Origin of the sequence: Pseudomonas sp. PS01298 (genome assembly GCF_029959745.1) — a bacterium.
Classification (GTDB): Bacteria; Pseudomonadota; Gammaproteobacteria; order Pseudomonadales; family Pseudomonadaceae; genus Aquipseudomonas; species Aquipseudomonas aylmerensis.
In genome coordinates, this window is record NZ_JASCPP010000046.1 from 1 (window position 1) to 48,401 (window position 48,401).

A 48,401-nucleotide genomic window follows, 5' to 3' on the forward strand; every position below is an offset into this window, starting at 1 on the left:
GCGGTGTATCAGTCACTCAGGTATCGACTGACACGGCGCTTTCGCGAGCAAGCCCGCTCCCACAATTAGATCGGCGGTGTCTTGAAAATTGTACTCAGTTCCAACCCGCCCGATCCATCAAACGAATCGCCTCGGCCTGGCGCTTGCCCGCAACTTCAACCGGCAAGGTGTCGGCGACGAACTTGCCCCAGGTCGCCACTTCGGCCGACGGCGGTACCGCTGGGTTGGCCGGGAATTCCTGGTTTACATCGGCAAAGATCTTCTGCGCCTCAGGCGTGGTCATCCACTCCACCAAGGCCTTGGCGGCTTCCGGGTGTGGCGCGTTTTTGGTCAGGCCGATACCCGACAGGTTCACATGCACGCCACGGTCGCCCTGGTTTGGCCAGAACAGCTTCACCGCGAGCGCCGGGTTCTGCTTGTGCAGGCGGCCGTAATAGTAGGTGTTGACGATACCCACGTCGCATTGGCCGGCGTTGATCGCCTCCAGTACCGCGATGTCGTCCGAGAACACATCGGTGGACAGGTTGTTGACCCAGCCCTTGACGATTTCTTCGGTCTTGGCCGCACCATGGGTTTCGATCAGGGTCGCGGTCAGCGACTGGTTGTAGACCTTCTTCGCCGTGCGCAGGCACAGGCGGCCTTCCCATTGCTTGTCGGCCAAGGCCTCATAAGTGGTCAGGTCACCCGGTTTGACCCGGTCGGTTGAATAGGCAATGGTCCGCGCGCGCAGGCTCAAACCGGTCCAGGCGTGGTTTGAGGAGCGATATTGCAGGGGGATGTTCTTGTCGATTACCGCGGAGGTGAACGGCTGCAGGATGCCCATTTGCTCGGCCTGCCAGAGGTTGCCGGCGTCGACGGTCAGCAACAGGTCGGCGGTGGCGTTTTCGCCCTCGGCCTTGATGCGCTGCATCAGCGGGGCTTCCTTGTCGGTAATGAACTTCACCTTTACACCGGTCTTCTGGGTGTAGGCGTCGAACACCGGCTTGATCAGTTCGTCGATGCGCGAAGAGTAGACCACGACTTCATCGGCGGCCTGCACGGTGGTGCTGCCGACAAGGGTGAGTGCCAGGGCAGTCAGGAGGCGCTTGGGTGCCAACATGGGTGCGGTCTCTCATTTGCAAAAAGAAGGCAAATGATAAGGACTCACATTTAGTGGCGCTTGGCGGAGGCGTTACCAGATGTTGCACGAGGCTCGCCTCATCGCCGGCAAGCCGGCGCCTACACAGGCCGCGTTGAGCTTATGGCTTGGCCAGTTCCGGGAGATCGCCGGTCAGGCCCAACGCCTGGCGCACAAACACCGCCTTGGCTTCCGGCATCTGGTCGACCAGCTTCAAGCCCGCATTGCGCAACCAGCGCAACGGCAGTTGGTCGGCCTGGAACAGGCGCTCAAAGCCCTCCATCGCCGCCATCAGTGCCAGGTTGTGGGGCATGCGCCGGCGTTCGTAGCGGCTCAGCACTTTCACATCGGCCAGGCGCTCGCCGCGTTCGGTCGCCGACAACAGCACCTCGGCCAGCACCGCCGCGTCGAGAAAGCCCAGGTTCACGCCCTGCCCCGCCAACGGGTGGATCACGTGGGCCGCATCGCCGATCAGCGCCAGGCCTTCGGCCACATAGCGCTTGGCGTGACGCTGACGCAATGGCACGCAGACACGCGGGTCGGCGCTGATCACCGTGCCGAGTCGCCCCTCAAAGGCGCGCTCGAGTTCACGGCAAAAGCTTTCGTCATCCAGCGCCATCAAGCGTTCGGATTCTGCCGGTGTGGTCGACCAGACGATCGAGCACCAGTCTTCCTGTCCATCGCGCGCCAGCGGCAAGAACGCCAGCGGGCCGGTGTCGGTAAAGCGTTGCCACGCCGTGCGCTGGTGCGGTTGGCTGCTGCGCACGCTGGTCACGATAGCGTTATGCAGGTAATCCCATTCGCGGGTCGCGGTGCCGGTCAGGCGGCGTACCGCGGAGTTGGCGCCATCGGCGGCCACCACCAGCGGCGCGCGCAACTTGCGACCGTCGGCCAGGGTCAGCAGCCAGTCGTCGCCGGAGCGGCGCATCTGTTCCAGGCGCGCATTGGCCAACAGACCCAAGTCGCAGTCGTGCAAGCGATCGAGCAAGGCATCCTGCACCACGCGGTTCTCGACGATGTGCCCGAGCACCTCGGCATGCACGCTGGCCGCCGAAAAGTGGATCTGCCCGGTGCCGCTGCCATCCCACACCTGCATCTCGCCGTAAGGGCTGGCACGTCGCGAGACGATGCCGTCCCACACACCCAGGCGTTCAAGGATGCGCTGGCTGGCGGTCGACAAGGCGCTCACCCGTGGCTCGAAGGCCGCTTCGGGGTCAAACGGCTTGACGCTCAGCGGGCTGCCATCCAGCAGCAGCACCTGCAGGCCACTGCCTTGCAACGCCAGCGCCAGGGCGCTTCCGACCATTCCGGCCCCGACAATCAGCACATCTGCGCGCATGTCCATGCTTTAAGCCTGTCTCGCTGGCGGCTTGCGCCGCACGTAAAGGGTTTTGTCGACCCGCGCCACGAGGGTGCCGGAGCCGTCATGAATCTGCACTTTGAGATGCGGCAGGTACTTCTCGCCACCCTCGGTCTGTCGACGAATCTCATCGAGCAAGGCGTCGTCGATGGAAAACTCGGCATACACCGGGCCCTTGCCCGGCGAGACAAAGTCGATGCTCGCGGCCTTGTCCCAGACGATATAGTCGCGGCCCAGGTTTTCCATCAACAGCAGCATGTAGAACGGGTCGACCATCGAATACAGGCTGCCGCCAAACTGCGTGCCCACGTAATTGCGGTTGTACCAGCCCAGGCCCATGCGCACCTTGGCATGCCGAAAGTCGGCACTGAGCGCCTGTAAGCGCACGCCCGCGCCGAGGTACGGCGGGTACAGGGTCAAGAACCAGCGCAGCAGCCGCGCCTTGCCCACGCGCCGGGTCAGCCAGCTACGCATTGGGACGCGTGCCCAAGCCCATGGCCTGACGGGCGAACCAGCGCTTGGCCGGGGGCAACAGGTCCAGCCCCAGCAGCCCCATATTACGGCCCAGCGCGACCAACGGTTGCGCACTGCCAAACAGCCGCGTGACCTGGTCGGAGAAGCCCACGGTCAGTTGCTGGTCGAGGCGCTGGCGCTCGCGATAGCCTTGCAAGGTCGCCAGGTCACCCGGCACCGCCGGCCCGGCCAACAACGCCTCGGCCAAGGCATTCGCATCACGCAGGGACAGGTTGAACCCCTGCCCGGCAATCGGATGCAGGCTGTGGGCGGCGTTGCCGAGGATCGCCAGGTGCGAGCGCACTTGTTCTTCGGCTTCCACCAGGGTCAGCGGATACAGATGACGCGCGCCCACTTGCTTCAGGGTACCCAGGCGGTAGCCGAACACACCCTGCAGTTCGCTCAGGAAACTGCGCTCATCAAGGTTGGCAAGGCGCTGTGCGTCCATGCCGATGCGGGTCCAGACCAGCGCGCAGCGGTTGTCCGGCAGCGGCAGCAAGGCCATCGGGCCTTCATCGGTAAAGCGCTCGAACGCTTCGCCGTTATGGGCTTCGCTCGGGGTGATGTTGGCGATCAGCGCGCTCTGGTTGTAGGGGCGGGTTTTCACGCCGATGCCCAGTTGCTCGCGCAAGCCGGAGCGGCCGCCATCGGCCAGCACCGCCAAGTCGCACTCAAGCACGGTTTCATCATTGAGGGTCAGGCGATAGCCATCCGGCAGCGGTTCCATGCGCGTGACTTCCGCCGGGCAGCGCCAGCTCACCACGTCTTTGTCCAGGCCCTGCCACAGGCATTGGCCCAGCCAGGCGTTTTCCACCACGTAGCCGAGGGCCGGGACCCCCTCCTCCATGGCGGACAGGCGTGCGGTGGAGAACCGCCCACGGTCCGACACATGAATCTGCTTGATCGGCTCGGCGCGGCGGGAAATGTCCTGCCAGATGCCCAGACGCTGATAGATCTGCCGGGCCCCGAACGACAGCGCCGAAGAGCGCGCATCGTAGCTTGGCTGATAGCTGTCGCCCGGCGCGAAGGGCTCGATCAGCACGATCTTCCAGCCCCGCGCCTTGGCTCCGGCCTGCAACGCCAGCGCCAGGCTGGCACCCACCAGGCCGCCACCGATAATCGCCAGGTTGACCCGGCTCATCGGGCAGCCGCCATCAGTGCTTCAATCTCGGCGACAGCCTTGGGCACGCCGCCGGTCAGAATTTCACAGCCTTGCTTGGTCACCACCACGTCGTCCTCGATACGTACGCCAATGCCACGCCATTTCTTCGCCACGGCCTGGTTATCCGGCGAAATATAGATGCCCGGTTCCACGGTCAACGCCATGCCGATTTCCAGCACGCGCCATTCGCCGCCCACCTTGTACTCGCCCACGTCATGCACATCCATACCCAGCCAGTGGCCGGCGCGGTGCATATAGAACGGTTTGTAGGCTTCGCTGGCGATCAGTTCGTCGACGTCACCCTGCAGCAGTCCCAGCTTTACCAGCCCCGCGGTGATGACTTGCACCGTTGCCTCATGGGCCTGGTTCCAGTGTTTATTTGGCGCGATCTCGGCAAAGGCGGCTTCCTGGGAGGCCAGCACAATCTCGTAGATCGCCCTCTGTTCCGGGGAAAACTTGCCATTGACCGGCCAGGTGCGCGTGATGTCGCTGGCGTAGCAATCGATCTCGCAACCGGCGTCGATCAGCACCAGGTCGCCGTCCTTGAGCACCGCATCATTCTGCTGGTAATGCAGGATGCAGCTGTTGCGCCCGGCGGCGACGATGGAGCCATAGGCCGGCATCTTCGCGCCGCCCTTGCGAAATTCGTAATCCAGCTCGGCTTCCAGGCTGAACTCGTACAGGCCGGCGCGGCTGGCTTGCATCGCCTTGACGTGGGCGGCGCAGGAGATTCGCGCGGCCTCGCGCATCACCTTCACTTCTGCCGCCGATTTATACAGGCGCATGTCGTGCAGCAGATGATCCAGGGCAACAAACTCGTTCGGCGGCTGGGCGCCCAGGTGCGCTTTAGAGCGGATCACGTTGATCCACTCCATCAGGTGCCGGTCGAATTCGGCATTGCTGCCCATGGCCGAATACACCCGGTCGCGACCTTCGATCAGGCCGGGCAGGATGTCGTCGATATCGGTGATGGGGAAAGCATCGTCGGCGCCGAAGTCACGCACCGCGCCTTCGGTGCCGGCGCGCAGGCCTTCCCACAGTTCGCGTTCGGCATTGCGTTCGCGGCAGAACAGCACGTACTCGCCATGCTGGCGACCGGGCATCAGCACGATCACCGCTTCGGGCTCGGGAAAACCGCTGAGGTACTGGAAGTCGCTGTCCTGGCGATAGACATGCTCGACATCGCGATTGCGAATGGCCACGGCGGCGGCCGGCAGGATCGCGATGCTATTGGGTTCCATCTGCGCCATGAGCGCCTTGCGGCGCCGGGTGTATTCCGCTTTGGGGATATGGATCATGGGCAGAGGGGTGTCCTTTCTTAGTGCAGCGACGGCTTGGGGGCGGCCGGTTCAGCGGACTTCTTGGTCTCGGTGAACAGCAGCAGCGGCGCGACGCGCAGGTATTCCATGACTTCCATGTAGTCGCTTTCGCCGTCTTCGGACTCTTCCAGGGCGTCTTGCACCTGGGAGATGGCCGCCAGGTCCTGCAGCACTTCCTGGGCATCGGTGCTCAGGTCCAGGCCGCCGGCATTCACGCCGAAGCCGTGCAGGAAACCCTGGCACCATTGGCCCAGTGCGGCAGCACGGTCGGCGAGTGGCGCGTCATCGGTCGGCAGCAGCAGGACCACGGTGACGTCATCACCGGTCAGTTCGCCCTTGACCATCTCTTGCAGGCCGATCAGCGCGTTACGCACGTTTTCGGTCGGTTCGGTTTCCAGCAGCTCGGCCACGTCGGCCAGCCAGTTGTCGGCATCGAAGCCCACGCCGGTGCAGCTGCGACCGAGCAACACGCCGTGCAGTTCGGCAGGCGAGCAAGGGTGGCCGCTGGAGCTCAGCAGTTTGGAAAAAGCGTCGTACGGGGAGTTCTGAATGGGCATGGTGAGCTAGGCGCCAGACGGCGCAATGTCTAGAATGGAGCGCTGTATCCTAGCACCGGCAGACGTACCAAGACTATCAAGGGCGTCAGATCGTTTATCCTGCAGTTGCCATTCATCAGACAAATCCAGTGGAACCCAATGGAAGACACCGACCTGCAAGCGCTGATGGCCAGACTCGAATTGCTAATTACTCGGGTCGAGCAACTTAAGAGTCAAAACGGACTCCTATTAGCTCAGGAAAAGACCTGGCGCGAGGAACGCGCTCACCTCATTGAAAAAAACGAAATCGCCCGGCGTAAGGTCGAATCGATGATTTCGCGCCTGAAGGCCCTGGAGCAAGACTCATGAGTTCAAGCAATAGCGTCACAGTGCAGATCCTCGACAAAGAGTATTCGATCATCTGCCCGCAGGAAGAGCGCAACAACCTGGTGAGCGCCGCCCGCTACCTGGACGGCAAGATGCGTGAGATCCGCAGCAGCGGCAAAGTCATCGGCGCCGATCGCATCGCCGTGATGGCCGCGCTGAACATTACCCACGATTTGCTGCATAAGCAGGAACGCCCTGACGTGCAGGCCAGCGGCTCGACGCGCGAGCAGGTGCGTGACCTGCTGGAACGTGTTGATCTGGTGCTTTCCAGCGATTCAGACGCACCCAAGGGCTGATTGCCGAGACGGTTTAGGGTATACTCGCCCCACTCCCTGGCGTGTTTGCCAGTCGGCGATGTCCCTGAGCCGATTCGCACTACCCTGGAAGTTGCACGTTGGGCTGGTGTGCATGTCCGCTAGACGGAAAGCCTTAAAGCCTACTGCTTCTTCCACCTTGAACTTTCGGGTTCAAGGGCTAAGTCGACAGCGGCTCTGTCGGGGAGCCTGAATTCCAAAATCAATGCCAGTCCCAGGACTGGCATTGTTTTATGAGCCGAAAAACCATGACCGAACCTGCGCCGCTTTCCCGTCCGCAACTTCGACGCATGTTGCGCAACGCCCGCCGCGCGCTCACGCCGAGCGAGCAGCGCCGGGCCGCCCAAGGCCTGTATCGGCAACTGGCACAGCACCCGCTGTTTCGCCGGGCCAAACATATTTCCTTGTACCTGCCGACGGACGGTGAAATCGATCCGCGCCCGCTGCTGCGTGCCGCACAGCGCCGGGGCAAGGCCACGTACCTGCCGGTGCTCAGCGCCTGGCCACGGACCAAGATGGTGTTCCAGCGCGTGCGGCCCGGGGAGAAACTCTTGCCCAACCGTTTTCGCATCCTTGAGCCCCGGGTCAACATCAGCCGGCAACGCAAGGTCTGGGCGCTGGATCTGGTGCTGCTGCCGTTGGTGGGATTCGACGACGCGGGCGGACGCCTGGGCATGGGCGGTGGTTTCTACGACCGCAGCCTGGCCTATCTGGCTCGTCGCCAAAGCTGGCGCAAGCCGACGCTGCTGGGCCTGGCCCATGAATGTCAGAAAGTCGAACGACTGGTGCAGGCGAGTTGGGACGTGCCGTTGGCGGGCACTGTCAGTGACAAGGGATGGTATATCGCACAGGCGCCACTGGAGTCAGCGGCGCCTTGAAAGAAGGGTTAACGCTTGAACGGCTGTGGCTGCTGTTGAGCCAGTTCAACGGGAGCGTCGGTCTTGTTCGACCACAGGCTTTGCGCATACCCGGTGGTCACGACACCCAGACCAAACAAAATCACCAAAATCCATAGTAAATCCGGTTTACGTTGCATCGATTGCCCCCCTTCAGGCACCTCGTACACGATGACAACAACGTTCCAAAGTAGTCCGTTGCAGCTGCGTCAAGCTTAAAATCCCGGCATTCTGCGTTAACGTGAACCAACACGCAAACCTTGGCGCCAACCGACTGTCGGTTTGTCATGGAATTGCCTGACAACTTTCCCAATGCCTGTTTCAGGAGCCCAAAAATGGCCTACTGGCTGATGAAATCCGAGCCCGACGAACTCTCCATCAAAGGCCTGGAAAAGCTTGGCGAAGCCCGCTGGGACGGGGTGCGCAACTACCAGGCGAGAAATTTCCTGCGCGCCATGGCGGTGGGTGACCAATTCTTCTTCTACCACTCCAGTTGCCCCGAGCCAGGCATCGCCGGCATCGGCAAAATCGTCGCGGCGGCGTACCCGGATCCCACCGCACTGGAACCCGACAGCCACTATTTCGACGCCAAGGCCAGCGCCGAGAAAAATCCGTGGAGTGCGATCAACGTCGCCCATGTCGAAACGTTTGCCAACGTGCTGGGCCTTGGCTACTTGAAGCAACAGGCCGCACTTGCCGAACTGCCACTGGTGCAAAAAGGCAGCCGCCTCTCGGTGATGCCGGTCACTGCCGAGCAATGGTCGGCGATACTCGCACTGCGCTGATAGAGCAGAACCCTGCAGTCACGCTCCCGGCGCATGCATCTGCACGGTAACCGGGTTAGGCTTGCGCTTCATTTGACCGGTATCAAGGCCCGCTGAGGCAACACCGGTCAAACTAGGACGCTAACGCCGCAGGATGCACCCATGTCGACGAACCACCGCACCTCCCAGCTATTTGCCACGTTGCTGATCCTGTTACTGGTCGCCGCCGGCGGCTTCGGTTACTGGAAGTCCACCCAGGACCGCCTGCCCGAAGGCCTGAGCATGGGTAACGGCCGCCTGGAATCCACTGAAGTGCAGATCGCCGCGAAGATCCCCGGGCGCCTCGCCGAAGTGCGGGTGGATGAAGGCGACAAAGTGCTCAAGGGCCAACTGCTGGCCCGCATGGACACCCGCACCCTGGAGGCCCAGCGCGCCCAGGCCGAAGCCGAGGTGCTGCGCGCCAGGGAAAACTTCGCCGCCGCCGAGGCCAATGTGCAACTGCGCCAGAGCGAGCAATTGCTCGCCAACCAGGAACTCAAGCGGACCCAGGAGTTGTACAAGCGCGGCTTCGCCAGCAGCCAATTGATCGACCAACAGCAGGCGCGCCAGAACACCGGCAATGCCGCCGTGATTGCCGCGCAAGCCCAGGTCAATTCGGTGAAAGCCGCGATTGGCGCCGCCCAGGCCCAGGTCGCCCAGCTCACCAGCGAAATCGATGACAGCAGCCTGCGCGCGCCCATCGACGGGATTATCCAGCTGCGCCTGGCCGAGCCCGGTGAAGTGCTTGGCGCCGGGGGGCGCGTGCTGTTGCTGATCGATCCGCAGGATCAGTACATGAACCTCTACCTGCCCGCTTCCGTCACCGGTCGCCTGACCGTCGGCAGTGAGGCGCGCGTGCTGCTCGACGCCCTGCCCGATCAGCCGCTGCCGGCCAAGATCAGCTTTGTCGCGGCCAAATCCCAGTTCACCCCCAAGGAAGTCGAAACCCGCGACGAACGCCAGAAACTGGTGTTTCGCGTCAAACTGCGCCTGACCGAACCCAGCGCCGTGCCGCAAGCCAAGCCCGGCATGCCCGGCGCCGGCTATGTGCGTACGGCTGACATCGACTGGCCGGCCAACCTGCAATGACCGGCCTGGCGCTGCACGCCACCGGGATCAACCACCGCTACGGCAAACAACAGGCACTGCTGGACATCGCCTTCAGCCTGCCCGCGGGCACTCGCTGCGGGCTGATCGGCCCGGATGGCGCGGGCAAGTCGAGCCTGCTGGGGCTGATAGCCGGGGTCAAGAAATTGCAGGACGGCCAGTTGGAAGTGCTCGGCGGCTCCATCGCCGATCGTCGTCATCGCAACAGCCTCTACCCGCGCATCGCGTTCATGCCCCAGGGCCTGGGCGGCAACCTGTATCCCGAACTGTCGATCAGCGAGAACATTCGCTTCTTCGCGACACTGTTCGGCCTGTCGAAAGCCGATTGCGACCAGCGCATGCACAACCTGCTGCTGGCCACCGACCTCGCCCGTTTCGCCGAGCGCCCTGCCGGCAAGCTCTCCGGCGGGATGAAACAGAAGCTCGGCCTGTGCTGCGCGCTGATCCACGACCCGGACCTGTTGATCCTCGACGAACCCACTACCGGCGTCGACCCGCTGTCGCGCCGGCGCTTCTGGGAACTGGTGGAAACCGTGCGCAGCGAGCGCCCGCAACTGACATTGCTGGTGGCCACGGCCTACATGGAAGAGGCCGAGCAGTTCGAACATTGCCTGATGCTCGACCGTGGCAAGCTGATCGCCGATGGCCTGAGCCGGGACCTGGCGGCGACGACACCCAGCGGCAAACTGGATGAAGCGTTTACGCACTTCCAGGGCGACAGCGCCCACAACAACCAGCCACTGGTGATCCCGCCCAGGGAAAACGCCAACACTGATATCGCCATCGAAGCCCACGACCTGACCCTGCGCTTTGGGGATTTCACTGCGGTGAACAAGGTCAGCTTCGCGATTGGGCGAGGAGAGATTTTCGGCTTCCTCGGCTCCAACGGATGTGGCAAGACCACCACCATGAAAGTCCTCACTGGGCTGATGCCAGCCACTGAAGGCAGTGCCATGCTGCTGGGCAATCCGGTGAATGCCAAGGACCTGGCCACCCGCAAGCGTGTGGGCTTCATGTCGCAGAGTTTCTCGCTGTACGGCGAACTCAGCGTGCGCCAGAACCTGGTGTTGCACGCGCAATTGTTCGACCTGCCCAAGGCCGACAGCGGCCCGCGCATCGATGAGCTGATCCAGCGCTTCGACCTCGGTGACGTCGCCGAGCAGCCGTCCGGCGAGCTGCCTCTGGGCCTGCGCCAGCGTTTGTCCTTGGCAGTGGCGGTGCTGCACCGCCCGGAAGTTCTGATCCTCGATGAACCGACCTCGGGCGTCGACCCGGCAGCGCGGGATGATTTCTGGCGGCTGTTGGTCGAGCTGTCGCGCGAACAAGGCGTGACGATTTTCCTGTCCACCCACTTTATGAACGAAGCCCAACGCTGCGATCGCATCTCCTTGATGCATGCGGGCAAGGTGCTGGCCTGTGATACGCCGGACGCGCTGCAGCGGCAGTTCCACGGCGACACCTTGGAGGCCGCATTCGTCACCTGCCTGGAGCAAGCCCAGGGCGAAGCCGAACCCACTGCGCCCGCGCAAACCGTCAGCGAAACCAGCACGCCGCCGGTCAGCAAGCGCGGTTTCAGCCTCTCGCGCCTGTTGGCGGTGGCGAGTCGTGAAGGCAAGGAGCTGCTGCGCGACAAGGTGCGCATGGCGTTCGCCCTGCTTGGGGCGATGTTCATGATGGTGATCTTCGGCTACGGCATTTCCCTGGACGTGGAAAACCTCGCCTTCGCCGTCTACGACCAGGACCAGACGCCGCAAAGCCGCGCCTACCTGGAAGCCTTTCGCAGCTCGCGCTATTTCGCCGAACAACCCGCCATCCGCGACGCCACCGAGTTGCACCGGCGCCTGCAACGTTCAGAAATCAAACTGGCCCTGGAAATCCCGCCGGGTTTCGGGCGTGACCTCTACGCCGGTCGCCAACCCACGGTGGCTGCGTGGCTCGACGGTGGCATGCCGTTTCGGGCGGAAACCAGCCGTAACTACGTGGAAGCGGTGCACCAGGGCAATCTCCAGCAACTGGCCGAGCTGAGCAGCCTGCCCCGCAGCAGCCAGGCTACCGTCAAACTCGAAACGCGCTTTCGCTATAACCAGGACGTGGTCAGCGTGAATGCCATCGGTCCGGGAGTGATGGCACTGATCCTGGCGTTTATCCCGGCAATGCTCACCGCCCTGGGCATCGTGCGGGAGAAGGAACTGGGCTCGATCACCAACTTCTACGCCACACCGCTGACCCGCCTGGAATTCCTGCTCGGCAAACAGGCGCCGTACCTTGCGGTGAGCCTGGTCAACCTGGCGCTGTTGGTGGCGATGAACCGCTGGCTGTTCGGCGTGCCATTCAAGGGCAGCGGCCTGACCCTGGCATTCGGCGGCCTGCTGTACGTGCTGGCCACCACCAGCATGGGCCTGCTGATTTCTGCATTCACCCGCACCCAGATCGCCGCGATCCTCGGCACCATGATTATCACCAGCCTGCCGACCATCCAGTTCTCCGGCCTGATCGTGCCGCGCTCGTCCCTGGAAGGTGCGGCCGCCCTGATGGGCACGCTGTTTCCGGCCGGACACTTCCTGGATATTGCCGTGGGCACCTTCACCAAAGCCCTCGACCTGCGCCAGTTATGGCCACAGTGCCTGGCGCTGTTCGGATTTTTCGTCGGGTTCACCGGGCTGAGCCTGGTCATGCTCAAGAAGCAGGAGGCCTGATGCACACGCTTTCTCACATCCTGCGCCTGGGCCTCAAGGAACTCACCAGCCTGCGTCACGACAGCGTTCTGCTGCTGTTTCTGTTCTACGCCTTTACCGTGGCCATCTACATGCCCGCCGCAGGCTCGGTGATTGGCGTGCACAACGCCAGCGTGGCATTTGTCGATGAAGACCACAGTGCACTTTCACGACAGATGGCCGAAGCCCTGCAACCACCGGAGTTCCAGACGCCTGCGCCGCTGGCCTACGACCAGTTGGACAAGGTCATGGACAACGGTGAATACACCTTCGTGATCAACGTGCCGGCAAACTTCCAGGCCGACCTGTTGGCCGGTCGCCAGCCAGGCGTGCAGGTGAATGTCGACGCCACGGCGATGAGCCAGGCATTCATGGGCGCGGGCTACATCGGGCGGATTTTCCAGCGCGAATTGCTCAACTACAGCGGTCAAACCGATGCTGCGGGCAAGACGCCCGCCCTGCTGACCACCCGGGCGCTGTTCAACACCAACCTGGAGGGCGGCTGGTTCCTGGCGGTGATCCAGATCGTCAACAACATCACCATCCTCGCCATCGTCCTGACCGGCACCGCGCTGCTGCGCGAGCGCGAGCACGGCACCCTTGATCACCTGCTGGTGCTGCCGCTGACGGCGCTGGAAATCATGCTGGCGAAAATCTGGAGCAACATGCTGGTGGTGGTGCTGTGTACCTGGCTGTCGCTGGAGGTGGTGGTCAAAGGCTTGCTCGGCGTGCCGCTGGCCGGATCCCTGAGCCTGTTTCTGTTGGTGACGGCGCTGTACCTGTTTGCCAGCACCGCGCTGGGTATCTTCCTCGCCACCCTGGCCCGCTCGACACCACAGTTCGGCTTGCTGGCGATCCCGGTGATCATCCCGATGCTGTTGCTCTCCGGCGGTAGCACGCCGCTGGACAGCATGCCCGAATGGTTGCAGTGGGTGATGCAGGGCTCGCCTTCGACACACTTTGTAAGCCTGAGCGCGGCGATTCTGTTTCGGGATGCGGGGGTGAGCGTGGTGTGGCCTGACTTGTTGGCGCTGGCCGGGATTGGCTTGCTGTTTTTTGCGGTGGCGTTGGCCAGGTTCCGTAAAAGCCTGGCCTCCTAACGTCTAAGAACCGGTTCTCGTGGCGAGCGGGCTTGTTGTGGCGAGCGGGCTTGCCCCGCGTTGGGCTGCGCAGCAGCCCGGATCGAGTTTCACATTTCTTCAGACACACCGAGGCGTACGGTTTTGGGGCGGCTTCGCCACCCAACTCGGGGCAAGCCCGCTCGCCACGACAAGCCTGTTCTGCCGCGTTACTGGATGATCAGGTTGTTGAACAACAGGTCTTCCACCACCGGTTTGCCCGTCTCGTCGTTCATCACTTGCTGGGTCTGCTTGAGGGCTTCCTGGCGCAGCTTTTCCTTGCCTTCAATGGTGCTCATGGTCTCGTTGGTCTGCTGGGTGAACAGCGCTACCAGCTGGTTACGGATCAACGCATCGTTGGCTTTGACCGCTGCGGCAGCCTCGGGGCCAGTGACGCGCAGGGCGATGTCGGCCTTGAATACCTTGAGTTTGGCCGTGCCGTCCAGGCCGTAGTTGCCCACGAACGGCGGGCTCAGGCTGATATAGCTGACCTTCGGCGCCTCGCCTTCTTTGGCTTCTTCGGCCTGCGCTGCCATCGGCAAGGTCAGGGCCAGCATCAACAGGATCCACGCTTTCACAGTTCATTCCTCAAATTCGGTTGCCCGGTAGCATAACGCTAGCAAGGCTGAGTACAAGCTTATGGCGGCTTATCAGGCCGGGGCATGCTCGTTGACCCACGGGCGTACCCTCCTACACTTATCGGCCACGATGCCAAAAGGAATAGTCCGATGAAAGCTGTGCTGTGCAAAGCCTTCGGCCCCGCCGAAACCCTGGTGCTGGAAGAGACCGCAAGCCCTACGATCAAGAAGAACGAAATCCTGCTGGACGTGCATGCCGCCGGGGTGAATTTCCCGGACACCCTGATCATCGAGGGCAAGTACCAGTTCAAGCCGCCCTTCCCGTTCTCGCCGGGTGGCGAAGCGGCGGGCGTGGTCAGTGAGGTGGGAGAAAAGGTCAGCCACCTGAAAGTCGGTGACCGGGTCATGGCGCTGACCGGCTGGGGCAGCTTTGCCGAACAGGTCGCGGTGCCCGGCTACAACGTGCTGCCGATCCCGCCGAGCATGGACTTCAACACCGCCGCCGCCTTCAGTATGACCTACGGCACTTCGATGCACGCGTTGAAACAGCGCGCCAACCTGCAACCCGGCGAAACCCTGCTGGTACTCGGTGCCTCCGGTGGCGTCGGCCTGGCCGCCGTGGAAATCGGCAAGGCCATGGGCGCGCGGGTGATCGCCGCCGCCAGCAGCGCCGACAAGCTGGCCGTGGCCAAGGCTGCGGGCGCCGATGAGTTGATCAACTACAGCGAAGCCAGCCTCAAGGACGAGATCAAGCGCCTGACCGACGGCAACGGCGCCGATGTGATCTACGACCCGGTGGGTGGCGACCTGTTTGACCAGGCCATCCGCGCCATCGCCTGGAACGGCCGCCTGTTGGTGGTGGGCTTTGCCAGCGGACGCATCCCGGAACTGCCGGTCAACCTGGCGCTGCTCAAGGGCGCGGCAGTGGTCGGGGTGTTCTGGGGCTCGTTTGCGCAACGCCAGCCGCAGGACAATGCGGCGAACTTCCAGCAACTGTTCAGTTGGTATGCCGAGGGCAAGCTCAAGCCGCTGGTCTCGCAGGTGTACCCGCTGGAGCAAGCCGCCCAGGCGATCAATGACCTGGGGCAGCGCAAGGCGGTGGGCAAAGTCGTGGTCCAAACCCGCTGACCGATTGAAATGTGGCCGATGTGGAAGCTGGCTTGCCTGCGATAGCGGTGGGTCAGCCAACACAAGTGCAGCTGCGAGACCACTCTCGCAGGCAAGCCAGCTCCCACCGTTGATCTCCTTGGGCCTCAAGACCTGATACCGACCATCACTTATCTATTAGCGACATGTTCGTAAGAGAACATGCGATTGCTCCCATTTCCTGTATTTGCGGATAAGAGGCAATGCTATTTTCGGTAACGAAACTGTAACATTCGCATCCGCAGTCAAAACAAGAAATTTGGAGCTCTTGAATGTTTGCTTTCTTTCGTCCTGCCGCACACCAGGCACCCTTGCCTGAAGAAAAAATAGACAGCACTTACCGACGCCTGCGCTGGCAGATCTTCGCCGGTATTTTCTTCGGTTATGCCGGCTACTACCTGCTGCGCAAAAACTTCTCGCTGGCCATGCCCTACCTGATCGACGAGGGTTACACCCGAGGTGAACTGGGCCTGGCGATGTCGGCCATCGCGATTGCGTACGGCCTGTCCAAGTTCCTCATGGGCCTGGTGTCCGACCGCTCCAACCCGCGCTACTTCCTGCCCTTCGGCCTGCTGGTGTCGGCAGGGGTGATGTTCATTTTCGGTTTCGCGCCTTGGGCCACGTCCAGCGTGACGATGATGTTCATTTTGCTGTTCATCAACGGTTGGGCCCAGGGCATGGGCTGGCCGCCAAGCGGGCGGACCATGGTGCACTGGTGGTCGCAGAAAGAACGCGGCGGCGTGGTCTCCGTGTGGAACGTGGCGCACAACGTCGGCGGCGGCCTGATCGGCCCGCTGTTCCTGCTCGGCATGGCGTGGTTCAACGACTGGCACGCAGCGTTCTACGTCCCGGCCACCGTGGCGTTGCTGGTGGCGGCCTTTGCTTTCATCACCATGCGTGACACCCCGCAATCGGTAGGCCTGCCGCCGATCGAGCAATACAAGAATGATTACCCGGAAGGCTACGACGCCAGCCACGAAGACGAATTCAGCGCCAAGGAAATCTTCGTCAAATACGTGCTGCGCAACAAAATGCTGTGGTACATCGCGTTCGCCAACGTGTTCGTCTACCTGCTGCGCTACGGCGTGCTGGACTGGGCGCCGACTTACCTCAAGGAAGCCAAGCACTTCACGGTCGACAAGTCGTCCTGGGCGTACTTCTTCTATGAGTGGGCGGGCATTCCGGGCACGCTGCTGTGCGGCTGGATGTCGGACAAGATCTTCCGGGGCAACCGTGGCCTGACCGGCATCGTGTTCATGGCGTTGGTGACCGTGGCGACCCTGGTGTACTGGCTCAACCCGCCAGGCAACCCGGTGATCGACATGATCGCGCTGTTCTCCATCGGCTTCCTGATCTATGGCCCGGTGATGCTGATCGGCCTGCAGGCGCTGGAACTGGCACCGAAGAAAGCCGCCGGTACGGCTGCGGGCTTCACCGGTCTGTTCGGTTACCTGGGCGGTTCGGTGGCGGCGAGTGCGGCCATGGGCTACACCGTGGACCATTTCGGCTGGGACGGTGGTTTTGTGCTGCTGATCGCCGCGTGCCTGCTGGCTATCGCGTTCCTGATCCCCACGCTGTGGCACACCAACAGCGTCAGCGCGGCGCGCTAACCGCCTGAGCAATCCTTGGCACACCGCTTGAGCCGCGCCTCCAGGTTTTTATCTGGCATGGCGTGGCTACGCAGGGCGTTGACGGTCTGCTCGACATAATCGCGAGTCGTGCCGTAACGCCCGCAAGCGCTTTCCAGCACATGATTGAGCACTTCGTCGGGCAAGTTGCCGGCGTAGCTGGGCAAGTGCCGCTCCAACACAAACCCCAACGCCTGCACCTGGCTGCCATCTTCCAGACGGCAACTGAGCCAATGTGGCCGGTACGAGGGATAGGGCATTTCGCGGCGCCACAGGGCGTAGAGCGACGCTTCCAGCTGATCTTCCGGCAGCCGATAGGCAAATCCGCTGCAGGAACCCCCGCGATCCAGCCCGAACACCAGCCCCGGCAACTCCGGCGTACCCCGATGTTCGTGAGACCACAGGTACAGGCCCCGGTGATAACCGTGGACCCGTGCCCGCACCCGCTCGGTGGACGAGCATTCAGGGCGCCAGATCAGCGAACCATACGCAAATAGCCAGACCGGCCCACCCTTGTGCCGACCCATGGTGGCCTGCATCGAGCTCAACAACTGTTCGTGAGTGAGTTGCGGCCCCAGATCGAGCCGCGGAGGGTAAGCCAATTGCAAAAGATCGGATTCAATGGCGGTCATGGCGAAAAGCGGTACGCCTCCTGTGTGTTACCAGTTGTAAGCAACTTTACCGTAATAAAACGCGCCGCTGTAACCGTACGGCGAAAAAGTGCTATAGGCGAGATTGCCACCACTGCTGGCGAAGGCGTTGACCTTTTCCGGGTATTTATCGGTGACGTTGTCGCCGCCCAGGGTGAACGTCCAGTTCTTCAGCTTGTAGTCCGCTGACAAATCCAGCACCCAGGCGGCCTTGAAGGTCTGGTCGTTGACCTTGTCCGCCTGGTAGCTGGTGAATTCACCATAGCGCACCAGGTTGCTGTGCAACGCCCAATTTCCGAAGGTGAAGTCGTTACCCAGGCTCAGCTTGTGCTGCGGCGTGGTATCGCCGAGCAAACCGATGCGCTCGCGACGGTCCACACGCAGCAGGTTCACGCCCAGGCTGTCGAGGATCGCCGGGTTGGCCTTCACGTCCGTCACCTTGGTGTGGTTGTAGTTGTAACCTACGGTGCTGTTCCAGCGGATGCCGTTATCGAACTGGTAGCGATAGTTGGCTACCAGGTCGACGCCGTCGGTGCTGGTGTTGGTGGCATTGGTGAAATAGCGGGCACTGGTGTAGTTGATGTTGCCGACGCCATTGGCTTGCAGGTAGGCAATGGCCGCGGGGTTGAGGTTGAGGTTCGACGACAGGCTGATGCGATCGCGGATGTCGATGCGGTAGACATCGAGCGTCACGGTCAGGTCATCGGCGGGCTCCAGCACCAGGCCGAGGCTGTAGTTGCGCGACTTCTCGGCCTTGAGGTCTTCAGCGCCGAGCAGGCGGGCGACCTGGCTGTTGGCCGGAAAGGTACCCGCTTCCTGGATAGTGCTGCCGATCAACTGCGACGAGGTGTAGGCAAAGTTCTGCTGGGCCAGGGACGGCGCGCGAAAGCCATTGGAGACACTGCCCCGCAAGGCCACCTGCGGCGTGAAGTCATAACGCGCCGACAACGAGCCGCTGACATTGGAGCCGAAGTCGCTGTAGTCCTCATGGCGCACGGCCGCAGAAGCGCTGAGTTTCTCGGTGAAATTGGTTTCCAGGTCCAGGTACTGGGCCCAGTTATGCCGCGAGCTGGTGCCGGCATCGGCATCGCGGAATCCAACCAGGCCGGAGCTGCCGGTCTGGTAGTAGGACGCCGGCTCACCCGCCTCGATCTCGTAGCCCTGGTGCAGGTATTCACCGCCGAACGCTACCGAAACCGGATACGGCAGCCAGCCCACATCGAACTCGCGGGACAGGTCCAGGCTGACTTGTTTCTGATCGTTGCTCAGCGTGCCGTTATCGAACTTGCGCGGCGTGGCCAGGCCCAGGGAGGTGTTGATAGTTTCGGTGCTCAGCTCGTATTGGTTCTTGCCATAGTTGGCCGACAAATCGTAATGCCAGTCATAGGCCAGCAGGCCGCGCAGGCCTACTACCAGCGAGGTGTCTTCCAGGTTGCCCTTGATCAGCGGCAGGTAGCCGTTGGGGTTGAGCGCCGGAATGTTGTTGGAGGCATTGCTCGCCCGATAGAACGCCGCCGTCTCGCCCCGCCGCTTGCTATAGCCACCGAAGGTGTAGAACTCCAGCCCATCGTTGAAGGCATATTCGGAGTTGAACGCCAGCTTGCCTTCATTGGTGGCCGGTTCACCCTGGCGAAACACCTGCTGGCCGTAGGTGGTAGAGCCTACGCTGGCGGGTCGGAAGTCTTTACCGGCGCGGTTGGTGTAATCGTTGTCCGCACCCTCGGCCGAGAGGTTGATGAAACCGTTGTCCCCTACTGCCAGGCCGGTGTTGCCGCTGATATTGCGTTGGATACCATCGCCTTTCTTGTACTCGCCAAACTTGCTGGAGATCGAGCCGCCATGGTCGGCGTGCTTGAGGATCACGTTGATCACCCCGGCAATGGCATCGGAGCCATAGCGCGCGGAAGCACCGTCGCGCAGCACCTCAATGTGGTCCACCGCCGAAAGCGGGATCGCATTGAGGTCTGCCGGTGCCGAACCACGGCCTACCGCCCCGCCCAGGTTGACGAACGCGCTGGTGTGGCGGCGCTTGCCGTTGACCAGCACGAGCACCTGGTCCGGCGACAACCCGCGCAACTGCGCCGGGCGAACCAGCTCGGCGCCGTCCACCAGGCTTGGGCGCGGGAAGTTGATCGACGGAATCAGCCGCGCCAACACTGCCCCCAGCTCATCGGAGCCGGTACTGCGCAAGCTATCGCCGGAAATCACATCGATAGGCGACAGCGACGCACTGGCCGTGCGCTCCTGGGCGCGGGTACCGGTAACGATGACGGTGTCGAGTTTGGGTGCATCGGCGGCGGGCGTTTGCGCCGCCAGGACTGGATTGAATCCCACAGCGGTCAGCAAATTGGCCGACAAAATCGCTGTGTACAACGCGTGTTTCTTGTAGCTCCCCATACCGCTCCCCTAAATCAAAATTCAGAACGTCAGTGTCCTGAGTTCGTACGATCGATCCGGCTGGCGGGCGGTAGCGGTCAGTTGTTGGTCATTGGAAGAAAAAATCGGTAGTCCGTTGAGATATAGCTTAAAGATATTTATGTAACAAATTAAATACCTTTAAGGAATAAGCGAATGCATAAGCACGCCGCCCCACTCGTCAGGATTGAGGGTGGCAATCCCGTTACTTTCAGCCCGGGTTCAGCCTTGGGAATGCTCCTGCCGTCAAAATAGCGCGCACATCACGACCCACCTAGCCGCCGATCAAACCGACTATCGAGGTCGCACCCATGAAGACATTTCGACTGCCTGGCCTGTTGTTTCTCGCCCAGGCCACCACTGCGCTGGCGGGAGAGACACCGCCGGCCAACGACGACAAAGGTTTCTGGTACGCGCAGACCAGTGTCTACACCCGACACTTTGCGCCCGATCCGGACCACAACAACCACCAGGACCTGATCGGCCTGGAACGCAATGAGGCGTCAGGCTTTGTGTATGGCGGGGCGACATTTCGCAATTCGTTCCGCCAGCGTTCCTACTACGCCTACGCGGGCAAGCGCTATGACATGTCGGACTATCCGGTGTACTTGAAGCTGACAGGCGGGGCGATCCAGGGTTATCGCGGCGAGTACCGCGACAAGATCCCCTTGAACCGTTTCGGCGTGGCACCGGTGATCATTCCGTCGGTAGGCACCCATTACGGGCCGGTGGCGGCAGAGTTTGTGCTGTTGGGGTTCAATGCGGCGATGGTGACGACTGGCGTGCGCTTCTGAAGCTCACACGGCGCGAACCAATGTGGGAGCGGGCTTGCGATTGCGGCATGCCAGTCAGCATATATTGCGCTGACCCACCGCTATCGCAGGCAAGCCAGCTCCCACATTCGGGATGTATTTCAAGGTTGGAATCGAGTTGTATCGACCGCTCAAATGCTGCAGCACCCCGAATCCCAAGCCCGAACAGCGATCAAAACTGTGGGAGCGGGCTTGCCCGCGAAAGCGGTGTGTCAGTCGCTGAAGAGGGTGACTGATCTGGCGCCTTCGCGAGCAAGCCCGCTCCCACATCTGGGTTGTATTTCAAGGTTGGGACCCAGTTGTATCGACCGCTCAAATGCCGGCGCCTCGAATCCAAAGCCCGAACAGCGATCAAAACTGTGGGAGCGGGCTTGCCCGCGAAAGCGGTGTGTCAGTCGCTGAAGAGGGTGACTGATCTGGCGCCTTCGCGAGCAAGCCCGCTCCCACATTTGGGCTGTATTTGATGTTTGCTCGGCTCAGGGCCGAGGCGCGTAGGCGAACACATCGGCGCGCATCTGGTGTGCATCCATGCCGGCGTCGACCAGCGCGTCCAAGGTGCCGTAGATCATCGCCGGTGAGCCGCTGGCGTAGACATGCACCGTCTTGAGGTCGGCAATGTCTTCGCACACGGCTTCATGCAGCAGGCCGCAGCGCCCTTCCCAGCCGCACAGGTCGCTGACAACCTTGTGCAGGAACAGGTTGGGCAGTTGCTGCCACTGGTCCCAATGCTCGATCTGGTAGAAATCTTCCGGTCGACGCACACCCCAATACAGGTGCACCGGGTGCTTGAAGCCGGATGCGCGGCAGTGCTCGATCAGGCTGTGCATCTGCGCCATGCCGGTGCCGGCGGCGATCAACACCAGCGGCCCGTCCGGCAGCTCCGCCAGGTGGGTGTCACCGAACGGCAGTTCGACACGCGCCATCTGGTTACGCTGCAGCTGCTCCAACAGGCTGCGCGCGCTGTCTTCGCGGACCAGCACATGCAGCTCCAGCTCGCGCCCGGCGTGAGGCGCCGACGCCAGGGAAAACGCCGACTTCTCACCGTTCTCCCGTTCGATCATCAGGTATTGCCCGGCGTGGTAACGCACGGCCTTGCCGGCCGGAGCCCGCAAGCGCACGCGCCACACATCGCCACCGACATCCACACACTCACTCAATTGGCACGACAACTTGCGCAACGGCAACTCTCCCGGCGCCAGCACGCCATCCCACAATACAATGCAATCTTCCAGCGGCTCGGCGATGCAGGTGTAGAACTCACCGTGGTCACGCACCTCACCGCCTTGTTGCACCCGGCCCTCAACCAGCAACGCGGCACACACATGGCACACCCCATTGCGGCACGCCTGGGGACACTCGTAGCCCAGGCGACGCGCGCCTTCGAGGATTCGCTCGCCGGGGACCAGCTCCAGCACCGCGCCGGAAGGTTGCAGGGTTACACGCATCAATCTATTCCCAATTCTTTCCAGATCGCATCGACACGCGCCGTCACGGCTTCATCCTTGACGATGACCCGACCCCACTCGCGGGTGGTTTCGCCCGGCCATTTATGCGTGGCATCCAGGCCCATCTTCGAACCCAGGCCCGACACCGGCGAGGCGAAGTCGAGGTAGTCGATCGGCGTGTTGTCGATCATCACCGTGTCGCGCTTGGGGTCCATGCGCGTGGTGATGGCCCAGATCACGTCGTTCCAGTCGCGGGCGTTGATGTCGTCGTCGGTGACGATAACGAACTTGGTGTACATGAACTGTCGCAAAAACGACCACACACCCAGCATGACGCGCTTGGCATGGCCCGGGTACGACTTCTTCATGGTCACGATGGCCATGCGGTACGAGCAGCCTTCGGGCGGCAGGTAGAAATCGGTGATCTCCGGGAATTGCTTCTGCAGGATCGGCACGAACACTTCGTTCAGCGCCACGCCGAGAATTGCCGGCTCATCCGGCGGACGGCCGGTGTAGGTGCTGTGGTAGATCGGCTTGATCCGATGGGTGATGCGCTCGACGGTGAACACCGGAAAGCTGTCGACTTCGTTGTAGTAGCCGGTATGGTCGCCGTAAGGTCCCTCATCCGCCATCTCGCCAGGGTGAATCACACCTTCGAGGATGATTTCGGCGGTGGCCGGCACTTGCAGGTCGTTGCCGCGGCACTTCACCAGTTCGGTACGGTTACCGCGCAACAGGCCGGCGAAGGCGTACTCGGAAAGGCTGTCCGGCACCGGGGTGACGGCACCGAGAATGGTCGCCGGGTCGGCGCCGAGGGCCACGGACACCGGGAACGGCTTGCCGGGGTGCTTCTCGCACCACTCGCGGAAATCCAGGGCGCCGCCACGGTGGCTCAGCCAACGCATGATCACCTTGTTGCGGCCGATCACTTGCTGGCGGTAGATGCCGAGGTTCTGGCGGTCCTTGTTCGGGCCCTTGGTGACGGTCAGGCCCCAGGTAATCAGCGGGCCGACGTCGCCGGGCCAGCAGGTTTGCACGGGGAGCATGGCAAGGTCGACGTCATCGCCTTCGATGACCACTTCCTGGCACACCGCGTCCTTGACCACCTTGGGCGCCATGGCAATGATCTTGCGGAAGATCGGCAGCTTCGACCAGGCATCTTTGAGGCCCTTGGGTGGCTCAGGCTCCTTGAGGAACGCCAGCAGCTTGCCGATCTCGCGCAGTTCGCTGACCGACTCGGCGCCCATGCCAAACGCCACGCGCTCGGGGGTGCCGAACAGGTTGCCGAGCACCGGGATATCGAAACCGGTCGGCTTCTCGAACAGCAGCGCCGGGCCCTTGTTGCGCAGGGTACGGTCGCAAATCTCAGTCATTTCCAGCACCGGCGAAATCGGCATCTGGATACGTTTCAACTCTCCGCGCTGCTCAAGTTGCTGCACGAAATCCCGAAGATCCTTGAATTTCATTAACCATGCCACCCGTAAAATAGGCGTACATCCTACCTGCTCTGGCGGCGGCTGGCAGCTTATCGCGGTGCATTTGCGTGCCGAAGGTGCTTAAAAAACGCACGAAAAAAAATGGCGCCCCTGAGGGCGCCATTTTTTCGGACCTGAAACGTCGTATTACTTACGCTTCATCGACAGGAAGAACTCGTCGTTGGTCTTGGTGGTTTTCAGCTTGTCGATCAGGAACTCGATGGCGGCGACTTCGTCCATCGGGTGCAGCAGCTTGCGCAGGATCCACATGCGCTGCAGTTCGTCGTCGGCAGTCAGCAACTCTTCGCGGCGGGTGCCGGAGCGGTTGATGTTGATGGCCGGGAAGACGCGTTTTTCCGCGATGCGACGGTCCAGGGGCAGTTCCATGTTGCCGGTACCCTTGAACTCTTCGTAGATCACTTCGTCCATCTTCGAGCCGGTTTCAACCAGCGCGGTGGCGATGATGGTCAGCGAACCGCCTTCCTCGATGTTGCGCGCGGCGCCGAAGAAACGCTTCGGTTTCTCCAGGGCGTGGGCGTCGACACCACCGGTCAATACCTTGCCGGAGCTCGGGATCACGGTGTTGTAGGCACGGGCAAGACGGGTGATGGAGTCGAGCAGGATCACCACGTCTTTCTTGTGCTCGACCAGGCGCTTGGCCTTCTCGATCACCATTTCGGCAACCTGCACGTGGCGGGTTGGCGGCTCATCGAACGTGGAGGCAACCACTTCGCCGCGCACGGTGCGCTGCATTTCGGTCACTTCTTCCGGACGCTCATCGATCAGCAGCACGATCAGGTGAACTTCAGGATTGTTACGCGCGATGTTCGCGGCAATGTTCTGCAGCATGATGGTCTTGCCGGCTTTCGGCGGTGCAACGATCAGGCCACGCTGGCCCTTGCCGATCGGGGCGCACAGGTCGATCACACGACCGGTCAAGTCTTCGGTGGAACCGTTACCGGCTTCCATCTTCATGCGCACGGTCGGGAACAGCGGGGTCAGGTTCTCGAAGAGAATCTTGTTTTTCGCGTTCTCGGGGCGATCGAAGTTGATCGTGTCGACCTTGAGCAGGGCGAAATAACGCTCGCCTTCCTTCGGAGGGCGGATCTTGCCAACGATGGTGTCACCGGTGCGCAAGTTGAAGCGACGGATCTGGCTCGGCGAGACGTAGATATCGTCTGGGCCGGCGAGATAGGAGGCGTCTGCAGAGCGGAGGAAGCCGAAGCCGTCCTGGAGAATCTCCAGCACGCCATCACCGGAGATTTCCTCGCCGCTTTTCGCGTGCTTCTTGAGCAGGGAGAAAATCACGTCCTGCTTGCGCGAACGGGCCATATTTTCTATGCCCATTTCTTCGGCCAATTGGAGCAGGTCGGTAATCGGCTTTTGCTTGAGTTCAGTCAGATTCATATAGGAATGACGTAATCATTTATGGAGGGGGGAAATTAAGCTTTTGGCTTAATGAGGCCGCGCCGCAGAGAAGGCGACAGGATCGCGTACTAATCGAAAAGGAATGCGTCGGCGACGGCTTGCAGGGGGCAGTGGAGAAACCAGTGCGGGGCCGAATGTACCACCTGAGTTTCGGAGCGTCTAGCCCTGTTTCACGAAAAAGCCCCGCAATTTGCGGGGCTTTTTTGACGACGTTTAGATGTTCGCGTCGAGGAAAGCTTGCAGCTGGGACTTCGACAGCGCGCCGACCTTGGTGGCCTCGACGTTGCCGTTCTTGAACAGCATCAACGTAGGGATACCACGCACGCCATGCTTGGCCGGGGTTTCCTGGTTGTCGTCGATGTTCAGCTTGGCAATGGTCAACTTGCCTTCGTAGGTGGTTGCAATGTCGTCCAGGACCGGAGCGATCATTTTGCAAGGGCCACACCATTCAGCCCAGTAGTCAACCAGCACCGGGCCAGCAGCCTTGAGTACTTCGGCCTCAAAGGTCGCGTCGGTGACGTGCTTGATAAGATCGTTGCTCATGGATGTCTCCGGATTGTAAGCAAAAAAAACGTTGCCCATCATAGCCGCCCTTCCCCCGTTCAGGAAGCCGCCTCTGATTGAGTCTTCCTATGATGGCGCATGAGTTTGGGTATGGCCCGACTCAGGGCGTGACGGGCGTCACGAAGGCGATGCCAGTGCGCAATGCCGCATTGCGCACGTGTTCCTGCATGGTTTTTTGTGCCGCCGCACTGGCGCGACGGGCCAGGGCGCGCAGGATCCTGCGGTGCTCCTGCCAGGTCTCCATGGCCCGCTCCGGCCGGATGAACGGTAGTTTCTGGCTCTCCAGGAACACCTCGGCGCTGGCACTCAGGATGCTCACCATCGCCTGATTGCCGCTGGCCAGGAGGATGCGCTGGTGGAATTCGAAGTCCAGCCGGGCCGCCGCTTCAAAGTCACCGGCCTTGAGCACCTTGCGCATCGCCTCGACGTTATCTTCCAGGCTGTCCAGCTCATCGAGGGTCAAGGTCATCGCCGCCAACCCTGCCGCAAACCCCTCGAGGGCGTAGCGCAACTGGAAGATATCCAACGGCGTGGCCTGCGCCGCGAAGGGCCAGGCAAACCCCGGCGCCTCTTCTGCCGCCTGCACGAACACGCCCTTGCCTGGCTGCACGCTGACCACCCCCAGGGCACTGAGGGACGACAACGCTTCGCGCAATGACGCTCGACTCACCCCCAACTGCACCGCCAGGTCGCGCTGGGACGGCAGGGCGTCGCCCGGCCCGAAGCCTTGCTCCTTGATCAGTTTACGGATGGCCTGCAGGGCCGCTTCCGGTACGGCTTGGGCGATGGAATTCATAAAAAACTCAAGGTTCTCGTCATCAGAGCGGCTAGTTGTAAAGCTATTCGAAGGCCACGGCAAGCCACGCCCCAAAGGGGCTCGCAGGGTTTTACCGGCGCTCGAAAAAGGTGCGAAAAGCCTTCTGACTGTTCAGACCAGTAAGACCACACAACCTCAACAAATCCCGGCCCTTCAGACGATTCGGAGAGGGCTGGCATGGGCTGTGCACTGAGCAAAATCAGAAAATTCCTTCGCCCTTCTCGGAGAGTTGCCATGACCAAGCGCTACAGCGCCCTGCTCACTGCCCTGTTTGCCAGCCTGATGCTCAGCCAGGCACCTGCCCAGGCCAACGGTCTGGACGATATTGTCGCCCGTGGCACCCTCAAGGTCGCCGTGCCCCAGGACTTCCCGCCCTTCGGCTCGGTCGGCCCGGACATGAAGCCTCGCGGCCTGGACATCGACACCGCCAAGCTGCTGGCCGACCAGCTCAAGGTCAAGCTGGAACTGACCCCGGTCAACAGCACCAACCGCATTCCGTTCCTCACCACTGGCAAGGTCGACCTGGTGATTTCCAGCCTAGGTAAAAACCCCGAGCGCGAAAAGGTCATCGACTTCTCCCGGGCCTATGCACCGTTCTACCTCGCCGTGTTCGGCCCGCCTGACGCGGCGATCAGCACCACCGACGACCTCAAGGGCAAGACCATCAGCGTGACCCGTGGCGCCATTGAAGACATCGAGCTGACCGCCGTGGCGCCCAAAGAAGCCACGATCAAGCGCTTCGAAGACAACAACTCGACCATCGCCGCCTACCTGGCCGGCCAGGTCGACCTCATCGCCAGCGGCAACGTAGTGATGGTGGCGATCAGCGAGCGCAACCCGAAACGCGTGCCGGCGCTGAAAGTGAAACTCAAGGATTCGCCGGTGTACGTCGGCGTGAACAAGAACGAGCCGGCGTTGCTGGAGAAGGTCAACCAGATCCTGGTCGCGGCAAAAGCTGACGGCAGCCTGGAAAAGAATGCAATGCAATGGCTCAAAGAGCCACTGCCTGCCGATCTGTGAAGCGGAGCTGATTGATGGCCTATCAATTCGACTTTGTGCCGGTGCTGGCCAATACCGACCTGCTGTTGCGCGGCGCGCTGTTCACCCTTGAGCTGACCGCCATCGGCGCCATTCTGGGGGTAGCCCTGGGCACCGTCGGCGCGGTGGTGCGGGCGTGGAAGATCCAGCCGTTTGCGTGGTTCTTCGGGGTGTACGTCGAGTTGATCCGCAACACGCCGTTCCTGGTGCAGTTGTTTTTCATCTTCTTCGGCCTGCCGTCCCTGGGGCTGAAGATCACCGAATGGCAAGCCGCCGTGCTGGCGATGGTGATCAACCTGGGGGCCTACTCCACCGAGATCATCCGCGCCGGCATCCAGGCCATCCCCCGTGGGCAACTGGAAGCCGCTGCGGCGCTGGCAATGACGCGCTTCGAGGCGTTCCGCCATGTGGTGCTGCTGCCGGCGCTGGGCAAGGTGTGGCCGGCCCTGAGCAGCCAGATCATCATCGTGATGCTCGGTTCGGCGGTGTGTTCGCAGATCGCCACCGAGGAGTTGAGCTTTGCCGCCAACTTTATCCAGTCGCGCAATTTCCGTGCGTTCGAAACCTATGCCCTGACCACCCTGGTGTACCTGTGCATGGCGCTGATGATTCGCCAGTTGCTGAACTGGATCGGCCGCCGGTTTGTGATGAGGAACAGCCGATGAGTGATTTCTCCTTCTGGGACATCGTGCGCAACCTGGCCATCGGCTTGCAGTGGACGTTGCTGCTGTCGCTGGTGGCGTTTATCGGCGGCGGCGTGATCGGCTTGTTGGTGATGACGATGCGCATCAGCCGCAAAGCCTTCCCGCGCAATGTCGCCCGCACCTACATTGAACTGTTCCAGGGCACGCCGCTGTTGATGCAGCTGTTCCTGGTGTTTTTTGGCATTGCCCTGCTCGGGGTAGATATTTCGCCTTGGCTGGCAGCCGCGATTGCCCTGACGCTGTTTACCAGCGCCTACCTCGCCGAAATCTGGCGCGGCTGCGTCGACTCCATCGCCCACGGGCAATGGGAAGCCTCGGCCAGCCTGGCGTTGAACCCGCTTGAACAGCTGCGCTACGTGATCCTGCCGCAAGCCCTGCGGATTGCCGTGGCGCCGACCGTGGGTTTCTCGGTGCAAGTCATCAAGGGCACCGCGGTGACCTCGATCATTGGCTTCACCGAGCTGACCAAGACCGGCGGCATGCTCGCCAACGCCACCTTCGAACCATTCATGGTCTACGGCCTGGTCGCCCTCGGTTACTTCCTGCTCTGCTACCCCTTGTCCCTCAGTGCCCGCTACCTGGAAAGGAGACTGCATGCCTCTGCTTAGAATTTCCGCCCTGCATAAGTATTACGGCGATCACCATGTACTCAAGGGCATCGACCTGACCGTCGAAGAAGGCCAGGTGGTGGCGATCATCGGCCGCAGCGGCTCGGGCAAGTCCACCTTGCTGCGCACACTCAATGGCCTGGAATCCATCAACGACGGCGTGATCGAAGTCGATGGCGAGTACCTCGATGCCGCCCGTGCCGATCTGCGCAGCCTGCGACAGAAAGTCGGGATGGTGTTCCAGCAGTTCAACCTGTTTCCGCACCTGACGGTCGGCGAAAACGTAATGCTCGCGCCGCAGGTGGTGCAGAAAGTGCCGAAAGCCAAGGCGGCCCAACTGGCCCGGCAGATGCTGGAGCGCGTCGGGCTGGGCGAGAAATTCGATGCCTTCCCCGATCGCCTGTCCGGCGGCCAGCAACAGCGAGTGGCCATCGCCCGCGCCCTGGCCATGTCACCCAAGGTACTGCTGTGCGATGAAATCACCTCGGCCCTCGATCCCGAGCTGGTCAATGAAGTGCTCAGCGTGGTGCGCCAACTGGCCAAGGACGGCATGACCCTGATCATGGTGACCCACGAGATGCGCTTCGCCCGGGAAGTGGGCGACAAACTGGTGTTCATGCACCAGGGCAAGGTGCATGAAGTGGGCGACCCCAAAGTGCTGTTCGCCAACCCGCAAACCCCTGAGTTCGCCAACTTCATCGGCTCAGTGGAGCAGCCGGACTGACCAGTTCGAAACGGCCCTGCCCCTCCAGCACTGTCTGGCTGCGTACCTGCAGGGTGCTGGTGGGCAGGTCGGTATCGATTTCGACCTGAGCCGTCAGTCGCTTTCCGGCCGCCTGAGCCACCAGGACCTGGCCTGGCAACAACTGCCCGTCGGCGGTCTCACCAGGCCGATGTGCCAGCGTCCACTCGACGACGCGCCCATCCACCTGGGCCTGCATGAGAGCCAGGCGAAAGCGCCCCTGCCGGCCAAACAGATACCCTTGCCCGTCTGCTGCGCCGATAAATCTCACGCCGATAGCCGAGGGCTCCACACACAGCACATTGAGCTGCACCCTGCGCTTACCGAGGGCGAGCAAGGGGCTTTCGGCACGCGCCTCGTTGCGGATGACGCCATAGTCGATACGCGGCTGGCTGACGGACAGCCGGCAGTTTTCAGCCTGTACACCCTCAGCGATCAACACCGTACAGAACAGGGCAAAACACTTGGTGTTGAATTTAAAGAACATGGCACACCGCCGAGGTTGTCTCATAGAATTTGTCATTGTCGGCCTCGGCCTCGGGAACAACGTTGAGCCGGCAAGAGGATGAGTCCGGCAGTGCAACCCTGAGGTCTAGCGAGTCATTGACGTCATTGAGGAAGATCATGCCGTCACCCACCACACTGGTCAGGAAGCGCTTGTTTTTGTCGAACACCGCAGCGCCCTGTGGCAGCGCTTGGCCTTGCTCATCAGTGGCGGTGAGCAGTACACGGCGCACGCTCACCACATCGAATGCCACGGTATTGACCGACCCTCGCCCGGCGGCCAGCACTTGGGTGCCGTTTTTCAGATCAACGCGTTTTGGCAGGGACTGGGTCTGCACTTCAATACGGCTGTCGGTATAGGCGGGCAAGCCTGGGATCACGGCCTGTCCGCTGAAGTCCGTCCATACCGGGCCGTACGGGGTGTCGAGTTTCGCAGCGCCGATATTGCCCACCGATGCAATGCCAAATGTGTCCTGCACCGCATACGGCGAGAAGGTCACCCCGCCGGCGTGCGCCACCACGCCACCCTGTAACTGCCCGTTGTATAGAGTGCCCAGCGGGTCCTGGCTGACGCCCAGGCCGACCCGCGTGTAACGTGGCATCAACTCCACCTGGCCGCGCATCGATTGCTCGCGGGCACTGAGGTCACGCTCGACGCCCACCTCGTAATTGACGTAATCATTGACCCGCTCACTGAGCGCAGTGCCGGCACGGGATTGATCACCACGCCGACTGATATAGCTGTTCACGCGACGGTCACTGCCCAGCGGCACGCTGACCTGCAGCCGCACGGACAGGTCATTGTCCAGGGCCGCATCGCGACGATTGTCATCGCGTGTGCCGTCACGGCGTGACTGACGGCCGCCCACCTGTGAGTCGGCCACCAACGCGACATCGGCGTGCCGGAACGATTTATTCCACGACGCAAACACATGGTCGGCCGATTGCCCATCAAACTGGGCACTGCGGGTATAACCCAGGGAAAATGCTCCCAGGGTGGTGTCGACCCAGCTCACACCTGCCGTGTACTGATTTTTGAAGCGCGCATCCAGGTCATCCGCCCTCGCCGAACGGCCCGCTTCATGGACTTCGCGATAGCCACGGGTCTGCGTGGTCGCGCTGAGGTTGACGTCCACATTGGCGTAGACCGGGCTGCTCACCGATACGCTGCTGCGAGCCCCGGATACCGCGTCACGGCTATCACGAGACACGTTATGGCGAGCCCCCACGGAAACCCGCTGGAACAGCACACTGCCCAGGGTGCCACCTGCCGACCAATATTCATCGGTGCTCAACAAGCCAAGGCCGGCGGACGAATCGCGTCCCAGGCCCCACGTGCCGCTGCCCATGGCGACCACCGGCGTGGGGCCTTGTTCATGTGCATTCTTGCGCACCTTGCCCAACGAGAAATAATACCCAGGTGCCGCCGGCGTACTCCCTGCGAACGACGCCGCCGGTACCACGAAACTGCGCTTGGCGCCCCGTACATCGATGACACTGACCTCCAGGTCGCTGGTGCTGTTGAGCAACGGCAAACCGGTCAGCCGAAAGGGGCCTTCGGGCACCAGCGTGCTGTGAATCAACACGCCGGACTGGCGCACCTCAATGCGCGACTGGCTTTGGGCCAAGCCCTCGACCACGGCGTTGTTACTGCCTGCCGGCGCTCGCGATTGGCCATCGGGAGAAAACTGCACGCCGGATAACTGCAGGCCACCAAACAGCGGGTTGTTGCTGGAGAGTTGCCCCACCTGGAAGGTCGATTGCAACGCACTCAGGTCCCGCTGGGCGTAGGCGTACAGGTGCTCGTTGCGGGCCACACCGTTGTCGGATACATAGAATTGGCGGCTGCGAACAATCCAGTCACCGAGGTTGAAGCCGGCCTCGGTATAGGCCGAAACGAAGCGATTGGGCCCACTGTCCGAATAGCTGTTGAACCCCTGTACGTCATAGTTGAATAACGCCGCCGCACCACCCCGGGCAAATTGCCCCGCCTCCCATTGCGGCTCACGCAGTGATCCGGTGGGCACCACCAACGCGATCTCCTCGTTGCCTGGGCGCAGGCGCACCATCGTCGTCGGGAACGCGCCAAGGAAGTCATGGCAAGACCGGTCCGCGGTCGCGCCTTTGTGAAGCACGCGGCCAGGCTCGATCAACCCGGCTTTTTCCAGCAGCCCCTTGGTAAGACACAATTGCCCCTGGGCGTCGAACCGAGCATCCACCAACCCCAGCGGATTGCCATTGACCTGCAGCCCCACCACCTGCACGCCCTCGCGAAAGCGCGCGGCACTGCGAAAGTAGTCGGAGACCTTCGGGTCGATACCGTGGGTGGTGAGTGCCGCGAGGTCGAACCCCTCTCCCAACTCCAGCGCCGGGGCGAAGCCGGGCAGCCCCCATAGCGTCGCCATCCCCATCAATAGCGTGGGTCGGCGCGGCCACACAAAAGCCACACGCCTGTTATTCGACTGGTTGTTCATCGGTCGATCAACCCTCGTCGGCATTGATCAGGGCCCGATAGCTATCCGCCGAAAACCCGTAGAGCGTCGCCGGCCTGATCTCGACGCCCGTCACGCCCTCCAGCGCGCCGTCGACCTGCACCGCAAGCGCTTCCCCCGGCAACACATAGGTGCGCGGCAAGGTGGCGAGCCCCCCTTGGGGCAGCAACTGCACCTGTGGCTCCAGGCGTACCACGTAGGCGCTGTCGTTGTGGACCGTGAGACTTTTGCCCGCACGCTTCCACTTCAGCAGTTCCCAGGGCGTGTCGTGCACAGGAAGATCCTTTGGGTGCAGGATCAGCGGTAAATTCTGCCGCAAGGTGATACCAATCGTCGCACCGCCTGGGCCGCGTGCCTGGGGGATGCCCTCGAAAGACACCCGCTTCAATCGCTGGGTCTTCAGGGGCTCCTTCAATGTGGCGATAAAACGTACCAACTGGGTTTCACCCGCCTCCACGCGTGTGATGGGCGGCGTCACGATCAACAGAGGCTCGACGTCTTCGGGCACATTTTCCACGACTGAGTGAAGTAGCGCCGGCCCAGGGTCGGTATTCTTGATATTTATCGTCGCTTCGCCCTGTGCTTCATAAAGCACAACGACGGTGGTTTCCGGCAACATGCCATCCGCGAGGGCAACACTGTTAAAACACAACAACAAACCTGCACAAAACAACCGCGCATTATTTATGACTGAAAGACTAAGCACCCAGTATTCCCCACGACATAAGTTGGCGATTGATAATCAGGCCCGGATAAAACAGCCGACAAGAAATACACACATTTCTGATCGGCTATCATTCAGTCGCTTAGATGTAACTCAACTCAAGTGTTGCGCGCCCATCAAGGGTAATGTCACGACTCAAGTCCAGGTCTTGCGCCCTGTTGATCACTGCGCGCACCGCAATGGTCCCGGTCAGCTGAGGAATCGAGGCCGGGGAAATCGCAGTGCCGCTGCGCCACGAGTATTGAGAGGGCGATTGGGCGACCTTACCGTCGCTGCTCTGCCAGCCACCGGAACCGACACGCATGATCGGAAACAGCGTCGCAGTGCTTGTCCTCAGGTCCCTGAGGGTGACCGCAAAGCCGCCGGTGCGCCGACCAGACACCATGCCCAAGCCATAGTTATGCGTTTCGGTATAACCCGAACCCAATGCATTGAGGATCCCCGAGACCTTGCTGGCGGACTGCAGGTCGACAAATCTCAGTCCGAACGTCATGGGTGTGCTGCCGCAACTGACGCTCAGGGGCGTGGTTCGTTCGGCCAGGGGGTTGAAGGCGGTCTGCTGCAACGTGCCCGAGGGAATATCGCCGTAGTTGATAATCCCGCCACCGGTCATGCTGAGGTTGCAGGCGGTGGGCTTGATAGTGCCCCTGACAATCAGCTCGGCACTGGTGGACGCATGAACATTGAGGGCGCCAGCCAGGCACGCGATACCAAGAGTCAATCCAACAATTTTTTTCATAATCGACCTGTCATCTAAAGTTAGGAGGCGCCTTTATTTGCGCTTGAATAAACAAGCCATAAATAAATAACACCACGGCAAGATTGCCGAGTGACAGTCTGTCGCTTTGGTGCCCGAACAAAGAATAAGACGACACCGTGATTACTGTGGGAGTGATATAAACAAACTGTCGTCTGAGCGCGCCGCAACAGTAGTCCCGAACCACTTAACGAATAGAACCCTGACGTTTAATTTGTAGGCGAAATCATGATCAGCCGTCCAGAAGCACGAAGTTATATATTCCTACAGCTTCCAACGACTGTGCTAACAGTGGTGCGGAAAGTTTGACTACATTTCCTACAGTAATCGCCTACAGACGACCTGAGAGAAATTCCCGCAGCACTACGCGTTGGCGTTGGCGGTCGATCGTGGCACGATGGCAAGGTTATCGACCGAGACCCCCAAACCATGCCGCAATCCCAAGCCAAGAATCTGTCCCTGATCGCCGCCATCGACCTGGGCTCCAACAGCTTTCACATGGTCGTGGCCAAGGCCCAGAACGGCGAAATCCGCATCCTTGAGCGGCTCGGCGAGAAAGTGCAACTGGCCGCCGGGATCGACGACGAGCGCCAGCTCAATGAAGAATCCATGCAGCGCGGGCTCGATTGCCTCAAGCGTTTTGCCCAACTGATCAACGGCATGCCACTGGGCGCCGTACGAATCGTCGGCACCAACGCCCTGCGCGAAGCACGCAACCGCGGCGAATTCATCCGCCGCGCCGAGGAAATCCTCGGGCATCCGGTGGAGGTCATCTCCGGCCGTGAAGAGGCGCGCCTGATCTACCTGGGTGTCTCGCACACGCTGGCCGACACACCGGGCAAGCGCCTGGTCGCGGACATCGGCGGCGGCAGTACCGAGTTCATCATCGGCCAACGCTTCGAACCACTGCTGCGCGAAAGCCTGCAGATGGGCTGCGTCAGCTTTACCCAACGCTATTTCAAGGACGGCAAGATCACCCCGGCACGCTACGCCCAGGCCTACACGGCGGCGCGCCTGGAGATCATGAGCATCGAACACGCCCTGCATCGCCTGACCTGGGATGAAGCCATCGGCTCGTCCGGCACCATCCGTGCCATCGGCCTGGCCTTGAAAGCCGGCGGCCATGGCACCGGCGAAGTCAACGCCGAAGGCCTGGCGTGGCTCAAGCGCAAGCTGTTCAAACTGGGCGATGCCGAGAAAATCGACTTCGACGGCATCAAGCCCGACCGTCGCGCCATTTTCCCGGCCGGCCTGGCGATCCTCGAAGCGATCTTCGACGCCCTCGAGCTGCAACGCATGGACCACTGCGACGGCGCCTTGCGCGAAGGCGTGCTCTACGACCTGCTGGGCCGTCACCACCATGAGGACGTGCGTGAGCGTACCCTCAGCTCGCTGATGGAGCGTTATCACGTCGACCTGGAGCAGGCCGCCCGTGTCGAGCGCAAAGCCTTGCACGCATTCGACCAGGTGGCCGAAGACTGGGACCTCGAAGACGGCGTATGGCGTGAGCTGCTGGGTTGGGCGGCCAAGGTGCATGAAGTGGGCCTGGATATCGCCCACTACCATTACCATAAGCACGGTGCATACCTCATCGAGCACTCGGACCTCGCCGGATTCTCCCGCGAGGACCAGCAAATGCTCGCGCTGCTGGTACGTGGCCATCGCCGCAACATCCCCAAGGACAAGTTCGCCGAATTCGGCGACGAAGGCATCAAGCTGATCCGCCTGTGCGTGCTGCTGCGCTTTGCGATCCTGTTCCACCACATCCGCGGCACCCAGGAAATGCCCCAGGTGACCCTGCGCGCCAACGGCGAAAGCCTCGACGTGGTGTTCCCGAAAGGCTGGCTGGACGAGAACCAACTGACCCTGGCGGACTTCGCCCAGGAAGCGGAGTGGCTGACGCGGGTGGGGTTCAGCCTGAACCTGCGCTGACCTCGAAGCAGGCAGCTAGCGTGGCATGAGGGCTTGTTGGGGTGGGCAGGCTTGTTGTCTGTGCCGAGCGGGCCTTGTTGGAGTAGGCAGGCGTGTTGTCTTGGCAAGTAGGCCTTATGTGGGTGGCAAGCGTACTTCTTGTGGCGAGCGGGCTTGCCCCGCGTTGGGGCGCGAAGCGGCCCCGACCCATCAAGCCACCGAGGAGCGTCAGTCAGAGCGCGTTTGCAGGTTTTGGGACGGCTGCGCCACCCAACGCGGAGCAAGCCCGCTCACCACAAACAGCCCACTCCCCACAAACAGCCCGCTCGCCACAAACAGCCCGCTCCACACAAAAGACCGGGTCACCACAAAAAAGCCCGCTCGCCACAATAATTGGGCTACACCCAGCACAAAAAAACGGCCCTTTAAGGGCCGTTTTTCATGCTGCCAGGTAAAGCCTCAATTCACCGAGAGGATCGGGCTACCCAACTTCTCCAGCAACGTCGCCTGCGCGCTGCGCGGGTTCTGGTTGCCGGTTGGCGTGTTGCGCACGTAGCGGCCGTCCGATTGCAGGCTCCAGCTGTGGGTGTTGTCGGTGAGGTAGCTTTCCAGCTCCTTCTTGACCCGCATGATCAGCTTCTTGCCTTCTACCGGGAAACACGTCTCCACACGCTTGTCGAGGTTGCGCTCCATCCAGTCGGCGCTGGAGAGGAACATCTGCTCCTCGCCGCCGTTGAGGAAGTAGAAAACGCGAGTGTGCTCCAGGAAGCGGCCGATGATCGAGCGCACATGGATGTTGTGCGAGACGCCGGCGATGCCCGGGCGCAGGCAGCACATGCCACGCACCACCAGGTCAATGCGCACGCCGGACTGGCTGGCCTTGTACAGCGCGCGGATGATCTTCGGATCGGTCAGCGAGTTGAACTTGGCAATGATGTGCGCCGGCTTGCCGTCGAGGGCGAACTGGGTCTCGCGGGCAATCATGTCGAGCATGCCCTTCTTGAGGGTGAACGGCGCGTGCAGCAGCTTCTTCATGCGCAGCGTCTTGCCCATGCCGATCAACTGGCTGAACAACTTGCCGACGTCTTCGCACAAGGCGTCGTCGGAGGTCAGCAGGCTGTAGTCGGTGTAGAGCTTGGCGTTGCCGGCGTGATAGTTGCCGGTGCCCAAGTGAGCGTAGCGCACGATCTCACCGGCTTCACGGCGCAGGATCAGCATCATCTTGGCGTGGGTCTTGAAGCCCACCACGCCGTAGATCACCACCGCGCCGGCGGCCTGCAGGCGGCTGGCCAGTTGCAGGTTGGATTCTTCGTCGAACCGCGCACGCAGCTCGATCACCGCGGTGACTTCCTTGCCGTTACGCGCCGCGTCGACCAACGCATCGACAATCTCCGAGTTGGCGCCGGAGCGGTACAGGGTCTGGCGTACGGCCAAGACATGCGGGTCCTTGGCGGCCTGGCGCAGCAGGTCGACCACCGGGGTGAAGGACTCGAAGGGGTGCAGCAGCAGGATGTCCTGCTTGCTGATCACGCTGAAAATGTTTTCGCTGTTTTGCAGCAGTTTCGGGATCTGCGGGGTGAACGGCGTGTATTGCAGCTCCGGATGGCTGTCCAGGCCGGTGATGCTGAACAGGCGCGTCAGGTTTACCGGACCGTTGACCTGATACAGCTCGGTCTCGCCCAGGTTGAACTGCTTGAGCAGGTAGTCCGACAGGTGCTTGGGGCAGGTATCGGCCACTTCCAGGCGCACCGCGTCGCCGTAGCGCCGCGAGAACAGCTCGCCACGCAGGGCGCGCGCCAAGTCTTCGACGTCTTCGGAGTCCAGCGCCAGGTCGGCGTTACGGGTCAGGCGGAACTGGTAGCAGCCCTTGACCTTCATGCCCTGGAACAGGTCATCGGCGTGAGCGTGGATCATCGACGAAAGGAATACATAGTTATCGCCAGGCCCACCCACCTCTTCCGGTACCTTGATGATCCGTGGCAGCAAGCGCGGCGCCGGGATAATCGCCAGGCCCGAATCGCGACCGAAGGCGTCGATACCTTCGAGCTCGACGATGAAGTTCAGGCTCTTGTTCACCAGCAACGGGAACGGGTGCGTCGGGTCGAGGCCGATCGGGGTGATGATCGGCGCGATTTCGTCGCGGAAGTAACGGCGCACCCAGGTCTTGATCTTGGTGGTCCAGTGACGACGACGAATGAAGCGGACCTGATGCTTTTCCAGTTCCGGCAGCAGGATGTCGTTGAGGATCGCGTACTGGCGGTCCACATGGCCGTGCACCAGCTCGCTGATGCGCGCCAGCGCCTGGTGCGGCTGCAGGCCGTCGGCGCCGGCTTGTTCACGGGCGAAGGTGATCTGCTTCTTGAGGCCGGCGACGCGGATTTCGAAGAACTCGTCCAGGTTGCTGGAGAAGATCAGCAGGAATTTAAGCCGTTCCAGCAACGGGTAGGACTCATCCAGCGCCTGCTCCAGCACGCGGATATTGAATTGCAGTTGTGACAGCTCGCGGTGGATGTACAGGCTGCTGTCATCCAGGTTGGTCACCGCGACCACCGGCGCCGGCACAGGCGGCTCGGCCACCACGGCAGGCGCGGCCGGCTCCAGCTCCGGCGGGGTCTCGGTGACTTGTTCCACCACCGGGTGAGCGTCTTTTACGGCAACTTCGGAGAGTCCTTCGGTATTCATCGAGTGTTCCTGTGAGGGCTATTGTTGCTCTCTAAGCAATTGGGCAGCGCGGGCGGCGAAGTAGGTCAGGATGCCATCGGCGCCAGCGCGTTTAAAGGCAGTCAGGGATTCAAGGATCACCCCTTCACTCAACCAGCCATTCTGGATCGCGGCCATGTGCATGGCGTATTCACCGCTGACCTGATAGACAAAGGTCGGCACTTTGAATTCCTCTTTGACCCGGTAAAGGATGTCCAGGTAAGGCATCCCGGGCTTGACCATCACCATGTCGGCACCTTCGGCCAGGTCAGCGGCCACCTCGTGCAGGGCTTCGTGGCTGTTGGCCGGGTCCATCTGGTACGAGGCCTTGTCGGCCTTGCCCAGGTTCAGCGCCGAGCCCACCGCATCGCGGAACGGGCCGTAATAGGCACTGGCATACTTGGCCGAGTAGGCCATGATCCGCACGTTGACGTGGCCCGCCAGTTCCAGGGCTTCGCGAATCGCCTGGATGCGGCCGTCCATCATGTCTGACGGCGCCACCACCTGGGCGCCCGCTGCGGCGTGGGACAAGGCCTGCTTGACCAGCGCGTCGACGGTAATGTCGTTTTGAACATAGCCGTCTTCGTCGAGAATGCCATCCTGGCCGTGGGTGGTGAACGGGTCCAACGCCACGTCGGTGATCACCCCCAACTCCGGGAAACGCTCGCGCAGAGCGCGGGTGGCGCGCTGGGCGATGCCTTGCGGGTTCCAGGCTTCGGCAGCATCCAGCGACTTGAGCCCAGGCGGCGTGACCGGAAACAGCGCCAGCGCCGGAATCCCCAGTTCAACCCAGTTCGCCGCCTCGATCAGCAACTGATCAATGGTCAAGCGCTCTACACCCGGCATCGACGCCACCGCTTCCCGACGATTGTCACCGTCCAGCACAAACACCGGCAGGATCAGATCATTCGTGGTCAGTACGTTTTCACGAACCAGACGACGAGAAAAATCATCACGGCGATTGCGGCGCAGGCGGGTGGCAGGGAACAGGCGATTGGCAGGGGTAAAGCTCACGACAGACTCCTGAGCCCGTGTTTACGGGCGAGCGTTGCAGTTATAAGCGGCCATTATGACGAAGGAATGACAGTTGTGCTTATCGATGCGACCTGTAGTCGCATTCGTCGTTTATGTAGGAATTGTTCACTTCGTGACACATCTCGATACTTTCATGAATGTTCGCGAAGGCGTAGGCTGCGCGTTCATTTCGCCAGCACCCAGACCATGCTTCAACAATTTCTGCATGACTTCGGCTACTTTGCCCTCTTCCTAGGCACGTTCTTCGAAGGCGAGACCATCCTGGTTCTCGCAGGCTTCCTGGCGTTCCGTGGATACATGGATATCAACCTGGTGGTCGTGGTTGCCTTCTGCGGCAGCTACGCCGGCGACCAGTTGTGGTATTTCCTTGGGCGCAAGCACGGCCGCAAACTGTTGGCGCGCAAGCCGCGCTGGCAATTGATGGGCGACAAGGCCCTGGAGCATATCCGCAAGCATCCGGATATCTGGGTGCTGAGCTTCCGTTTTGTCTACGGGTTGCGCACGGTGATGCCGGTGGCGATCGGTCTTTCGGGCTATCCGCCGGCGCGCTACTTGATCCTCAACGGCATCGGCGCCGCGATCTGGGCTGCCGCCCTGGGGGCTGCGGCCTACCACTTCGGCGCAGTGCTGGAAGGCATGCTCGGCAGCGTCAAGAAGTACGAGCTGTGGGTGCTGGGCGCCTTGCTGCTGCTGGGCTTCGGCCTGTGGCTACGCCGCCGCTTCAAGAACGCACGGATTGCGCGCCAGGCGTGTGAGGATGCCAAGGCCCGGCTCGCCGCCGAGCCGGTCCCCGTCGAGACGCCTAAGACACCAGTCGAGTAAGCCGGCTTCTGCAGCAGTAGAGGCCGATCACGCTGAGCAGGCTGTAACTCGCCAGCCCCAGCCAGCCCAAGCTGCTGGCCGGCCATAGCCCGACCAGCGGCGCCAGCCACACCAGTGGCACATTCAGCGCCAGGCGCACCAGTTCAGCCTTCAGCGCCCACGGGCGATTCTCCAGGGCGACGCCCAGGGTAAACAGTCCCAACGCCATCGCGCCCCAGCCCAGCACCAACGCCTGCGTGGGCAGCCCTTCGCCGAAATTCATCAGATAGCTGCCAAAGCCCACATACGCCGCAAACTGCAGGGCGACGTACACCTGCTGGCGCGCGTCCAGCGGTACCTCGAATTTGCGGAGCTGGGCGAGGTCCGGCTTGGCCAACGGATACTTCGCTTTCACATCCGCCGGCCGCCAGCCGGTGCGCATGAACCAGATACGCAGCTTGTCCCACGCGCTCTCGGTGCGCCGCGCATCACTCCACAACTGTGCATAAAACTGCAGGTTGGCCCACAGCGGATTCCAGCTGGCCAGGGGTGTGGTGACGCCAAAGATCACCGGCTCGTTGTCGTCCTCTTCCTGAAAGCTGCCGAACAGCCGGTCCCAAATAATGAACACCCCGCCGTAGTTGCGATCCATGTAGAGAGCGTTCTGTGCATGGTGGGCCCGATGATTGGACGGCGTGACGAAGAACCATTCGAACCAGCCAAGCTTGGGCACATGGCGGGTGTGCACCCAGAATTGGTACAGCAGGTTGAGCGACGCCACGCTGATAAACACCACCAGCGGCACGCCGAGCACGGCCAGGGGGAGATAGAAGATCCAGCTCAGCAGAAAGCCGGTGCTGGTCTGGCGCAAGGCCGTGGTGAGGTTGTAGTCCTCGCTCTGGTGATGCACCGAATGCGCGGCCCAGAGGATGTTGCGCTCATGGCCGCAGCGGTGCAGCCAGTAGTAGCAGAAGTCGTAGAAGACGAAGGCGAATACCCAGGTCCAGACGCTGTGGGCCGACAGCTCGATCACGGCCAGGTGCTTGAGTGCAAACGCGTAGGTCAACAGCCCTACGCCCTTGGTGAGCAGGCCCGTGGTGGTGGACAACACGCCGGTGCTGAGGCTGTTGATGGCATCTGCCACACGGTAGTTGCGCTGCCCGCGCCAACGGTCGGCGAGCAGCTCCACCACGATCAAGGCAATGAAAAACGGTACCGCGTAAGGCACGAAGTCCATGGTCTGGTCCGGTCTATTTTTGTTACATCAAGATTAGGTGCAGCGGCGCGAGATCCCATTGGCAACAGATGACAAATTAGTAGACATTTAACGCCAAGACCCCAGGAGAAATGCCCATGAGCAAAAAGATTGCAGTGATCCTTTCCGGCTGCGGCGTGTATGACGGCGCAGAGATCCACGAAAGCGTGATCACCCTGCTGCGCCTGGACCAGCGCGGCGCTCAGGTCCAATGTTTTGCCCCGGATATTGCGCAACTGCATGTGATCAACCACCTCACCGGTGAAGAGATGCCCGAATCACGCAATGTACTGGTGGAATCTGCCCGAATAGCCCGGGGCGAGGTGAAGGACATTCGCGACGCCAACGCCGACGAGTTCGACGCGTTGATCGTGCCCGGCGGATTTGGCGCGGCGAAAAACCTGTCGAACTTTGCCGTCGAAGGCGCCGGTTGCAGCGTCAACCCACAGGTGCTGGAGCTGGCCGAAGCCTTTGCCGAAGCGGGCAAGCCGGTGGGGCTGATCTGCATCTCCCCTGCCCTGGCCGCGAAGATCTACGGCCCTGGCGTGACCTGCACCATCGGTAACGACGCCGACACCGCCGCCGCCCTCGACAAGATGGGCGCCACCCATCACGAATGCACGGTGGAAGACATCGTCGAGGACAAGGCGCGCAAGCTGGTGAGCACACCGGCGTACATGCTGGGCAAGAACATCAGCGAGGTGGCCTCAGGCATCAACAAACTGGTGGATCGCGTGCTGGAGCTGACGCACGAGAACGACTGACTCGTTAATTGTGGCAAGCAGCTCGTTGTCCGTGGCGAGCGGGCTTGCCCCGCGTTGGGGCGCGCAGCGGCCCCAGTGGGGCACCGCGGTCATTCAGCACAACGGGGTGACTGGTTTCAGGGCGGCTTCGCCACCCAACGCGGGGCAAGCCCGCTCGCCACAGAAAACAAGCCCGTTTGCCACAAGGGGCGTCAGGCCTGGCGCATCAGCCGCGTCAGGAGGCGATCCAGCGCATTGGCAAACGCCTGCTTGTCCTTCTCCCCGTGGGGCGGTGGACCGCCGCCCATCTGGCCTTGCTCACGCAGATCAGTGAACAGGTTCCGCACCGCCAAGCGTTCACTCATGTTCGCCGGGCTGAACTCCTTGCCGCGCGGGTCCAGAGCCGTGACGCCCTTTTTCACCAACCGGTCGGCCAGGGGCACGTCGCTGCAGATCACCAGTTCACCGGGCACCGCGTGCTCCACCAGGTAGTCATCGGCCGCGTCCGGGCCGCTGGGCACCACGATCAATTTCACGCAAGCAAAGCTTGGCTTGATCTGGCTCTGCCCGGCCACCAGCACCACCTCGAACTGACGCTTTAAAGCGAACTTCACCACCTGGTCCTTGGCCGCCCGCGGACAGGCATCTGCATCGATCCAGACACGCATGCCTATGCCACCACTCGGCGCTTTTCGGCCAGGCGGCTGCGGCCGTACAGCACCGCAATCGCCAGGATTGCCACAGCCTGCGCACCCAGCGAGTACGCATCGGCGTGGATGCCCAGCCAGTCAAAGTCAAAGAACGCCACCGGCCGCGTGCCGAAGATGCCCGCTTCCTGCAACGCCTTCACGCCGTGCCCGGCAAACACCACCGACAGCGCGCACAGCAGCGCCGCGTTGATACCGAAGAACAGCGCCAGCGGCAACTTGGCCGAGCCGCGCAGGATCACCCAGGCCAGGCCCACCAACAGCACCAGCGCCGTGGCGCCACCCGCCAGCACGGCGTTGTGCCCAGCCGGGCCGGCCTGCAGCCACAGGGTTTCGTAGAACAGGATCACTTCGAACAGCTCGCGGTACACCGAGAAGAACGCCAGCATCGCGAAGCCGAAACGCCCGCCACCGCCGACCAGGCTGCTCTTGATGTAGTCCTGCCAGGCCGCTGCGTGGCGCCGGTCGTGCATCCACACGCCAAGCCACAGCACCATCACGCTGGCAAACAGCGCCGTGCAGCCTTCAAGCAATTCACGCTGGGCGCCGCTCACATCAATCACATACGCGGCCAGCGCCCAGGTGGCCAAGCCAGCCAACAGCGCCAGGCCCCAACCGACGTTGACGCTGCGCACCGCCGATTGCTGGCCGGTGTTACGCAGGAACGCGAGGATCGCGGCCAGCACCAGAATCGCTTCCAACCCTTCACGCAGCAGGATCAGCAAACCGGAGATGTAGCTCAACGACCAACTCAGGCCATCGCTGCCGAGCAGACCGGCAGACTCCGTGAGCTTGCCCTTGGCCACGTCCAGGCGCTGTTGCACCTGCTCGATCGGCAAACCGTCCTGCAGCGACTGCCGATAGGCCATCAGGGCCTTCTCGGTGTCCTTGCGCACGTTGGCGTCGACGTTATCCAGCGAACTCTCCACCAGCTCGAAGCCTTCCAGGTACGCGGCTACCGACAGGTCGTAGGCCTGGTCATGGTCGCCGTTGCGGAAGGCAGCGAGGCTCTTGTCCAGGGTCGCGGCGGTGTAGTCGAGCAACTGCGCCGGGCCCCGCTTGACCTGCGGCGGCTGCGCACGCTGGGCGCGGAAGGTCGCGGCAGCAGCTGGGCCGTTGGCGGCCAGCACTTCATTGGGGGTCTGGCGGGCCAGGTCGGCGAGGTTGAACGGTTGCTCGGTTTTCGCCGCAGCCGGATCGGCGGTAAAGCCGGCGATGTAGGTCGCCAGGTCCCAGCGCTGGCGATCATCCAATTGGTCGGCGAAAGACGGCATATCCGTGCCTTCGACGCCCAGGCCGAGGGTGTTGTAGATCGCGTAGAGGCTCAGGCGATCCAGGCGCGCGGCATCGCGCAGGTTGGCCGGCGGTGGCGTCATGCCCACGCTGGCCGGGCCATCACCGGCGCCGGCCGTGCCATGGCACACCGAGCAATGCTGCGCGTACAGCGGTGCGCCGCGCGTGGGGTCGGGCGTGATCGCCGGCGCCTGGCTGACTTCATACGCCACCGCCAACTGGGCACCGAGCTGGCGCGCCTGGCGTGCAACTGCGCCGCCACCCTGGCGGGCGGTTACCGCGGCCAGGAGTTCATCGACACCCTTTACCAGCGCCGCGCGTTCCGGGCGCTGCGGCAACTCTGCGACCAGGCCCTGCAACACGCCGAGAAATTCCAGCTGCTCACTGTATTCGGACTCATCGATGACCTTGCCCGCCTCCACCGTCGGTGGGTAGTCGGCGCCAATGTAGTCCAGCAAATGCAGGGCCTGGGGGGCGCCCTCGGCAGTCGCGGCCAACAGGTTGAAGCTGCACGACATCAGCGCCGGCAACAGCAGCCAGGCGAGAAAACGGAAGGGGGCAGTCATGAATGAATCTCAAAGGGAAATACGAAGTAACACATTGTTAAGCCTTAAAGGATTTGACTCAAGGCGTTAGTGATTTGTCGTTTGCGAGGGCGGGAAATTTCAGCGGCGCAGTAGTGGCATCCGCGTCGAATCATTCAAAGCAAAAAGCCATTGTTTTGCCAGTAATGGCGCTTATAATGCCGCGCCCTGTTAGTGCGAAAGGGAATTTCGTTCCTCGTTTTTATGAGGAATCATCACATCAGCTGAACACTTTCAGGGAAGAAGTTGCATGGCATTTCGCGCCTTACCTCCGCTCGCGCTCGTGGCGGTGACCTTGCTGTCCGGTTGTTCGATGTTCCGCAGCTACGACACCGAGCTGCAAGCCACCAACCAGCAATTGGCCACTGGCAACGTCGACGGCGCCCTGACGCTGCTGGAAAAGAACAACAGCGGCGACGACAAGGACCTGCTGTATTTCTTCGAGAAAGGCGAGTTGCTGCGGGCCAAGGGCGACATCACCGGCAGCCAGACCGCCTGGCGCAGCGCCGACCTGCAAGTCTACAAGTGGGAAGAGTCGGTCAAGTTCGACAGCGAAAAGTACCTCTCCCAGTTCGGCAGCTTCCTGGTCAACGACAAGGTGCGTCGCTACGAAGGCTATGACTACGAAAAGGTCATGCTGACCACGCAGATGGCTCTGAACCTGCTGGCCCTGAACGACTTCGACGGCGCACGCACCGAAATCAAGAAGACCCACGAGCGCGAAGCCGTGATCGCTGACCTGCGCGACAAGGAATACCTCAAGCGCGAAGACGAAGCCCAGCGCGAAGGCGTAACCACCCAGATGAAAGACCTGCGCGGCTACCCGGTGGAGTCCCTCGACGCGCCGGAAGTGGTCGGCCTGAAAAACAGCTACCAGAGTGCGTTCAGCCATTACCTGGCCGGCTTCGTCTACGAAGCCCTGGGTGAAAAAGACCTGGCCGCGCCCGGCTATCGCAAGGCCGCCGAGCTGCGCCCCAACACCAAGCTGCTGGAACAAGCCTTGCTGGACCTGGACAAATCCAAAGTCGGCGCCGACGAAACCGACGTGCTGATCGTGGTCCAGAGCGGCCTGGCACCCGCGCGCGACTCGATTCGCCTGCCGCTGCCGATCCCGATCAATGGCAACCTGGTGATCACCCCGCTGTCGTTCCCGGTAATCAAGGCTGACACCTCCACGGCGACCTTCGCCCAGATCGGCATCGACGGCCAGCAGCAGAACCTCACCGCGCTCAACAGCACCACCGCCATGTCCCGCCGTGCGCTGCGCGATGACATGCCCGGCATTATCCTGCGCACCACCGTGCGGGCCGTCACCCGTGGCGTGGCGCAAAACAACCTGAACAAGACCAACCCGATGGCGGGCCTGGTGCTGGGTATTGCCTCGGCCGTGACCGAAGGCGCCGACACCCGCACCTGGCGCACCCTGCCGGACATGACCCAAGTCACTCGCCTGCGCCTCAAGCATGGCGAACACCAGGTCAGCCTGCCCAACGCCCTGGGCGGCACGCTGGTGACGGTCAAGGCCGACCAGCGTTACCAGGTGATAACACTGCGCGTGGTCGGCAACCAGGTGTTCGCCGGCGGGCTTGCGGCCCATGTGGTGCCGAGCACGCCGCCCCAGGCCATTGCCACCCTCAAACAACCTTAAGGAGCACGCTATGCGTCATTTCATCCTCGGCGCCCTGGCGCTGGTCCTGCTCGCCGGCTGCGCCACCCCGCCGCCGCCGGAGCCTGGCAGCGCCGCGAGCAAAATCGTGGTGATGGGCAAGTTCAAGGGCATCGCCGTCGGCGCCATTCGCGTCGCGCGCGAGAATGGCTTCCTCACCGCCAAGGTGCAGTTGAGCAACATCACCAGCAGCAACCAGATGATGTATTACCGCTTCGCCTGGCTGGGCGCCGATGGCTTCCCGGTGGGCGACGAAGAAACCTGGAAAGTGCTGAACCTGTACGCCAACCAGGCAACCTTCCTGCCGGCCATCGCCAATTTGCCCCAGGCCGCTGACTTCCGTCTCGAAGTCAAAACCCCTTGAGCCGTCCACCCTTTTTGAGAGATTTCCCCATGTTTGCACGCTTCTCGATCCTCGCCGTGGTGGCCGTCCTGGCCAGCGGTTGCGCCAACACCTCGCCGGTACTGGGCGGCAAGAACATCAGCTACGGCGACACCAAGGCCGTGGAACTGGTGACCAACGAGTTCGGCTCCACCGACCTGCAGATGATCGCCGAAAGCATGACTCGCTCCCTGGCCCAGTCCGGCATCCTGCAGGGCCGCCCGGTGGTGCAGGTGTATGACGTGAAGAACAAGACCAGCGAATACATCGACACCCGCGAGATCACCACGTCGATCAAGACCCAGCTGATGAAAACCGGCACCGCGCGCTTCGCCAGCGACAACACCGACATGCAAAGCCAGGTCGACCAGCTCAAGCTGCAGAACCAGAGCGGCCTGTACAAGAAGTCCACCGTGAGCAAGACCGGCAACATGGTCGCCGCCAAGTACCGCCTGGAAGGCTCGATCAGCTCCATCGTCAAGCGCAGCTCGGACTACAAGGACGTGTTCTACAAGTTCAGCCTGCAGTTGATCGACGTCGAGAGCGGCCTGGCCGAATGGATGGACGAAAAAGAAATCCGCAAGACTACGGAGCGCTAAGCAATGCGTGCATGGATCGGCATGATCGGCCTGCTGTGCGCCTTTGGCGCCTCGGCCGCCCCGAAGATCGCGGTGACCGACCTGGCCTATGAGGCGCGGGTCGAGGAATACATTCACCAGGTGTCGGCCAATAACAACTTCCAGGCCAGCGCTTACCACGCCAGCGGGTCCTCGAACTACAGCGAGTACGAAAGCCGTACCAGCTACATCGAGCAGACCGAGCTGCACAAGTTCAGCGGTGATATCAAGGGCGAGATCCTCAAGTCCCGGCAGTTCCAGTTAGTGCAGGGCACGCCCTACACCGCTGACGCCAAGGGTGACGTCTACGACGTGATCAAGCGCATCAAGGCCGGTCACTTCAAGGGCGCGGACTATGTGCTGTTCGGCACGCTGTCGGACATCGACTTTACCCAGGACATCAACGCCCTGGACCACACCAACAGTTACTCGGCGGTGCTGGGCCTGACGCTGGTGGCGGATTTCAGCCTGATCAACACGCGCACCTACGAGATCACCTCGGCGTTCACCGCCATGGGCGAAGGCCAGGACACCAAGCTGGTCAACAACCGTGACGTACGCGTCAGCCTGAACCGACCACGCGTGGTTAAAGAGGTGTCGAAAGCCTTGGGTGAGGATGTTGCGCGGCAGCTGGCCGAACAACTGGGTGGTGGTTATCAGGAACAACCTGGGCAGCCGGCATTGCGCAATAACCTGCCACGGGATGAAGCGCCGAAGATCCTGCGCTGAATAAAAATCCCGCTACCGACATAAAACCAATGTGGGAGCGGGCTTGCTCGCGAATGCGGTGGATCAGTCAATACATCTGGTGACTGACACTGCGCATTCGCGAGC

45 protein-coding genes, 1 other RNA gene and 1 pseudogene are annotated in these 48,401 nt (G+C 61.8%); 22 read left to right on the top strand and 25 right to left on the bottom strand.

The window, feature by feature from the left end; all coding sequences use genetic code 11:
- Positions 1-94: 94 nt before the first annotated feature.
- The 6 genes from QMX97_RS17055 to QMX97_RS17080 all read right to left on the bottom strand — a co-directional run bounded on the left by QMX97_RS17055 (position 95) and on the right by QMX97_RS17080 (position 6,028).
- Positions 95-1,099, bottom strand: a complete 1,005-nt coding sequence (locus QMX97_RS17055; protein ID WP_065902336.1) for an extracellular solute-binding protein — start codon at positions 1,097-1,099, stop codon at positions 95-97.
- A 139-nt stretch (positions 1,100-1,238) separates the two neighbouring features.
- Positions 1,239-2,456 carry a 2-octaprenyl-3-methyl-6-methoxy-1,4-benzoquinol hydroxylase gene (locus tag QMX97_RS17060; RefSeq protein ID WP_162946171.1) on the bottom strand — a complete coding sequence of 406 codons (1,218 nt, stop codon included), beginning with the start codon at positions 2,454-2,456 and terminating at the stop codon, positions 1,239-1,241.
- A 9-nt stretch (positions 2,457-2,465) separates the two neighbouring features.
- Entirely contained in the window at positions 2,466-2,951 is a 486-nt protein-coding gene (locus tag QMX97_RS17065) for a DUF4442 domain-containing protein (RefSeq protein ID WP_282397300.1), read from the bottom strand.
- On the bottom strand, positions 2,944-4,131 hold the full coding sequence (gene ubiH, locus QMX97_RS17070) for a 2-octaprenyl-6-methoxyphenyl hydroxylase (RefSeq protein ID WP_065902342.1): 1,188 nt from the start codon (positions 4,129-4,131) through the stop codon (positions 2,944-2,946). Before ubiH ends, QMX97_RS17065 begins: the two co-directional genes overlap by 8 nt.
- Positions 4,128-5,450 (bottom strand): Xaa-Pro aminopeptidase, encoded by a 1,323-nt coding sequence (gene pepP / locus QMX97_RS17075; RefSeq protein WP_282397301.1) that lies wholly within the window; start codon positions 5,448-5,450, stop codon positions 4,128-4,130. Before pepP ends, ubiH begins: the two co-directional genes overlap by 4 nt.
- A 20-nt stretch (positions 5,451-5,470) precedes the next feature.
- Complete coding sequence (locus QMX97_RS17080; RefSeq protein ID WP_065902346.1) at positions 5,471-6,028, bottom strand: YecA family protein; 558 nt, start codon at positions 6,026-6,028, stop codon at positions 5,471-5,473.
- 138 nt (positions 6,029-6,166) lie between these two features.
- Between QMX97_RS17080 and QMX97_RS17085 the strand changes: the two genes are divergently transcribed.
- The 4 genes from QMX97_RS17085 (at position 6,167) to QMX97_RS17100 (ending at position 7,586) form a co-directional block, all read left to right on the top strand.
- Positions 6,167-6,376: a TIGR02449 family protein gene (locus QMX97_RS17085; RefSeq protein ID WP_007982902.1), complete on the top strand. Its 210-nt coding sequence runs from the start codon at positions 6,167-6,169 to the stop codon at positions 6,374-6,376.
- Positions 6,373-6,690 (top strand): cell division protein ZapA, encoded by a 318-nt coding sequence (locus tag QMX97_RS17090; protein ID WP_003176812.1) that lies wholly within the window; start codon positions 6,373-6,375, stop codon positions 6,688-6,690. The genes QMX97_RS17085 and QMX97_RS17090 overlap by 4 nt, the downstream gene beginning before the upstream one ends.
- A gap of 30 nt (positions 6,691-6,720) precedes the next feature.
- A non-coding RNA gene (gene ssrS / locus QMX97_RS17095) (6S RNA) lies at positions 6,721-6,899 on the top strand.
- 57 nt (positions 6,900-6,956) lie between these two features.
- Positions 6,957-7,586, top strand: a complete 630-nt coding sequence (locus QMX97_RS17100) for a 5-formyltetrahydrofolate cyclo-ligase (RefSeq protein WP_201146459.1) — start codon at positions 6,957-6,959, stop codon at positions 7,584-7,586.
- A gap of 8 nt (positions 7,587-7,594) precedes the next feature.
- Here QMX97_RS17100 and QMX97_RS17105 read toward each other — a convergent pair whose 3' ends face one another.
- On the bottom strand, positions 7,595-7,744 hold the full coding sequence (locus QMX97_RS17105) for a hypothetical protein (protein WP_010207387.1): 150 nt from the start codon (positions 7,742-7,744) through the stop codon (positions 7,595-7,597).
- 195 nt (positions 7,745-7,939) lie between these two features.
- On the opposite strand from QMX97_RS17105, the gene QMX97_RS17110 reads away from it, so the two are divergent.
- From QMX97_RS17110 to QMX97_RS17125, 4 genes are all read left to right on the top strand, one after another.
- Entirely contained in the window at positions 7,940-8,389 is a 450-nt protein-coding gene (locus QMX97_RS17110) for an EVE domain-containing protein (RefSeq protein ID WP_106802337.1), read from the top strand.
- A 141-nt stretch (positions 8,390-8,530) separates the two neighbouring features.
- Positions 8,531-9,496: an efflux RND transporter periplasmic adaptor subunit gene (locus tag QMX97_RS17115; RefSeq protein WP_106802336.1), complete on the top strand. Its 966-nt coding sequence runs from the start codon at positions 8,531-8,533 to the stop codon at positions 9,494-9,496.
- Positions 9,493-12,210, top strand: coding sequence for a ribosome-associated ATPase/putative transporter RbbA (gene rbbA, locus QMX97_RS17120; RefSeq protein ID WP_282397302.1), 2,718 nt, complete (start codon positions 9,493-9,495; stop codon positions 12,208-12,210). Before QMX97_RS17115 ends, rbbA begins: the two co-directional genes overlap by 4 nt.
- On the top strand, positions 12,210-13,328 hold the full coding sequence (locus tag QMX97_RS17125; protein ID WP_120450436.1) for an ABC transporter permease: 1,119 nt from the start codon (positions 12,210-12,212) through the stop codon (positions 13,326-13,328). Before rbbA ends, QMX97_RS17125 begins: the two co-directional genes overlap by 1 nt.
- A 188-nt stretch (positions 13,329-13,516) precedes the next feature.
- Here QMX97_RS17125 and QMX97_RS17130 read toward each other — a convergent pair whose 3' ends face one another.
- A complete protein-coding gene (locus QMX97_RS17130) occupies positions 13,517-13,924 on the bottom strand; it encodes a flagellar basal body-associated protein FliL (RefSeq protein ID WP_282397303.1) in 408 nt (135 codons plus the stop codon).
- 150 nt (positions 13,925-14,074) lie between these two features.
- Here QMX97_RS17130 and QMX97_RS17135 point away from each other — a divergent pair, with 150 nt between their 5' ends.
- Positions 14,075-15,052 (top strand): NADPH:quinone oxidoreductase family protein, encoded by a 978-nt coding sequence (locus tag QMX97_RS17135; RefSeq protein ID WP_106802333.1) that lies wholly within the window; start codon positions 14,075-14,077, stop codon positions 15,050-15,052.
- 290 nt (positions 15,053-15,342) lie between these two features.
- Positions 15,343-16,680, top strand: coding sequence for a glycerol-3-phosphate transporter (gene glpT, locus QMX97_RS17140; protein ID WP_065902361.1), 1,338 nt, complete (start codon positions 15,343-15,345; stop codon positions 16,678-16,680).
- Here glpT and QMX97_RS17145 read toward each other — a convergent pair.
- Positions 16,677-17,330 (bottom strand): gamma-glutamylcyclotransferase, encoded by a 654-nt coding sequence (locus tag QMX97_RS17145; RefSeq protein ID WP_065902362.1) that lies wholly within the window; start codon positions 17,328-17,330, stop codon positions 16,677-16,679. The genes glpT and QMX97_RS17145 overlap by 4 nt on opposite strands.
- A gap of 27 nt (positions 17,331-17,357) precedes the next feature.
- Complete coding sequence (locus tag QMX97_RS17150) at positions 17,358-19,745, bottom strand: TonB-dependent receptor (RefSeq protein ID WP_282397304.1); 2,388 nt, start codon at positions 19,743-19,745, stop codon at positions 17,358-17,360.
- 329 nt (positions 19,746-20,074) lie between these two features.
- On the opposite strand from QMX97_RS17150, the gene QMX97_RS17155 reads away from it, so the two are divergent.
- Positions 20,075-20,557 carry a sn-glycerol-3-phosphate transporter gene (locus tag QMX97_RS17155; protein ID WP_065902364.1) on the top strand — a complete coding sequence of 161 codons (483 nt, stop codon included), beginning with the start codon at positions 20,075-20,077 and terminating at the stop codon, positions 20,555-20,557.
- Positions 20,558-20,932: 375 nt separating this feature from the next.
- On the opposite strand, the pseudogene QMX97_RS17160 reads toward QMX97_RS17155, so the two are convergent.
- The 6 genes and pseudogenes from QMX97_RS17160 to QMX97_RS17185 form a co-directional block, all read right to left on the bottom strand.
- Positions 20,933-21,055, bottom strand: a pseudogene (locus tag QMX97_RS17160) (metal ABC transporter ATP-binding protein); the annotation flags it as partial.
- Positions 21,052-22,020, bottom strand: coding sequence for a CDP-6-deoxy-delta-3,4-glucoseen reductase (locus QMX97_RS17165; RefSeq protein WP_120450451.1), 969 nt, complete (start codon positions 22,018-22,020; stop codon positions 21,052-21,054). The pseudogene QMX97_RS17160 and the gene QMX97_RS17165, both read right to left, overlap by 4 nt.
- On the bottom strand, positions 22,020-23,486 hold the full coding sequence (gene ubiD, locus QMX97_RS17170; RefSeq protein ID WP_065902367.1) for a 4-hydroxy-3-polyprenylbenzoate decarboxylase: 1,467 nt from the start codon (positions 23,484-23,486) through the stop codon (positions 22,020-22,022). The genes QMX97_RS17165 and ubiD overlap by 1 nt, the downstream gene beginning before the upstream one ends.
- Before the next feature lie 156 nt (positions 23,487-23,642).
- Positions 23,643-24,902: a transcription termination factor Rho gene (gene rho / locus QMX97_RS17175; protein WP_003176825.1), complete on the bottom strand. Its 1,260-nt coding sequence runs from the start codon at positions 24,900-24,902 to the stop codon at positions 23,643-23,645.
- Positions 24,903-25,136: 234 nt separating this feature from the next.
- Entirely contained in the window at positions 25,137-25,466 is a 330-nt protein-coding gene (gene trxA, locus QMX97_RS17180) for a thioredoxin TrxA (RefSeq protein ID WP_015886460.1), read from the bottom strand.
- A gap of 121 nt (positions 25,467-25,587) precedes the next feature.
- Positions 25,588-26,283: an FCD domain-containing protein gene (locus QMX97_RS17185; protein WP_065902368.1), complete on the bottom strand. Its 696-nt coding sequence runs from the start codon at positions 26,281-26,283 to the stop codon at positions 25,588-25,590.
- 255 nt (positions 26,284-26,538) lie between these two features.
- On the opposite strand from QMX97_RS17185, the gene QMX97_RS17190 reads away from it, so the two are divergent.
- From QMX97_RS17190 to QMX97_RS17205, 4 genes are read left to right on the top strand one after another with little or no spacing between them, the layout of a single operon-like run.
- Positions 26,539-27,324 carry a transporter substrate-binding domain-containing protein gene (locus QMX97_RS17190; protein ID WP_065902369.1) on the top strand — a complete coding sequence of 262 codons (786 nt, stop codon included), beginning with the start codon at positions 26,539-26,541 and terminating at the stop codon, positions 27,322-27,324.
- 14 nt (positions 27,325-27,338) lie between these two features.
- Positions 27,339-28,007, top strand: a complete 669-nt coding sequence (locus QMX97_RS17195; RefSeq protein ID WP_017736949.1) for an amino acid ABC transporter permease — start codon at positions 27,339-27,341, stop codon at positions 28,005-28,007.
- A complete protein-coding gene (locus QMX97_RS17200; protein ID WP_065902373.1) occupies positions 28,004-28,654 on the top strand; it encodes an amino acid ABC transporter permease in 651 nt (216 codons plus the stop codon). The genes QMX97_RS17195 and QMX97_RS17200 overlap by 4 nt, the downstream gene beginning before the upstream one ends.
- On the top strand, positions 28,641-29,378 hold the full coding sequence (locus tag QMX97_RS17205) for an amino acid ABC transporter ATP-binding protein (protein ID WP_065938032.1): 738 nt from the start codon (positions 28,641-28,643) through the stop codon (positions 29,376-29,378). The genes QMX97_RS17200 and QMX97_RS17205 overlap by 14 nt, the downstream gene beginning before the upstream one ends.
- Here QMX97_RS17205 and QMX97_RS17210 read toward each other — a convergent pair.
- From QMX97_RS17210 to QMX97_RS17225, 4 genes are all read right to left on the bottom strand, one after another.
- Complete coding sequence (locus tag QMX97_RS17210; protein WP_213551288.1) at positions 29,350-29,883, bottom strand: hypothetical protein; 534 nt, start codon at positions 29,881-29,883, stop codon at positions 29,350-29,352. The two genes, QMX97_RS17205 and QMX97_RS17210, sit on opposite strands and share 29 nt — an antisense overlap.
- The gene (locus QMX97_RS17215; RefSeq protein WP_282397310.1) at positions 29,873-32,311 is read right to left on the bottom strand and encodes a fimbria/pilus outer membrane usher protein; all 2,439 of its coding nucleotides are present in this window, start codon (positions 32,309-32,311) and stop codon (positions 29,873-29,875) included. Before QMX97_RS17215 ends, QMX97_RS17210 begins: the two co-directional genes overlap by 11 nt.
- A gap of 70 nt (positions 32,312-32,381) precedes the next feature.
- Positions 32,382-33,080 carry a fimbria/pilus chaperone family protein gene (locus QMX97_RS17220; RefSeq protein ID WP_264319394.1) on the bottom strand — a complete coding sequence of 233 codons (699 nt, stop codon included), beginning with the start codon at positions 33,078-33,080 and terminating at the stop codon, positions 32,382-32,384.
- A 118-nt stretch (positions 33,081-33,198) separates the two neighbouring features.
- On the bottom strand, positions 33,199-33,855 hold the full coding sequence (locus tag QMX97_RS17225; RefSeq protein ID WP_065902377.1) for a DUF1120 domain-containing protein: 657 nt from the start codon (positions 33,853-33,855) through the stop codon (positions 33,199-33,201).
- Between the two features lie 447 nt (positions 33,856-34,302).
- On the opposite strand from QMX97_RS17225, the gene ppx reads away from it, so the two are divergent.
- Entirely contained in the window at positions 34,303-35,805 is a 1,503-nt protein-coding gene (gene ppx, locus QMX97_RS17230; RefSeq protein ID WP_282397305.1) for an exopolyphosphatase, read from the top strand.
- Positions 35,806-36,243: 438 nt separating this feature from the next.
- Here ppx and ppk1 read toward each other — a convergent pair whose 3' ends face one another.
- Both ppk1 and hemB read right to left on the bottom strand, forming a co-directional pair.
- Complete coding sequence (ppk1, locus tag QMX97_RS17235; RefSeq protein WP_065902381.1) at positions 36,244-38,466, bottom strand: polyphosphate kinase 1; 2,223 nt, start codon at positions 38,464-38,466, stop codon at positions 36,244-36,246.
- Between the two features lie 18 nt (positions 38,467-38,484).
- Positions 38,485-39,498, bottom strand: a complete 1,014-nt coding sequence (gene hemB / locus QMX97_RS17240) for a porphobilinogen synthase (RefSeq protein ID WP_120450458.1) — start codon at positions 39,496-39,498, stop codon at positions 38,485-38,487.
- A 207-nt stretch (positions 39,499-39,705) separates the two neighbouring features.
- Here hemB and QMX97_RS17245 point away from each other — a divergent pair, with 207 nt between their 5' ends.
- The gene (locus QMX97_RS17245) at positions 39,706-40,341 is read left to right on the top strand and encodes a DedA family protein (RefSeq protein WP_282397306.1); all 636 of its coding nucleotides are present in this window, start codon (positions 39,706-39,708) and stop codon (positions 40,339-40,341) included.
- On the opposite strand, the gene QMX97_RS17250 is transcribed toward QMX97_RS17245, so the two are convergent.
- Positions 40,322-41,557, bottom strand: a complete 1,236-nt coding sequence (locus QMX97_RS17250; protein ID WP_282397307.1) for a sterol desaturase family protein — start codon at positions 41,555-41,557, stop codon at positions 40,322-40,324. The two genes, QMX97_RS17245 and QMX97_RS17250, sit on opposite strands and share 20 nt — an antisense overlap.
- A 116-nt stretch (positions 41,558-41,673) precedes the next feature.
- On the opposite strand from QMX97_RS17250, the gene elbB reads away from it, so the two are divergent.
- Positions 41,674-42,339 carry an isoprenoid biosynthesis glyoxalase ElbB gene (elbB, locus tag QMX97_RS17255; protein WP_106802322.1) on the top strand — a complete coding sequence of 222 codons (666 nt, stop codon included), beginning with the start codon at positions 41,674-41,676 and terminating at the stop codon, positions 42,337-42,339.
- Positions 42,340-42,530: 191 nt separating this feature from the next.
- On the opposite strand, the gene QMX97_RS17260 is transcribed toward elbB, so the two are convergent.
- Together QMX97_RS17260 and QMX97_RS17265 are read right to left on the bottom strand one after the other, a co-directional pair.
- Positions 42,531-42,986: a YaiI/YqxD family protein gene (locus QMX97_RS17260; protein WP_065902390.1), complete on the bottom strand. Its 456-nt coding sequence runs from the start codon at positions 42,984-42,986 to the stop codon at positions 42,531-42,533.
- Between the two features lie 2 nt (positions 42,987-42,988).
- Positions 42,989-44,884, bottom strand: a complete 1,896-nt coding sequence (locus QMX97_RS17265; RefSeq protein WP_282397308.1) for an FTR1 family protein — start codon at positions 44,882-44,884, stop codon at positions 42,989-42,991.
- 268 nt (positions 44,885-45,152) lie between these two features.
- Between QMX97_RS17265 and QMX97_RS17270 the strand changes: the two genes are divergently transcribed.
- The 4 genes from QMX97_RS17270 to QMX97_RS17285 are packed head-to-tail and all read left to right on the top strand — an operon-like array spanning position 45,153 to position 48,296.
- On the top strand, positions 45,153-46,550 hold the full coding sequence (locus QMX97_RS17270; RefSeq protein ID WP_065902394.1) for a hypothetical protein: 1,398 nt from the start codon (positions 45,153-45,155) through the stop codon (positions 46,548-46,550).
- A 10-nt stretch (positions 46,551-46,560) separates the two neighbouring features.
- Positions 46,561-46,932, top strand: coding sequence for a YcfL family protein (locus QMX97_RS17275; RefSeq protein ID WP_008439304.1), 372 nt, complete (start codon positions 46,561-46,563; stop codon positions 46,930-46,932).
- Positions 46,933-46,961: 29 nt separating this feature from the next.
- Positions 46,962-47,549 carry a penicillin-binding protein activator LpoB gene (gene lpoB / locus QMX97_RS17280; protein WP_015886479.1) on the top strand — a complete coding sequence of 196 codons (588 nt, stop codon included), beginning with the start codon at positions 46,962-46,964 and terminating at the stop codon, positions 47,547-47,549.
- A gap of 3 nt (positions 47,550-47,552) precedes the next feature.
- The gene (locus tag QMX97_RS17285) at positions 47,553-48,296 is read left to right on the top strand and encodes a penicillin-binding protein activator LpoB (protein WP_282397309.1); all 744 of its coding nucleotides are present in this window, start codon (positions 47,553-47,555) and stop codon (positions 48,294-48,296) included.
- The last annotated feature ends 105 nt before the right edge of the window (positions 48,297-48,401 follow it).

Coding starts and splice junctions, on each gene's coding strand:
- QMX97_RS17055 (WP_065902336.1), bottom strand. CDS start 1,099: ATGTTGGCACCCAAGCGCCTCCTGACTGCCCTGGCACTCACCCTTGTC.
- QMX97_RS17060 (WP_162946171.1), bottom strand. CDS start 2,456: ATGCGCGCAGATGTGCTGATTGTCGGGGCCGGAATGGTCGGAAGCGCC.
- QMX97_RS17065 (WP_282397300.1), bottom strand. CDS start 2,951: ATGCGTAGCTGGCTGACCCGGCGCGTGGGCAAGGCGCGGCTGCTGCGC.
- ubiH (WP_065902342.1), bottom strand. CDS start 4,131: ATGAGCCGGGTCAACCTGGCGATTATCGGTGGCGGCCTGGTGGGTGCC.
- pepP (WP_282397301.1), bottom strand. CDS start 5,450: ATGATCCATATCCCCAAAGCGGAATACACCCGGCGCCGCAAGGCGCTC.
- QMX97_RS17080 (WP_065902346.1), bottom strand. CDS start 6,028: ATGCCCATTCAGAACTCCCCGTACGACGCTTTTTCCAAACTGCTGAGC.
- QMX97_RS17085 (WP_007982902.1), top strand. CDS start 6,167: ATGGAAGACACCGACCTGCAAGCGCTGATGGCCAGACTCGAATTGCTA.
- QMX97_RS17090 (WP_003176812.1), top strand. CDS start 6,373: ATGAGTTCAAGCAATAGCGTCACAGTGCAGATCCTCGACAAAGAGTAT.
- QMX97_RS17100 (WP_201146459.1), top strand. CDS start 6,957: ATGACCGAACCTGCGCCGCTTTCCCGTCCGCAACTTCGACGCATGTTG.
- QMX97_RS17105 (WP_010207387.1), bottom strand. CDS start 7,744: ATGCAACGTAAACCGGATTTACTATGGATTTTGGTGATTTTGTTTGGT.
- QMX97_RS17110 (WP_106802337.1), top strand. CDS start 7,940: ATGGCCTACTGGCTGATGAAATCCGAGCCCGACGAACTCTCCATCAAA.
- QMX97_RS17115 (WP_106802336.1), top strand. CDS start 8,531: ATGTCGACGAACCACCGCACCTCCCAGCTATTTGCCACGTTGCTGATC.
- rbbA (WP_282397302.1), top strand. CDS start 9,493: ATGACCGGCCTGGCGCTGCACGCCACCGGGATCAACCACCGCTACGGC.
- QMX97_RS17125 (WP_120450436.1), top strand. CDS start 12,210: ATGCACACGCTTTCTCACATCCTGCGCCTGGGCCTCAAGGAACTCACC.
- QMX97_RS17135 (WP_106802333.1), top strand. CDS start 14,075: ATGAAAGCTGTGCTGTGCAAAGCCTTCGGCCCCGCCGAAACCCTGGTG.
- glpT (WP_065902361.1), top strand. CDS start 15,343: ATGTTTGCTTTCTTTCGTCCTGCCGCACACCAGGCACCCTTGCCTGAA.
- QMX97_RS17145 (WP_065902362.1), bottom strand. CDS start 17,330: ATGACCGCCATTGAATCCGATCTTTTGCAATTGGCTTACCCTCCGCGG.
- QMX97_RS17150 (WP_282397304.1), bottom strand. CDS start 19,745: ATGGGGAGCTACAAGAAACACGCGTTGTACACAGCGATTTTGTCGGCC.
- QMX97_RS17155 (WP_065902364.1), top strand. CDS start 20,075: ATGAAGACATTTCGACTGCCTGGCCTGTTGTTTCTCGCCCAGGCCACC.
- QMX97_RS17165 (WP_120450451.1), bottom strand. CDS start 22,020: ATGCGTGTAACCCTGCAACCTTCCGGCGCGGTGCTGGAGCTGGTCCCC.
- ubiD (WP_065902367.1), bottom strand. CDS start 23,486: ATGAAATTCAAGGATCTTCGGGATTTCGTGCAGCAACTTGAGCAGCGC.
- rho (WP_003176825.1), bottom strand. CDS start 24,902: ATGAATCTGACTGAACTCAAGCAAAAGCCGATTACCGACCTGCTCCAA.
- trxA (WP_015886460.1), bottom strand. CDS start 25,466: ATGAGCAACGATCTTATCAAGCACGTCACCGACGCGACCTTTGAGGCC.
- QMX97_RS17185 (WP_065902368.1), bottom strand. CDS start 26,283: ATGAATTCCATCGCCCAAGCCGTACCGGAAGCGGCCCTGCAGGCCATC.
- QMX97_RS17190 (WP_065902369.1), top strand. CDS start 26,539: ATGACCAAGCGCTACAGCGCCCTGCTCACTGCCCTGTTTGCCAGCCTG.
- QMX97_RS17195 (WP_017736949.1), top strand. CDS start 27,339: ATGGCCTATCAATTCGACTTTGTGCCGGTGCTGGCCAATACCGACCTG.
- QMX97_RS17200 (WP_065902373.1), top strand. CDS start 28,004: ATGAGTGATTTCTCCTTCTGGGACATCGTGCGCAACCTGGCCATCGGC.
- QMX97_RS17205 (WP_065938032.1), top strand. CDS start 28,641: ATGCCTCTGCTTAGAATTTCCGCCCTGCATAAGTATTACGGCGATCAC.
- QMX97_RS17210 (WP_213551288.1), bottom strand. CDS start 29,883: ATGTTCTTTAAATTCAACACCAAGTGTTTTGCCCTGTTCTGTACGGTG.
- QMX97_RS17215 (WP_282397310.1), bottom strand. CDS start 32,311: ATGGGGATGGCGACGCTATGGGGGCTGCCCGGCTTCGCCCCGGCGCTG.
- QMX97_RS17225 (WP_065902377.1), bottom strand. CDS start 33,855: ATGAAAAAAATTGTTGGATTGACTCTTGGTATCGCGTGCCTGGCTGGC.
- ppx (WP_282397305.1), top strand. CDS start 34,303: ATGCCGCAATCCCAAGCCAAGAATCTGTCCCTGATCGCCGCCATCGAC.
- ppk1 (WP_065902381.1), bottom strand. CDS start 38,466: ATGAATACCGAAGGACTCTCCGAAGTTGCCGTAAAAGACGCTCACCCG.
- QMX97_RS17245 (WP_282397306.1), top strand. CDS start 39,706: ATGCTTCAACAATTTCTGCATGACTTCGGCTACTTTGCCCTCTTCCTA.
- QMX97_RS17250 (WP_282397307.1), bottom strand. CDS start 41,557: ATGGACTTCGTGCCTTACGCGGTACCGTTTTTCATTGCCTTGATCGTG.
- elbB (WP_106802322.1), top strand. CDS start 41,674: ATGAGCAAAAAGATTGCAGTGATCCTTTCCGGCTGCGGCGTGTATGAC.
- QMX97_RS17260 (WP_065902390.1), bottom strand. CDS start 42,986: ATGCGTGTCTGGATCGATGCAGATGCCTGTCCGCGGGCGGCCAAGGAC.
- QMX97_RS17265 (WP_282397308.1), bottom strand. CDS start 44,884: ATGACTGCCCCCTTCCGTTTTCTCGCCTGGCTGCTGTTGCCGGCGCTG.
- QMX97_RS17270 (WP_065902394.1), top strand. CDS start 45,153: ATGGCATTTCGCGCCTTACCTCCGCTCGCGCTCGTGGCGGTGACCTTG.
- QMX97_RS17275 (WP_008439304.1), top strand. CDS start 46,561: ATGCGTCATTTCATCCTCGGCGCCCTGGCGCTGGTCCTGCTCGCCGGC.
- lpoB (WP_015886479.1), top strand. CDS start 46,962: ATGTTTGCACGCTTCTCGATCCTCGCCGTGGTGGCCGTCCTGGCCAGC.
- QMX97_RS17285 (WP_282397309.1), top strand. CDS start 47,553: ATGCGTGCATGGATCGGCATGATCGGCCTGCTGTGCGCCTTTGGCGCC.